The organism is Clostridia bacterium (genome assembly GCA_026414765.1).
Lineage (GTDB): Bacteria > Bacillota > Clostridia > Acetivibrionales > DSM-27016 > SKW86.
The window spans coordinates 230,686-275,087 of sequence record JAOAIJ010000009.1; the positions used below are offsets into that span (position 1 = coordinate 230,686).

Annotated in this window: 37 protein-coding genes (1 of these 37 running past the window's edge); 17 read left to right on the plus strand and 20 right to left on the minus strand. The window is 38.6% G+C overall.

All coding sequences use genetic code 11. From position 1 onward, the window contains the following. Window positions 1-440 carry the 3' end of an MBL fold metallo-hydrolase gene (locus tag N3I35_02020; protein ID MCX8128859.1) on the plus strand. 607 nt of this gene lie to the left of the window's left edge, so only the last 440 of its 1,047 coding nucleotides appear in the window; its start codon lies beyond the left edge, outside the window; the stop codon is at window positions 438-440. A gap of 288 nt (window positions 441-728) precedes the next feature. Continuing rightward, a complete protein-coding gene (locus N3I35_02025; GenBank protein MCX8128860.1) occupies window positions 729-1,364 on the plus strand; it encodes a 50S ribosomal protein L25 in 636 nt (211 codons plus the stop codon). A gap of 75 nt (window positions 1,365-1,439) precedes the next feature. On the opposite strand, the gene N3I35_02030 is transcribed toward N3I35_02025, so the two are convergent. The 7 genes from N3I35_02030 to N3I35_02060 form a co-directional block, all read right to left on the minus strand. Then, complete coding sequence (locus N3I35_02030; protein MCX8128861.1) at window positions 1,440-3,155, minus strand: methyl-accepting chemotaxis protein; 1,716 nt, start codon at window positions 3,153-3,155, stop codon at window positions 1,440-1,442. A gap of 182 nt (window positions 3,156-3,337) precedes the next feature. Next, window positions 3,338-3,526: a hypothetical protein gene (locus tag N3I35_02035; protein MCX8128862.1), complete on the minus strand. Its 189-nt coding sequence runs from the start codon at window positions 3,524-3,526 to the stop codon at window positions 3,338-3,340. Window positions 3,527-3,689: 163 nt separating this feature from the next. Then, on the minus strand, window positions 3,690-3,857 hold the full coding sequence (locus N3I35_02040) for a DUF1540 domain-containing protein (protein ID MCX8128863.1): 168 nt from the start codon (window positions 3,855-3,857) through the stop codon (window positions 3,690-3,692). A 276-nt stretch (window positions 3,858-4,133) separates the two neighbouring features. Next, window positions 4,134-4,961, minus strand: coding sequence for an endonuclease VIII (locus N3I35_02045; GenBank protein ID MCX8128864.1), 828 nt, complete (start codon window positions 4,959-4,961; stop codon window positions 4,134-4,136). Window positions 4,962-5,041: 80 nt separating this feature from the next. After that, the gene (locus tag N3I35_02050; protein ID MCX8128865.1) at window positions 5,042-5,497 is read right to left on the minus strand and encodes a GyrI-like domain-containing protein; all 456 of its coding nucleotides are present in this window, start codon (window positions 5,495-5,497) and stop codon (window positions 5,042-5,044) included. A gap of 128 nt (window positions 5,498-5,625) precedes the next feature. After that, a complete protein-coding gene (locus N3I35_02055; protein MCX8128866.1) occupies window positions 5,626-6,537 on the minus strand; it encodes a YafY family transcriptional regulator in 912 nt (303 codons plus the stop codon). Between the two features lie 72 nt (window positions 6,538-6,609). Beyond that, window positions 6,610-8,583 carry a DNA topoisomerase 3 gene (locus N3I35_02060; GenBank protein MCX8128867.1) on the minus strand — a complete coding sequence of 658 codons (1,974 nt, stop codon included), beginning with the start codon at window positions 8,581-8,583 and terminating at the stop codon, window positions 6,610-6,612. 306 nt (window positions 8,584-8,889) lie between these two features. Between N3I35_02060 and N3I35_02065 the strand changes: the two genes are divergently transcribed. After that, window positions 8,890-9,777 (plus strand): serine/threonine protein phosphatase, encoded by an 888-nt coding sequence (locus N3I35_02065; GenBank protein ID MCX8128868.1) that lies wholly within the window; start codon window positions 8,890-8,892, stop codon window positions 9,775-9,777. A 652-nt stretch (window positions 9,778-10,429) separates the two neighbouring features. Here the strand turns inward: N3I35_02065 and N3I35_02070 are convergent. Both N3I35_02070 and N3I35_02075 read right to left on the minus strand, forming a co-directional pair. Further along, window positions 10,430-11,194, minus strand: a complete 765-nt coding sequence (locus N3I35_02070) for a hypothetical protein (GenBank protein MCX8128869.1) — start codon at window positions 11,192-11,194, stop codon at window positions 10,430-10,432. Window positions 11,195-11,580: 386 nt separating this feature from the next. Next, complete coding sequence (locus N3I35_02075) at window positions 11,581-13,401, minus strand: beta-lactamase family protein (GenBank protein ID MCX8128870.1); 1,821 nt, start codon at window positions 13,399-13,401, stop codon at window positions 11,581-11,583. A gap of 273 nt (window positions 13,402-13,674) precedes the next feature. Here N3I35_02075 and N3I35_02080 point away from each other — a divergent pair, with 273 nt between their 5' ends. Further along, window positions 13,675-14,874, plus strand: coding sequence for a fibronectin type III domain-containing protein (locus N3I35_02080; protein MCX8128871.1), 1,200 nt, complete (start codon window positions 13,675-13,677; stop codon window positions 14,872-14,874). A gap of 156 nt (window positions 14,875-15,030) precedes the next feature. Here N3I35_02080 and N3I35_02085 read toward each other — a convergent pair whose 3' ends face one another. Both N3I35_02085 and N3I35_02090 read right to left on the minus strand, forming a co-directional pair. Then, window positions 15,031-16,248, minus strand: a complete 1,218-nt coding sequence (locus N3I35_02085) for an aldo/keto reductase (protein ID MCX8128872.1) — start codon at window positions 16,246-16,248, stop codon at window positions 15,031-15,033. Window positions 16,249-16,300: 52 nt separating this feature from the next. After that, a complete protein-coding gene (locus N3I35_02090; GenBank protein MCX8128873.1) occupies window positions 16,301-16,861 on the minus strand; it encodes a TetR/AcrR family transcriptional regulator in 561 nt (186 codons plus the stop codon). A gap of 209 nt (window positions 16,862-17,070) precedes the next feature. Here N3I35_02090 and N3I35_02095 point away from each other — a divergent pair, with 209 nt between their 5' ends. The 4 genes from N3I35_02095 (at window position 17,071) to N3I35_02110 (ending at window position 19,524) form a co-directional block, all read left to right on the plus strand. Further along, window positions 17,071-17,712 (plus strand): TetR family transcriptional regulator, encoded by a 642-nt coding sequence (locus N3I35_02095; GenBank protein ID MCX8128874.1) that lies wholly within the window; start codon window positions 17,071-17,073, stop codon window positions 17,710-17,712. After that, window positions 17,675-18,226 (plus strand): NAD(P)H-dependent oxidoreductase, encoded by a 552-nt coding sequence (locus N3I35_02100; GenBank protein MCX8128875.1) that lies wholly within the window; start codon window positions 17,675-17,677, stop codon window positions 18,224-18,226. The genes N3I35_02095 and N3I35_02100 overlap by 38 nt, the downstream gene beginning before the upstream one ends. Next, window positions 18,207-18,872 (plus strand): NAD(P)H-dependent oxidoreductase, encoded by a 666-nt coding sequence (locus N3I35_02105; GenBank protein MCX8128876.1) that lies wholly within the window; start codon window positions 18,207-18,209, stop codon window positions 18,870-18,872. The genes N3I35_02100 and N3I35_02105 overlap by 20 nt, the downstream gene beginning before the upstream one ends. A gap of 148 nt (window positions 18,873-19,020) precedes the next feature. Continuing rightward, a complete protein-coding gene (locus N3I35_02110; protein ID MCX8128877.1) occupies window positions 19,021-19,524 on the plus strand; it encodes a restriction endonuclease in 504 nt (167 codons plus the stop codon). A gap of 68 nt (window positions 19,525-19,592) precedes the next feature. On the opposite strand, the gene nspC is transcribed toward N3I35_02110, so the two are convergent. The 4 genes from nspC to speA all read right to left on the minus strand — a co-directional run bounded on the left by nspC (window position 19,593) and on the right by speA (window position 25,338). Beyond that, on the minus strand, window positions 19,593-20,732 hold the full coding sequence (gene nspC / locus N3I35_02115; protein MCX8128878.1) for a carboxynorspermidine decarboxylase: 1,140 nt from the start codon (window positions 20,730-20,732) through the stop codon (window positions 19,593-19,595). 10 nt (window positions 20,733-20,742) lie between these two features. Continuing rightward, window positions 20,743-21,942 (minus strand): saccharopine dehydrogenase family protein, encoded by a 1,200-nt coding sequence (locus N3I35_02120; protein ID MCX8128879.1) that lies wholly within the window; start codon window positions 21,940-21,942, stop codon window positions 20,743-20,745. A 309-nt stretch (window positions 21,943-22,251) separates the two neighbouring features. Further along, entirely contained in the window at window positions 22,252-23,133 is an 882-nt protein-coding gene (locus tag N3I35_02125; protein MCX8128880.1) for a hypothetical protein, read from the minus strand. Between the two features lie 285 nt (window positions 23,134-23,418). Then, window positions 23,419-25,338 carry a biosynthetic arginine decarboxylase gene (gene speA, locus N3I35_02130; protein ID MCX8128881.1) on the minus strand — a complete coding sequence of 640 codons (1,920 nt, stop codon included), beginning with the start codon at window positions 25,336-25,338 and terminating at the stop codon, window positions 23,419-23,421. Between the two features lie 351 nt (window positions 25,339-25,689). On the opposite strand from speA, the gene N3I35_02135 reads away from it, so the two are divergent. After that, window positions 25,690-25,830 (plus strand): hypothetical protein, encoded by a 141-nt coding sequence (locus N3I35_02135; protein ID MCX8128882.1) that lies wholly within the window; start codon window positions 25,690-25,692, stop codon window positions 25,828-25,830. 147 nt (window positions 25,831-25,977) lie between these two features. Here N3I35_02135 and N3I35_02140 read toward each other — a convergent pair whose 3' ends face one another. Beyond that, window positions 25,978-26,688, minus strand: coding sequence for an MBL fold metallo-hydrolase (locus N3I35_02140; protein ID MCX8128883.1), 711 nt, complete (start codon window positions 26,686-26,688; stop codon window positions 25,978-25,980). A gap of 80 nt (window positions 26,689-26,768) precedes the next feature. Then, on the minus strand, window positions 26,769-27,362 hold the full coding sequence (locus N3I35_02145; GenBank protein MCX8128884.1) for a TetR/AcrR family transcriptional regulator: 594 nt from the start codon (window positions 27,360-27,362) through the stop codon (window positions 26,769-26,771). Window positions 27,363-27,664: 302 nt separating this feature from the next. Here N3I35_02145 and amrS point away from each other — a divergent pair, with 302 nt between their 5' ends. The 6 genes from amrS to N3I35_02175 all read left to right on the plus strand — a co-directional run bounded on the left by amrS (window position 27,665) and on the right by N3I35_02175 (window position 35,614). After that, window positions 27,665-28,774 (plus strand): AmmeMemoRadiSam system radical SAM enzyme, encoded by a 1,110-nt coding sequence (gene amrS / locus N3I35_02150; protein ID MCX8128885.1) that lies wholly within the window; start codon window positions 27,665-27,667, stop codon window positions 28,772-28,774. Window positions 28,775-28,789: 15 nt separating this feature from the next. Next, window positions 28,790-29,083 carry a hypothetical protein gene (locus tag N3I35_02155; protein MCX8128886.1) on the plus strand — a complete coding sequence of 98 codons (294 nt, stop codon included), beginning with the start codon at window positions 28,790-28,792 and terminating at the stop codon, window positions 29,081-29,083. A gap of 51 nt (window positions 29,084-29,134) precedes the next feature. Then, a complete protein-coding gene (locus tag N3I35_02160; GenBank protein MCX8128887.1) occupies window positions 29,135-33,412 on the plus strand; it encodes an amino acid adenylation domain-containing protein in 4,278 nt (1,425 codons plus the stop codon). Between the two features lie 35 nt (window positions 33,413-33,447). Beyond that, a complete protein-coding gene (locus tag N3I35_02165; GenBank protein MCX8128888.1) occupies window positions 33,448-34,506 on the plus strand; it encodes a radical SAM protein in 1,059 nt (352 codons plus the stop codon). A 132-nt stretch (window positions 34,507-34,638) separates the two neighbouring features. After that, a complete protein-coding gene (locus N3I35_02170) occupies window positions 34,639-35,130 on the plus strand; it encodes a hypothetical protein (protein ID MCX8128889.1) in 492 nt (163 codons plus the stop codon). A 4-nt stretch (window positions 35,131-35,134) separates the two neighbouring features. Then, window positions 35,135-35,614, plus strand: coding sequence for a hypothetical protein (locus tag N3I35_02175; GenBank protein MCX8128890.1), 480 nt, complete (start codon window positions 35,135-35,137; stop codon window positions 35,612-35,614). A gap of 92 nt (window positions 35,615-35,706) precedes the next feature. Here N3I35_02175 and N3I35_02180 read toward each other — a convergent pair whose 3' ends face one another. From N3I35_02180 to N3I35_02190, 3 genes are all read right to left on the minus strand, one after another. Then, window positions 35,707-37,191 (minus strand): long-chain fatty acid--CoA ligase, encoded by a 1,485-nt coding sequence (locus N3I35_02180; protein ID MCX8128891.1) that lies wholly within the window; start codon window positions 37,189-37,191, stop codon window positions 35,707-35,709. Window positions 37,192-37,296: 105 nt separating this feature from the next. Then, window positions 37,297-39,681, minus strand: coding sequence for an Ig-like domain-containing protein (locus N3I35_02185; GenBank protein ID MCX8128892.1), 2,385 nt, complete (start codon window positions 39,679-39,681; stop codon window positions 37,297-37,299). A gap of 77 nt (window positions 39,682-39,758) precedes the next feature. Then, window positions 39,759-41,201 carry a DUF6273 domain-containing protein gene (locus N3I35_02190; protein ID MCX8128893.1) on the minus strand — a complete coding sequence of 481 codons (1,443 nt, stop codon included), beginning with the start codon at window positions 41,199-41,201 and terminating at the stop codon, window positions 39,759-39,761. A 332-nt stretch (window positions 41,202-41,533) separates the two neighbouring features. Here N3I35_02190 and N3I35_02195 point away from each other — a divergent pair, with 332 nt between their 5' ends. Beyond that, a complete protein-coding gene (locus N3I35_02195) occupies window positions 41,534-41,833 on the plus strand; it encodes a hypothetical protein (protein MCX8128894.1) in 300 nt (99 codons plus the stop codon). Window positions 41,834-41,858: 25 nt separating this feature from the next. Next, window positions 41,859-44,045 carry a hypothetical protein gene (locus N3I35_02200; GenBank protein ID MCX8128895.1) on the plus strand — a complete coding sequence of 729 codons (2,187 nt, stop codon included), beginning with the start codon at window positions 41,859-41,861 and terminating at the stop codon, window positions 44,043-44,045. The last annotated feature ends 357 nt before the right edge of the window (window positions 44,046-44,402 follow it).

Consider the following 44,402-nt stretch of genomic DNA (forward strand, 5'->3'; position numbering starts at 1 on the left):
TGAAAGTCACCTTTGTACCCGCCCGTCACAACTCAGGCAGGGCTTTTACAGGAAGCAACAAAACCTTATGGGGGGGATTTGTTATTGAAAGTCCGGAAGGAAAGGTATATTTTGCTGGTGATACGGCTTATGATGACTTTATACCGGAGATAGGAAAGAAATTCGGTCAATTCCGCTTAACTGTTTTGCCTATAGGAAGTTATGAAAAACGCTGGTATATGAAAACCCAGCATATGAATCCAGAGGAATCTGTAAAGACCCATATACTGTTAAAATCAAAGCAAAGTGTAGGCTTTCATTACGCAACTTTTAAAGAGCATCCGGAGCAAGCTATTAATGCCCATGAAAAGGATTTGTCCATAGCTCTGAAAAAGTATGAGGTTCCCGAAACGGCTTTTTGGGTTCTTCAGTTCGGTGAAGGAAGATATGTCCGAAAATGAATATTTTGTTGATATGAATATAACTCTATATTGCGTTTCTGCTCATCAATCGTATTCCTGTCCTTCGTCACCACTCTTATATAGCCGCTTGCCTTTGTCTATCCATACAGTCTCCTAATGAAATACTAGATTTTTTAAAAGAAAAAAGCCTTACATTAAAGTTATTAATCCACCTATACCTGGATTAAATCACTTATAAGGCAATTTTATTGGATTAACCAACGTTTATTTATCTTAAATATTGGCAATAACTAATCTAAGTAGTTTTACTAGGAGGTTCTTTTAAAAATGGATAGTATATTTTTAAACCTTGAAGAGAGAAAGAATATCGGTGGAGGAAAAGTGAAAAGATTGAGAAAAGCAGGCTATATACCTGCTGTAATTTATGGGCGCAGTATGGAATCCATACCCACTCAGATAAAAGCGTCGGAATTCAGGGAGTTTTTAATGAAACACGGCAAAAATTCAATTTTCACTACTGAATTTGCAGCAGAGCAGGATATGTCCGTTTTGGTTAAAGATATCCAATATGACATGTTGAAAAACGCTGTTTCTCACGTGGATTTCCAGCGGGTTTCCATTAATGAAAAGATACATGCTGCAATACCCGTCAGAATAACAGGAGATAACAGGCTTAAAGGCACCGGTAGTGTAATCGTTCATCAGCTCGATGAGGTTATTGTAGAATGTCTTCCGCAAAATGTTCCCCATCATCTGAATGCAGACGTATCCGGCATGACACCCGGCCATAGTCTGACAGCAGCACAACTGCACCTTCCTCAAGGAGTGACGCTTGTAACGGAACCCGGCAGTGTAATACTGGCAGTTACTGGAGGCAAATCAGCTGATTTGCAGGTTGAAAAGACAGATGAAGCCGTTGTGCCCAAAGGTGAAGAAGGAAATGTTCATGCAAAAAGAATATAGAAATATATTCACCATAAGATTTTTACTTAATTAAGCATTAAAGAGCCAGTAAATAACTCCCTGGCTCTTTAACCTCTAAACACTAAACTTATGAATACTATCCTGCAAATTTGTTGCCAAACTTGTCAGTTCTTCGGCAAATGTCGATATTTGCTGGATTACAGACATCTGCTCCTCAGCCGAAGCAGCAACCTGTTGAGTGCAGGCAGCAGCATTTTCTGCTATATCTGCAATATTGCTAATATCAGTTCCGGTTTCCTTTGCATTTGAGTTTAGCAGGTTTGCAGCCGCTGTAACCTCTTTTACTTTTTCAGTTATCTTAATAACGGTATCTGTAATATGCCAAAACGCATTTACAGTATCTGCCATAGCCTTTTCCTGATCCGCTGCGGAAACCCTGACTTTATCCACTTCTTTAACAGTGTGTTCGATACTTGCTTTAACCTCTTTTACAATATCCTGTATCTTTTTTACTGATCTGCTAGACTGCTCAGCCAGCTTCTTAACCTCTTCTGAAACTATAGCAAAGCCTCTTCCATGTTCTCCTGCACGTGCTGCTTCAATTGCGGCATTCAACGAAAGCATTTCTGTCTGAGCTGCTATTCCTCTGATTGTATCCACTATTAACCCTATTTCCTTTGATTTTTCCGATAATTCTGTTATAGATGCACCTACATTTATCACTATAGCCTTGTTTTCAAGTATCTTTTCCTTCTGGTACCGGACAGATATTTCGCCAGATTTTATGGTTTCTTTCGACCTTTCAGCCAATTCTTCCGACTTCTCCATATCAGCCGCAATTTTATCCAGTCCTGTTATTATTTCTGTAATGCTTGACTTACCCCTATCAGATGACACAGCCTGCTCTGAAGCCCCTTTTGCCAGGTCAGACGTAGCTGTTGCAACCTGTTCGGACATTTTCAGAATAACAGATGTAGACGACATCACTTCTTTGGAAGATTCTGCGACACTGGCCCCCATGACTCTCACATCTTTTAGCAGTGCCTGAACGTTCATTATCATGCTGTTAAATGCCCGTGAAATTATACCTATTTCATCCTTCTGATCAATATCTATCAGTTTTGAAAAATCATATTCCGCGAGTCTGTCCAGATGTTTCAAAAGCTTCCTGATGCTTCGATTCAGTGGAATTGTGATTAAAGCAGCCATTGCTGCAGCTAAAATTACAAAGGCTAGTGTAAATATATGAATTCTGTTAATAACGGAAGCCTTCATCTCATCCAGATCATCTATATAAATCCCGCTTCCGACTATCCATTTCCATGGTTCAAACCCCTTAACATATGACATTTTCGGCTGAGGTTTTTCCCTGCCGGGCTTTGGCCACTGATACTTAACAACTCCTTCTCCACTTTCTTTAACCTTGTCAACAAAAGCGGAAAAAAGCCTAAAACCGGTAGGATCCTTGTATTCTGAAAGATTTTGCCCGTCTAATTCAGATTTAGTAGGATGCATTATCATTACAGGAGTATAGTCATTTATCCAAAAATAATCATTACTGCCGTAGCGCATTCTGTTTATTTCAGACCGAGCCATCTCCTTTGCTTTTTCCTCGGATACTATGCCTTTCCGGACCTGGTCGTAATAATATTCCATCGTACTGTAAGGCACCTCAACGAGATTCTGCATCTTATTAATCGACCGTAACTCTATAGTTTTTTCAATGGTTGGAATTATAAAGACTTCAATTAATGCAATAAATGAAAGCAATAATATTGCACAAAGGATAAAAATTTTATTGCTTAGCCTTAGATTTTTCAATAGCTTCATCTTGTATCCCACCTAACATTTATTTAAAACTACTATTTTTATCGGAATAATAACAGAAATTCTTGAGCATATGACGCTTATCCAGTATAAATTACCAGATACAGGCTTTTAGTACAAACAAAAACACGGTCAGTTCTTAAAGCAAACTTAGGAACTGACCGTGTTTTTAGTAATAATAAGCATTAAAGATTCTTTTCCGTTTTCTTCAGCTTTTCTGCAAGTTTTAAAGCTTCTTCATAGGATACAGGTTTTTTGAAATCCATAACCATTCCACCCGCAACCCAATCCTTACGCTTTTGATTCTTTTCCGGACAGTGCTGGTTACTGCACTTCCCGTTTTTCTTCATAGATCCGCACTTGCAAAAATCCATAAATAACATTCCTCCACATCTTAAGCTATGCCTATTTTAGATTCCATACTATATTTTTACTCCCCCTCAAATAATAGCAGCCCATACTCCCCTTGACAGCTATCATGCGCTATTAGTATATTCAAAAAAGGGAAGCTGCTTATAGAAGCCTCTTCCCACTGATTTATCTTTCATCTTTAAAGGTTGTACAACATGTATCATCACTTATGTCTGCACGTCTGCCACCCATAGGGTTCACTTCAAGTGCTTGCGCATGACACATATACTCTTCGTTAAACACACAGTTTGTAACACCGCATTTTACCTGCATACATGGTGATTTTGCATCCATTTGCCTCACCTCCTTTGGCCGGAGAAAATAGTAATATTTCTAGCACCTTCAGACAATAAATTTGTCTCTTGCTCCAGTTAACTTTATTTCAATGCAATTGTTTTTGTTTTTCTTACAATTATTATGTTAACATGCTTACTATTATATGCTGAAAAAAAATTATATTAATAAAATTTTTTGGCATAATGAAAATTTAATATAAACAAAAAAAGACTCGTACCAACCGAGTCTTTTTTGCTTATATCAGCAGATTATTGACTAGCAAAACGGGTTAACTTATATCGTCTGGCAGCCATTACAATAATATATGCTGCCACCCATGTAGTTTTCTTTTTTGATAGTATTTCCACATATATCACACTGTCTGCCTGCTGTATTCTTGCTCGCTTTTGTCCTGTAACCCCCAGGACAACCGAACAAATCTCTTTCGGTGTCTCTTCCTCCCTGAAATGTCATCTCGGCAAGAGTAGATTTTATAGTATCAAAAAGCTTTTCCTTATCTGCTATGGATAAGGTATTCATTTTCCTTTTAGGGTGTATCCCGGCAATATAAAGTATGTCCTGCAAAACACCGTTACCAAGCCCGGGTATTCTTTGTTCGGTAGCAAGAAAGGCTTTGGCGCTTAACTTCTGAACCTCAGGTATTGTAGCAAGTCGGTCAAAATATACTTTACTAAACTCTTCAGATAAGGGAGACGGTTTCTCTTTTGCAGTTTTATAGTAGATATTGTCATATTCACCTTCACCGAAACTGCATAAAGCTCCATACATCTGAACACATGCACTGACAGCAGAAAAGTCCTCAAACTCTATCAGGAGCTGGTGTTTCTGGGGTCGCTGTTCATTTTGGTTATGATACCGTACTCCTACCCCTTCACTGAACAGCACTCTTTTGTCCTCTGCTTCAATTTCTACCATGCTGCCAAAACCTCTGACTCCTTTTATAGTTTTACCGTAAAGCAGCTCATGGTAACTCTGCGGATCTCCATGATACCAGGCAAACTTATGCGGTGTCTGTGCTGCAGTCACATTAGCAATTTTTTTTCCCTTAATACTATCATTAAGTTGACATGCAATGGTCAAAGCTTCAGGTAATTCAATCATAGACAAAACTCCTTTACAGTAAATTGAGGAACAGTCCTTGTCTTAAGTTTGTATATTTAATAAATTCAATCCAGGTCGGGCTATTTCAATGGCATTACTATTCTCGTCAGCAGCTCACTCTCAGGCACATCATTAGGCGAATTAAGATAATACTCATAGTACACACCCTGTTTCTCATAGCCATTTTCGTCTATCCATCCGAACATCTCGTTGTAAGGCTGTTCCATTCCGGCATATGCGCCTTTATATACATACGAGACGTATTTACCCTTAGGCAATTCTCCTGATCTGATTTCGTCTTTTCCAGGCAAGATCCTTGATACCGGAAATCCCATCTCAACATCCAGATCATTCATATCCAGATTGTGATAAGCTGTAAATGGAGCATCCGACGGCTGCTCTCCAAGCTCATTCATATATTGTATTATTCTGTCATAGCACTCTCCGATCAAAGCAGATAAATTTTCAAACGCTGTTCTCGTTCTAATGGACAGCACAGGTTGTTCTTTTTGCTCATTCAGTTCAATTTTTGACATACACCTTTCCTCCACTTCTCCCGATCCGTATCAGTTAACAAAACCGGCTTACTTAATGTGTATTTCCTCATATATGAAGTGTATTAATCATATATCAAAAAATTTGACAACTGTATGTCATATTAATATTAATTATCATAGAATTTCAAAGTTTTTTTCATCCTGTCGGTTAAAATCTTCCGTATATGTTTCGGCTCAAGCACCTCAAGAAAGTACCCGAAGGACATCAGGTACCCGTATACCCACTCGTCCTCTGGAAGTGCTATGTCTACCCGGTAGGTCCCGTCTTCATTTCTGGTTATCATGTCCTCATCAAAATCGTCATAAATTCTATATAAAACCTCAGGAGAAAACTTCAGTTTTAGATTCACCGGCGGCTTCTGGCTTCCATCCGACTCTTCTTTCCTTACGCTTTCCGGCCTTTTTCTTTCAAAGATTTCATTTGTCAGAAGTAATTTTTTAATCCTTGAAATCCGGAAGACCCGAAAATCCTGTCTGCCTTTGCAAAACCCCCATAAATACCATGCCTGCCCCTTGAATATCAGCTTCATCGGCTCCATGCTTCTCAGGCTTTTATTTCCTTCTGCATTTATATACTCAAATGAAATTACCCTTCTTTCCAATACTGCCCTTTTAATATTTATAAACTTATTATATTCATTCGGTTTACTGCCCCACTGTGAAAAATCAATGTAAACCCAGTCGGCAGCTTCAGTATTTTTGAAAACAGACCCAATCTTATCGATGATCATATCGATTTCCGGGTATTTTATTGCCTGTAGGGTTTTTAGGGCAAGAAGCAGACTGTCTATTTCATGGTCAGATACAAGTGTCCTATTCAGGGAGTAATTTTCCAGAAGCGCTATTCCCCCTCCGCTGCCTTTGTTTGTGAAAACAGGTACTCCCGCTGAAGACAAAATATCTATATCCCTGTATATTGTTCTGGTGGAAACCCCAAACCTGTCAGACAGTTCTCTTGCTGTAATACTCTCTCTGTTAAGCAATATTATCGTTATTTCAAGCAAGCGGTTAATTTTCATTGTTATCACCCACCTGCCTCAATTATACCCTACAAATGCGACAGCATATAGTCATATTTGAGAAATATTTCCTTACCGTTCTGCATTACCGTTTTCTATAATACTGAAAAGGCTAATACTATTCCCTTTATCACTCTTCTTCACTTTTTCTATTGTCCTGTTAATATATGAATACAGCTTTTCCTGAAATACCTCTTCAGTTGTCTCCCTGTTTTCGATCATCACAAGGCCCTTTTCCCAGCTTGCAGTCAATGAGGGATTCAGTAGTTCTTTCGCTGTACGGCGGACCAGCTCCACAATAGCTTCGCCCTTTAAGGTAGGGGTTACTACCTGTGTTTTATTCTGTATTTTTATATATCCTATTTCCTTCAGCTTCTTGATGATACCCGAACGTGTCGCAGAAGTCCCTATGCCACAGGTTTTTATTTGCTCTCTCAATTCTTCATTTTCTATAAACTTTCCTGCTTTCTCCATGGTTATTATAAGAGAACCGTCGGTATATCTCGGAGGCGGCTTCGTTTCCTTCTCTTCCAGATCAAAGCCTTTGACAATGCTCTTTTCATTCTTTACTAATTTGTGTATAGGCGAATCTGTTATTTCTTCTTCCCCTTTTTGGACATTTACTTCGTATACCTCTTTCCATCCCGCTTCTTTTAAAGTTTTTGCATTTGATATAAAGACTTCGCCGTTAATATGAGTCTCTGCTTTAACTGTATTGTATTCTGCAGGCGGATAAAAAATAGCCAGAAATCTCTTTACTATCAGGTTATATACATTCCGTGCATCAGAATCGAAGCTCGATAAATCGGCTGTTACATACGTCGGAATAATGGCATAGTGATCAGTAACCTTTCCATTATCTACATACCGCTTGGTTGTTTTATTTATTTTGAGTTCGCCGAACTCCTTAATCCTCTGTACATGCTCCTTGAATCCCTGATTCCTGAACAGACCGTTTAGTACCTTTGGTACTTCCGCTAAGACATCAGTAGAAATAACCCTGCTGTCAGTTCTGGGATAGGAAATCAATTTCTTCTCATAAAGACTCTGAGCAATCTCCAGGGTCTTATCCACCGGAATTTTATACTTCTTGTTTGCTTCTGACTGAAGCTCTGCAAGATTAAAGAGCAGAGGCGGCTGCTCCTGTTTTACTTTTACATCAACCTTCTTAATAATGGCTTCATTCCCTTTGAGCTTTTCTATCAACTCCTGAGCTTCTTCCTTGCCGATGTATTTATCATTTTCATCCGTATCCTCAACTTCCGGTTTGGTACTTTTTTTCTTAGGCTGCCACCGGCCTTTATACTCTATATTACTGTCCTGGGAAAGAAAAGTCCCCAATACACCATAGTGGATTTTAGGCACAAAATTCCTGATTTCCTGCTCCCTGTCCACAACAAGTCCCAATACGCAGGTCATAACCCTTCCGATGGCAATAACCGAAGGTTTGCTCTCCTTTATAAAAGCAGAGAGACTTCTACCAAACTTGCAGGTATAAATCCTGCTGAAGTTCATGCCGAAAAGCCAATCCTCCTTGGCCCGGCTGTAAGCAGCCCTTGAAAGGGAGTCGTACTCACTGATATCTTTTGCAGTATCTATTCCCTTTTTAATAGCTTCTTCAGTCTGCGAGGAAATCCATACCCTTTTGGCTGGTTTACTACATCCGCTCTGACTATATACAAGCCTGAAAATGTATTCACCTTCACGGCCACTATCGGTGCATGAGTAAACCATATCCACATCATTTCTGCACAAAAGCCTGCTTATTACCTCAAACTGTCTTCCTATACCTTTATCATCAATAACTATATATTTATATTCACTCGGAATTATGGGAAGATGCTCAACCTTCCATTCCTTGTAGATAGGATCGTAAGCATCCGGGTAAGCCATTGTTACGAGATGTCCGAAGCACCATGTAACGATTATGCTCTCCGACTCAGCAAACCCTTTCGCTCTATCGTTTTTAGAAATCTGCAAGCCCAATACACCTGCAAAACTTGCTGCTACAGACGGCTTCTCTGTGATAAATAGTTTTTTTCCCAAAGTAATCCCCTTTAAGACTTATTATGTCTAATCATTATAGATAAAGTGAGGACTTTTTTCAAGTAAGAAACCTGTGTATAAAAACTTCCTCAGCATCCATGATAAACCTCTAGCTTTACTCACCCAGCCTGTTTGATATTTTTGTGAATAAAACGCATAGATAGCGGATATGAACACACTTTAATCCGGGCAAACCAGGGCTGTAATCCTGTAAATCACAGAATTCTATCCTTCATCATACTATATAGAAAAGAGTTATGTTAATTACAGATCATTGCCATTCTTCTGAGAGAGGTGACAGCACATATGTATACATTTTCCAGACTTAACGAAGTATATAAGGCATCTCATGAATTAATCATTGATGGTTCTTCAAAAATAGTTTTCTTCAGTGACTGTCACAGAGGTGATAACAGTAAGGCAGACAACTTTGCGCCCAACCGCAGCATCTACCTGTCTGCATTAGAATACTACTATACCCACGGATTTACCTATGTCGAAATCGGTGACGGTGACGAGCTGTGGGAAAACAAACACTTTTCATCAATTATTCAAGCACATCTGGATGTATACCTTTTGATGCAGAAATTCTATAACAAAGGCAGGCTTTATATGGTGTGGGGAAATCACGATATTATGAAGAAGAACAGAAATTTTGTGAGGAAGAACCTGTATGAGTATTATAATCCTGTAACGCAAAAGTTCGATCCGCTTTTGGACGGTATAAGCATCTATGAAGGGTTGATACTGCGATACAAGGATAAGCCGAATAGTATTTTTGTAGTTCATGGCCATCAAGGTGATTTGCTCAATGATTTTCTGTGGCCTGTGGCCTGCTTTCTTGTAAGATATATATGGAGATATCTGGAGTCTTTAGGCTTTATTAACCCTGTCAGTCCGGCAAGGAGCACATCCAGAATGTATTCAATTGAGAACAATATAGTTGATTGGGTTAAAGCTAATAATCAAATGCTTATTGCAGGGCATACACACAATCCTGCCTTTGCCACACCCGGTTCACCGCCCTATTTCAACTCCGGGAGCTGTGTAAGCCGTGGATATATAACCTGTATTGAGGTACAAAACGGAGAAATATCACTATCGAAGTGGAGCAGAAAGCCTGACCGCAGCTGCCCTTTAAAAATTTCACACGAGGTTATTGCAGGCCCTGTAAAAGTTGAAGATTTCTCTTAGCTGCGGCGATTTTCAGATATAAATCCCTTTGATATATTACAGAATTTTACATGATATTTTTTCAAATACTGATTATATTTTACTCGTATTAAAAATCTTATAGCAACCATAATAATATGCGTAGGGTTCATAATAGTCGAGCCAAGGTTGTTATAGGGTCATATACGGCTTTATAACAGCCGGCCAAAGGCTAATGCCGGGTCATGTCAGGTTATAAGCACGGCTCGGTATTAGCCGGAGGGAAGAATGCTATATGTCCTGTAAGGCTGTGCTGCAGTAACAATGAAGGGGAATGTTGTCACTGTATGTTTTCATCTTACAAACGATATTCCCTTAAGTTATTGCAGTATGGTCAAAAGGGATGTATGGTATTCGAGCTGAGATTATCAACGTCACGCGTGATGTTTCAGGGTTCCGCAGGCATATGGAGTTCTTGTCCGGATTCTATTGTTTTATCAGTAGTTTTCGTTTATTTAGTCCATATGCTGGAGGTTTTCTGCAGTCTCATGATTGCAGCAGGCTTCTAAGGTATCCTTGGTAGTCGAGCAAAGGTTGGTGCAGGTTCCGTAATGCTTGCAGGCAGTCGGAAGATTGTTTGCAGGTATGCAGGGATTTGTATCAGCTGTAGCGAAGACTGTTATGGGCTCTACTTTTATTTATAGTATCCACTTGCTTCGCTATACAGGCTATAACCTATCTCAAACTGGTTGTTATCCTGGTCCTCCCACTGCTTTGCGAAAGATATAACCCCAGTGCCTTCCATGATTTTCCTGATTTCATAATAGTCACTTCCAGTATCCTTATATGATACCGTATATACTTTAAGGTTGTTTTCCTGCCCTATATCCGTTATCTCACACTCGACTACATATTTTTTCCCGGATTTATCAGTCAGGTTTTGAATCCATTTATTGTTTTTATTTAACGGGGCTCTTATAAGCTCAATAGTATCAAATATTGAATCCATCATTGCCTGTTCGTTCTTGATCTGGTACAAAACTCCTTCCCTCACAGTATACTTTATTCCCAGGTTGTAGTAACCCGGCTCTTTACCCGCTTCACCTCCCGATACATCCTCTACGGTACCCTCTGTAATATATATAGTTTCCTTTGCTGATTTGTTAATGCTTTTTAAAACCATTGTATGCCCATACTCAGCGAAACCGTTATATATCCATTTATAATTTTCCTTGTCCGGAAGCAAAGCAGTAAGCTGGCGGTTTATTTGCAGGTATTTCTGTTTGCTGTCCTTATCTGTTTTAATTTTAGTAATCTCATTATTCTTTACTTCCTTATTCTGTTGTCCGGGTGTGTTATTTTGCCTATACTTATTCCATTCGGTGGCTGAAAACAGTCCGACAGCAAGTACCAGAATTATCGCTAGGAGCATGGAAGTGTATAATTTGCGTCTGTTCATAATTATCCTCATTTCTGTAACATATACTCGTGAAAATTATTTTATATTAGTTTTATCCAATTTTGCCAGATTAATTTACAGACAAGCATTATCACAACTAAATATGTAATAAATATTTTTTTCATTATTAATGTATATATCTCAGGATATGCGGCAAGACTATAAATGACCTCACAAAATACATTTTGACCCCCTAAAATGCCCCGGCAATGCTGCCGGGGTGTTTTTTTTCTCCTTATAATGTCCAGGAAAGATTTGTATTATTCTGCAAATGCCTACCTGACAAATACAATAACGATTACAAACATGATAAACTAAGTTATCCTAGTCAATAAAACCTCAAGGGTTGTGAAATTTTCAAACCCCATGTAATCTAGTATCTGTACTCATCCTATAAGATTTAGCTGAATCAGCCATGATATAAATATAGTGGTCGCAATACTCCATATAGTATAAAAAACACGGATAAACAAGCTTCGCTTCCTTATCCAGAAGTATACCGCCGACAATAACCCTAGTATGCCAAACACAGCTATAGTAAATGCGCCAGCTCTGAACCAAGATACGACTTGCTCCATACCGGCGGGAGAATTGATACCGCCGAAAGTCTCAGTCAAATACTGCATATGCAGCACAAACCTTGTTACCATTGATGCAAATACAGCGAACACAGCAATATACGGAATATGAATAAATATACTTCTCTTGCCTCTCTTATACCTTATTGCCGCCAAAAGCTCAATAACCGATACCACAAACCCTACAAAAGCAGTAATCACAAAAAAAACAACTGCAAACAGCTGCCATTCTATTCCCTCATACCATGGCACACGAAAAAAAGATTCAGGATATCTTTCAAGTGAAAAGTATAATTTACCTTCTTTTTCGATGAATTTTACAGACCCGAACTTTTTTCCGCTATAATAATCCTCGCCTACAGGCATAAGTTTCTCTCCATTCAGCATGAACCCATCCTTTGTATTTCCGGTTATGTGAACAGGCACTCCGAAGAAAAAGTTTGTAAATTTATCCGGACTCTTAAATGCATGTCTGGCTTTCATATAGTAACCGCTTATATCTCTTATATCTTTTCCACCCGTATAAGCCTCTTTTTCTTTTTTTACCCCGTATAACCTCTCTGCCAATGAATGAACAATATCCTCCAGCCCAAAATTGCTCATTTGATTGCATGAGATGAATATCCCCAGGTTGTGGTCGGGAAATATTCCTATATTTGATATGAAATTGCTCGAAGCACCGCTATGCGAATAAAAAATATGCCCGTTCAAATCAAACCTTGGCCACACATACCCATAACCGGGCAACTCCTTATCCATTGTGTACTGTTGACGAAACATTTCCAGCTTCCACTTGTTTTTAATAATTGCAGAGTCAATATCACTCAGCAGAAAGTTCATATATGCCGCCATGTCCTGTGCTGTAGCAGTTGCAGAGGCTGAAGGATAATCATTTGCTTCTCCGTCAATATGTTCAGTTCCTAAAGGGCCGTAAGCTTTTGAAACAAATGCTTTTCTGATCAGTTTATAGGTTGTATTGTTCATACTTAAAGGCTTGAATATTTTCTCTTCAGCATAGTCATAAAATGGTTTTCCCGCCAACCTTTCTATCACATAGCCCGCGAGTGATATGCCGTAATTTGAATATGCCGAAACCTCTCCAGGTTTGAAAAACTGATTAGGCCTGCAGTTTCTGACAAATTCCCTTAAAGGCTTCACTTCTTCAGCTGTTTCAACCTCCAATCCCGAAATCATTTCTTCAAAGCCCGCAGTATGAGTCAGCAGGTTTCTCATGGTTATAGGATATTTGAACCCAGGAAAATCAGATTCCAGGTATTTGGTTACCGGTTCATCCATATCCAGCATACCCTGCTCCACCAGCTGCATTATGGCTAAAGAAACAAAGGTTTTTGAAACAGACCCAATTCTGAATGCCGTGGTTCTCCCATCTGAACGTATGCCATTCTTCTCATCGGCGTAGCCATATCCTTTACATAAGATTACTTTACCGCCCTTCACAATTGAAACAATTGCACCCTTTGTTGATTTATTGTCTATCAGTTTGGATATTTCTGCATCGATATAGTCGGATATATCCCTGTCTGTAATTTTTGATGTCAATGCATTCAATGTGCTTGATGAGAAGCAGATCACCAATACGGATATCAATAATGATAAATACTTTTTCATATTCAGATTCTCCATTCTTCCTTAATCAACCATGGTTCAGTTATTAATCTACACTATAAAACTTAAGGAAAATCTGTTTTCTCTTAAAAATTCTTTATTAAATTCTTAAAATATTATTAATAATACTATGCTAAATAAAAAAATAACATGTTTATACAATAAATACGAACAAACGTTCTTGACACTATTTGTAATATAATGGTACTATATGTATACAACATTAATTATTATGTCAGATAAATATCGATAAAGTATATCTTCCGGAGGTGCATTATGAAAACAGCATGGTCGTTTTTGAAGACAGGAGTTATCTTCTTATTGATTTGTGCCATATTACTACAGACTGCTGAAGCACAGGCTTCTTCTGCATTTAGAGCGGCAGATTCCATGGCTCCATCTGCGCCAAAAAAACTTACAGTCACAAACAAAACCTGCACATCGGTTTCTTTTTCATGGACAGCTTCAACTGATAACAATGAAGTAAAGGGATATGAAGTCTACAGAGACGGCAAGCGGATAGTGACAGTCTCAAAGACATGCTATACAAATATGTGTCTGGTCCCGGGAAGAAATTATACATATACCATTAAGGCTTATGATTCTTCCGGAAACATATCAGTAAGCAGTGCTGTTTTGCATGTTACCACAAATAAAGATTTACAGCCCCCGGCAAGTCCTCACACACTGGCTGCAAATTCTCCGACCTGTACTACTATAGCGCTGTCCTGGGCTTCATCAACGGATAATACAGGTATTAAAGGCTATGAGGTGTTTTGCAACGGCAAAAAGACGGCGCTAACTTCAGCTACCAGCTACGTTTGCAAAAAACTCCTTCCTGGCACTACATATACTTTTACAGTAAAAGCATTGGATATAGCGGGTAACTACTCTCTAAGCAGTAATACCTGTTTATCAGGTACATTGCCCGATACAACAGCTCCATCAATGCCAGGCGGACTGAAAGCTGCCGAAGTTTCATATACGGAAGTGAATCTGGTCTGGAACTCCTCTTCTGAGAATGTAAAGGTTAAGAGCTATGAAATTTTTTGTGATGGCATAAAGAAAGGATCAACTACCAAGACATCCTATACCAGCAAAAACCTGATTCCAGGTAGAAGTTATACATATACTGTAAGGGCATTGGATACTTCCGGCAATATTTCAACTGAAAGCCCAAAACTCCACGTCCTGACAAAAGCAGATACAGAGCCACCTAAAGCACCAGACGGATTCAAGACCGGTTCCATCAGCAAATCTTCTGTTTCCCTTAAGTGGAAAGCTTCCAATGATAATACCAAAGTTAAAGGATATTATGTTTACTGTAACGGCATTAAAATCGCAGAAACAATCAGAACCTCCTATACCGTGAAAGGATTGGGCAACTTGTCCATAGCCGTTTTTTATATAAAAGCATATGACATATCAGGAAACCTTTCAGAAAACAGTAAAACTATAGGCATAATAATAGTATAGCTGAAGAAATATGCATTCACATAATATAGAAAAAAGCTACCATCCACTCTCAGGAGAGATATGAAAGGTAACTTATTAAGCTGTTTTTATTTATTAATAAACATCTATCAGAAATTTATATTATTTCCTTGAAAACTCCACCCTGACACGCTCTTGTCAGGTTTTCCTTCTAGCTAGTTTATTACGTATAGCCAGATATTTTCTTAAAATCCAAAGTACCGGCTTCATCACCGGTTTTTCCATATCTTTTGAGAGCTCTTTAAGCTTTTGTCTGATTTCTATGTGCTGTGGGCAAGCCTTTTCACACTTTCCACAGTTTATGCATAAAGATGCATTAGATGGCTTACCTCCTGACAAACCGCTTGTAAACGCCATATACTGAAAATTGGAGTGTTTTTCCTTAAAAAGATGCTTGCTGTTGTAATAATTAAAGCATAGAGGGATATCAACTCCTGCAGGGCAGGGCATACAATAACCGCATCCCGTACAGCCTACTCTCATAAGTCTGCTGTATTCCTGTTTCACTTTCCCGTACAACATAAGCTCTTCATCAGTCAGTGAACCGGCATACGCTTCTCCTGCTATCCTGATATTTTCCTCAATATGGCTCTCTTCATTCATCCCCGAAAGTACGACTGCTGCCTGTGGATGATTCCATATCCAGCGCAAGGCCCATTCAGCCGGAGTTCTTTGAACTGAAGCACTGCTCCATATTTTTTTAATTTCCTCAGGCATCCTCCCTACAAGAGAACCACCCCTGAGAGGTTCCATAATAATAACCCCCAGGCCCTTTGAAGCGGCGTATTCAAGTCCTTCCTTCCCTGCCTGGACATTTTCATCAATATAATTATACTGTATCTGACAGAAATCCCACGGGTAATCATCCACTATCTTTTTAAAATCTTCCTTATCCCCATGATATGAAAAACCTACATATACCAATCTTCCATCCTTTTTAGCCTTCGCGAAAAACTCGACTATACCCAGTTCTTTCAATCTGTTCCAGCCGGCTATATCATTCAGGGCATGGACAAGATAATAGTCAATGCGATCAGTTTGAAGCTTTCTTAACTGATTCTCCAGTATAGAATCCATATCTTTTTGAGAATGCACAAGATAAGGCGGAAGCTTTGTAGCTATTTTAACCCTATCCCTGTATCCCTTTGACAATACCTTACCGAGTATAGTTTCACTCTTCCCTGCATGATAGACATATGCTGTATCAAAGTAATTTACACCCTGCTCAATAGCCTGGATAATTTGTCTTTCTGTGCGTTCTTCATCAATTCTCCCATTCTTTTGAGGATAACGCATGCAGCCAAACCCGAGTATGGATAACTTATCCCCTGTTTTCCCCATTTCACGGTATAACATAAAATCCCCCTTCAGTCTATATCGACTAGTCAGTCTACTATTTATAAAAAAATTAATTCTTAATGCTTTTCCAGAGGAAACTGAAGGTTTCTTCAACAAAATCTTTGTCTTCCAACAGCTCCCTATTGTTAATGAAATAATTAATATTGGACATCATCATGGCGGAAGTAATGCTCAGCAGATAATTCTCTGGAACCTTCTTTATGATTTCCGCCTCCATACCTTCTCTGAAAATATCCATCAATACCTCAAACTTACTCTTGCCTTCAGTCCTGGTGGCATCATATATGTGGACTGAACTGCTGAATTGCTGAAAAAACAGGAATTCATCGGTAAATTCCATACCCCATTCCAGAAAGTTCACATATATGCGTTTTACTTTTCTTATATAGGTTTTTTCCTCGTTTACACCGGAAATTGTCCTGTTTATCATGGATTCTTTGCACTTCAGGTACAAACTGTTGATCAGTTCTTCCTTTGTTTTAAAATAATGAAAGAGCGTTCCAATGGCTACACCTGCTTCCTTTGCTATTTGTGAAGTAGGCGTTTTGTCAAATCCATTTTTATTGAAAAGCTTAATGGCTGCTTCATAAATCTGATCCTTCTTATTCATTACATAATCACCAATTATATTTTAAATTATTTCGACTGATTAGTCAATATAATATTTGAAGTATATCCCAATAATATTATTGTACAATATTGTGAGGAAAAACGATAGGAAAATAATTTTATCTACTTGACATTATATCGTAATAATAATAAAATAACATATGTTATATAACATATGTTATTTTATTATTATTTTTGTAAGGAGAAAAAATGCCACCGAGAATAATATTCACCAAAGAACAAATAACCGATGAAGCTTTTGAAATTTTCAAGGAAGAAGGCTTAGAGAGTGTATCGGTCAGAAAACTAGCAGCAAAACTAAACAGTTCAACTGCTCCGATCTACACAAGCTTCAAAAACATTGAAGAAATAAAAAAACACCTGCTTGAAAAATCTCTTGCTATCCTTTTAAATTATACAGAAAAAGAGTATACAAAAGATGCTTTCCTGAATATCGGAGTTGGAATGCTGGAGTTTGCAAAAAATTATAAGATTATTTACAAAACACTCTTTATTAGTAGTAATGATCATCAATATATTCTTGATGAATTTAATAAAAAGAACCTTGAGCAGATGAAAAAACTGAAAATTCTCAGTTTGTTTGATGAGCAGGATTTAAAGCATATTCTAGAGAAAATGTGCATTTTTACACATGGTATTGCTTCATTCCTGTGTGCCGGAATGCTTGAAGAAGATTCTCTGGAATACTTTATAAATACGCTGAGTGAAATGGGCGCTGATGTTATAGAGATTACAGCTTATAGGAAGGGCCTTCTTGAAAAACTTACAAATGCTTTAGAGGAGGGGTGTAGAATTGAAAAAAATAACTATTCTGAATGGAATTACAGATGAAAAATATATAAACTTTGAAGATGCACTGGAAAAGATAAATGAAAGGAACCAGAGAAAATTTAGCTGCGAATGCTTTACACTACGCAAAATAAATATCAATTACTGCTGCGGCTGCTGGAACTGCTGGGTTAAGACCCCCGGAGAGTGTACACAAAAGGATGAAATGCCCAAGATTCTAAGAAGTATAATCAATTCAGACCTGACTGTGTTCATATCACCTATCCTTATGGGTTTTAGCAGTTCATACCTCAAAAAAGCAACTGATAAGCTCCTTCCCTTGCTCCATCCCTATATCGGTATTTATGAAAATGAATGCCATCACAAGGAAAGATATGACAGATATCCCAAATTAGGACTTATGTTACTTGATGATAAAACAAATGCTCTGAGTGATTTAAGCATAATTACGGATATTTACAAAAGAATATCTGTCAACATGAGATCTGAGCTTGCATTTACTTGTATATCGGCTGGAAATGTGGAGGTGTTGGAAAATGAAATTAACCGTGTTTAACGGCTCCCCAAGGGGAAAGAACAGTAATTCCGCCATTATTGCAAAATGGCTATTGGAAAACTCATGCGATTTCCCGGATGTAACAACTGAAGTAGTTTACCTGAACAAGCCGGAGAATCATGAAAATCAAGCAAAGATAGCTCAAGACTCAGATATCATCCTGTTTGTATTCCCTCTATACTTCGATTGTATGCCTGGTATAGTTAAAGCATTTATAGAAAAGCTCCAGCCCTTCTCAGGTGCATTGAAGGAAAAAAAACTGGGGTTCATCGTTCATTCCGGGTTTCCGGAAGCTATTCATTCAAGGTGTTTGGAAAAGTATCTGGTATGGCTTGCAGGAGAACTGGGTACCGGCTATATCGGGACAGTCATAATGGGAGGCAGCGAAGGGATAAGGATCATGCCGGAATCTATGACTAAGAAAAAAAGAAAACTGTTTAGTGGACTAGGTGATAAATTGCTTAGAGAAAGTGTTTTTGATACACAGATCGTAAGTGAACTGGCAAAGCCTGAGAGGTTATCCAAAACATCAATTCTTATTTATAAAATACTGGCTAAAATCGGGATCTCGAATTTCTACTGGAACGGAATGCTAAAAAAGAACGGTGCCTATAAAGCCCGTTTTGCCAAACCCTATATAAACTAACCTGTTGCGATATAATTATTTCCACTACCTCACTGTCTGATATATCCGGATTTTTATTGTCATAAATTGGTCTTACATATACAATAGTATTAGAGATACTTTATGTATTTAATTACGTTTTAGCAGCAAAATAAATGCAGGTGATAATATGCTATTTTTATTCCTGTTTCTGCTTGTTGTATTTATGCTGATTCATGGATGTATGGTTATAATCCGGAGCTTTTTTTACAAGGTTAAAATTAATGCTATCCTTGAAGATATCAGCACAGTGGAAGATCTGGTTTATATACGTTTTAAGGATTTTTTGAACGTAACAGCCGAGGTGTTTAGAAGGAAGGGCTATAATGTCAGTGTCACGGATAAGTGTGGAGAAGAAGGACGAGGCCTGATATTGAACGACATCCAATTTGTTGAAATATGGAAACATGCAAGAAGTCAACTCGTAGACGTCGAAACTGCTATGAAACTAACAAAATGTATGCAGTCTAATTCAATATACAGAGGAATGATTATAAGCCTGGGAGATTTTAAGCAAAGTACCCGACTGTTTTGCCATAAAAATGTAATAGAATGTATAAACGGCGAGCAGCTTCTTGAAATGTTCAAGGAAGTACAGAAGAGAAAAGATATGCTGGAAACCAGTAAGGGTTAAATTACGCGTAGTGCCGGTAAGCACTACACGTAATTTTTATAAAGCATGTCACACCAAACTATTGTCTATCAGGATAGCCTTGTCGCAAAATCCTCATAACCGAACTTTCTTACTATCCTAACCCCTTCTGTTTCGCTGTAAAGCGCTATTGAAGGAAGATTAACGCCATTGAACATGTTGTTCTTAACCATTGTATAGTGTGCCATATCGCAGAACACAAGTCTGTCGCCGATTTTTAAAGGTTGTTTGAAGGAATAGTCCCCGATAATATCTCCTGCAAGACAGGTATTTCCACCGAACCTGTAGGTATAAGGATATTCATCAGGTTTACCTGCATCAATAATATTTGGTCTGTAGGGCATCTCAAGCACATCAGGCATATGGCAAGCAGCTGAAGCATCCAGGATAGCGATTTTCATACCATTATCTACGATATCCAGAACTGTGGAAACAAGAAACCCGGTATTTAAAGCGATAGCCTCGCCGGGTTCCAGGTATATTTCCACCCCGTATTTATCCTTAAAAAACATAATTGACCTGATAAGGGTCTCAATATCATAATCTGGTCTGGTAATATGGTGTCCTCCGCCTAAATTGAGCCACTTCATTTTTTTGATATATTCCCCGAATTTCTCATCAACTACTTTGACAGTACGCTCAAGGGTATCTGAATTTTGCTCACACATCGTATGGAAATGAAGTCCATCAATACCGTCAAGCTCTTCAGGCCTGAAATTTGTCAGAGTTACCCCAAGTCTTGAAAATTTATAACAGGGATTGTAAATTGGAGTCTCGATCTCAGAATATTCAGGATTTACACGAATACCGCATTCTATCTTTTTTGTATCTACACTTTTGACTTTCTCCTTAAATTTATTCCATTGTTCAAAAGAGTTAAAAACAATGTGATCACTATACTTAAGGAGTTCATCAAATTCCTCATCTATATAAGCCGGTGCATAGACATGTACTTCTTTTCCCATTTTTTCATATCCTAGTCTGGCTTCAAATAACGAACTTGATGTTACACCCTTTAAATATCTGCCTACTAAAGGATATACGGAAAACATTGAAAATCCTTTTTGGGCAAGAAGAATACTACATCCTGTACGTTGCTGTACAGAATGTAGTATTTCAAGATTCTTTACAAGAAGTCTTTCATCAACAATATAGCATGGTGATGGTAACTTATTAATATCAATGTTCATTGTTTATACCTCAATCCAGTAGAGTTGGCGCAAAATCCTCCTGCCATGGTAATCCGTATTTGTTTAGGGCTTCCATAAACGGATCCGGGTCAAATTCTTCTACATTGTAAACCCCTGGCTTTTTCCAGATACCTTTCATAATCATCATAGCACCTATCATAGCAGGAACTCCCGTTGTATAGGAAATTGCCTGCGATCCCACCTCTGCGTAACACTCCTCATGAACACATACGTTATATACATAATAGGTTTTGGGCTTTCCGTCTTTTATACCCTGAATAATGCAGCCTATATTTGTTTTTCCCTTTGTTCTTGGCCCAAGTGAAGCAGGATCCGGAAGAACAGCCTTTAAAAACTGCAGAGGTATTATCTGCTTACCTTCATACTCTACAGGCTCAATGGAAGTCATTCCGACATTTTCCAGTACACGCAGATGATTCAGGTAATTATCCGAGAAAGTCATCCAGAATCTTATTTTCTTAATTCCTTTTATATTGACCGCCAGAGATTCTAGTTCTTCGTGATATAAAAGATATATATTCTTTGGTCCAATCTCCGGAAGGTCATACACTTTTTTAACAGAGAGAGGCTCAGTTTCTATCCAATTGCCATTTTCATAGTATCTGCCCTTTGCTGTTATTTCACGGATATTGATTTCAGGGTTAAAATTAGTTGCGAAGGGATATCCGTGATCGCCGGCGTTTGCATCAACAATATCAATAGTGTGTATTTCATCAAAGTAGTGTTTCTGTGCATATGCACAAAAAACACCGGTTACACCAGGGTCAAAGCCGCTGCCAAGCAGTGCCGTTATACCTGCCTTTTCAAACTTTTCCCTGTATGCCCACTGCCATTTGTACTCAAATTTAGGCGTATCGGGCGGTTCATAATTGGCTGTATCGACATAATGAACACCTGTTGCAAGGCAGGCATCCATAATTGACAGGTCCTGATATGGAAGAGCAACATTAATTACAATATCCGGTTTGAAACTCCTAATCAGTTCAATAACCATATCAGTATTATCAGCATCAAGCTGAGCAGTGTGAATTTTTGTACGGCCTTCGGCCAATTTATTTTTCATAGCTTCGCATTTTTCTACAGTTCTGCTTGCTATACAGATTTCTTCAAAAACTTCTGGATTCTGGCAGCATTTATGAACGACAACATTGGCTACACCACCAGCACCAATAATCAAAGCTTTTCCCATATCAATTACCTCCAATTCCTTTAACTGTTTCACCAAGGATGATTATACATAAAGTAAATCAAATAATCAAGAAAATTGTCAAAAATTAAGCCTGTTTTTGAAAGAGGTCCGGTTTTCTTGATGATATCTCACAAAATCGTCAAATAGCTCCGTATTTCACCCACATACTACTGTTAATTTTTAGTATGCTGGAATGGTTATTTTATTATACTTACTATCAATATAGGTTTCCCTTCACAGTTCAGTTTATTAAAATTTCCGTTATATAAAAGCAATTACCGCCAGGAACACCCCGGTGGTGATTGTTCTTTACTGTTTTCCGCCAAATGATTTTATGATACTCTTAAGTGTACTGATTTTTTTACCGTTCTTACTAATCCATTCTTTCCAGTCTCCAGTTTCTTTGTCAGACCAGTTTTCCTTCTCTATACCGCTGCACTTCGATAATATCTTTGACAGATGTTTCACATTTCTTGTGTCTCCGTTTTCAATTTCATCAGATATATATGGCAATGCAAACATTCCTAGCTTCTGAATATCTTTTTCATCCTTAACCATGTCTTTTGCGTTAGCTAAGTATTCTTTGAATTCTTCCTTCCAGAGGTTAGTCCTATTTTCTGAGGAGTCAAGAGTTTCCTTTTCCGGCAGGCACTGAATCCCTGTCATGCACTCGACCCCGGCAAGCATAGGAAGATTCCAAACTCTGTCATTAAAGGCCAAATCGAGCATCTCAGGTAAATAATCAAAACCAAGGCTTAATATGTTTTCTTTGAAAACCGGGTCATCCTTAATTATGTAAAATGCTGAAAGGCTTAAAGTTCTGTTTTTATTCCAATTTACAATTGCCTTATATAATTTCTTATCAGAATCCTTATTACCCTTCAGCCACTTCTCATTGCGGTAAGCCTCATTTTTGTCGTAATCCTTATCGTATTTGGGTTTATCTCTGTATGTCTTCGATTCTTCATCATAATATACATCTTCGCTTATATACGCACCTAATCTGGCATCCCATTTAGCATAACTGGGTACATTATTGTTTTTAGGCTCCGGTATGTTAACATTCTCATCGTTTATATGCGATATTGCATCCCCCTGGTTTTCGTCTATTGTATAAGTTGTTATTCCAACCAGTAACACTAAAACCGTAGTAATCATAAGGGTAATCCCTTTTGCAGTTTTACCGTCCATAACATCCTCCCCTTGTTTTTAGCACTTTCAATATTAAAAGCAAACGCTGCACAGCCGGGTAAAATATGTACGTACCATAAGTATAATATTCATACAAAATGATAGATTATCTGTACTATTATGTCAATGCTGTTTATTAATACCATATAATGTAATTGGTTAATGCATAAATCAGGTTTGAGACTTACTTTTACAGACACCGGCATACAAAAAAACCTGAATCAGGTTATCAACCGATTCAGGCCAAAATACTAAGTTTTTCAATTAAGTTAGTTTAGCTCTTACCTAACGTTCATAATAAGTATATCCACGAAGTCCATTATCAAATGCCTTCATTATTTCGCGCCTGTCACCCACACTGATCAGACCGTCACGTATGGCTTCTTCCGCTGTTTCACGGAAGCGGACCAGCATGTCCTTCGGGTCAAATTCTACGTAAGAAAGTACATCTGCCACACTGTCCCCATGGATTTCCTTTACCAGATCATAGTTCCCATCGGGATAGACCCTTACACTGACTACATTTGTGTCCCCAAACAGGTTATGAAGGTCACCTAATGTTTCCTGGTAAGCACCTACAAGGAAAACACCAAGATAATAGTCATCACCATTTTTTAGTTCGTGTAAAGGCAATGTAGTCCTCACATCATGAAGGTCTATGAAACGGTCAATCTTACCGTCACAATCACAGGTAATATCTGCAATAACAGCATTGCGCTTTGGCAATTCCAGCAAGCGGTGCAAAGGCATTATGGGGAATAACTGATCAATAGCCCAGCTGTCCGGAATAGACTGGAATACAGAAAAATTACAGTAGTAAATGTCTGCAATGGCAATCTCTATATCTTCCAAATCGGGTGGAGCATTTTTAAGCTTCTGCTTTTCCTTCGCTATCTGATTTATCGTATTCCAGAAGATTTTTTCCGAAAACGCACGTTCCCGGAGACCTATCCTGCCATGCTTGAACATATCACGTATCTCATCCCGGTAGTAAAGCGCATCGTTATAACATTCCTGTATATTTTTAAGTGTAAGGTTCTTATTTACATCGTAAAGGTTTTTTATCTGCTCCGAGGTATTCTCATCGAGCTTATCCGGTATATCATATTCCTCAAACTTTTCGATATCAAGTACGTTAAAAAGCAATACGGAATAATAAGCCACCGTTGTGCGTCCCGACTCGGTTACTATCACCGGATGGGGTACATCTCCCGGGTCCAGAATAGACATTACCGCCTCTACGATATCGGAACAGTACTCCTCTACAGTATAATTACGGCTGTACGAATAATTTGTATTGGAGCCGTCATAATCAACTGCAAGACCCCCACCCAAATCCAGATAACCCATCGGCGCGCCCTCTTTTACCAGTTCGGCATACACACGGGTTGCCTCAAGTACAGCTGAACGTATGTCACGGATATTGGGTATCTGTGAGCCAAGGTGATAATGGAGCAGTTTAAGACAATCAAGCATATTCTTCTCTTTCAGGGTATCCACCATGGATATGACCTGAGAGACATTCAAACCGAATATGCTGCGGTCACCGCCTGATTCCGTCCAGTGCCCCCCTGCTTTTGCAGAAAGCTTGATGCGGATTCCGATATTTGGCTTGACTCCCAATGCTTGTGAACGTTCCAATACTATATCCAGTTCTCCAGGAATTTCAATGACAAAAAAACATTTGAAACCCATTTTTACGGCATAAAGGCCCAAATCAATAAATTCTTCATCTTTATATCCATTGCAGATGAGGCAGGCTTCCTTATCTTTCATTAAAGATAGTGCCGCAACCAACTCTGCTTTGCTGCCTACTTCCAGCCCATGATGATAACGCTGGCCAAATTTGGTCACTTCCTCAACAACCTGCTGCTGCTGATTTACTTTAATAGGATATACTCCACGGTACTCTCCCTTGTAATTCAGCTTTTTCATTGCCTCTCCAAAAGAGTTGTTAAGAAAGGAGATCTGTGAATCCAGCAGATTTTCAAAACGCAGCAATACCGGCATGTCAAGTCCACGCTCACGGACACCGGAAATGATATCCATAAGACTGATTGCAGCCGAGTCATTGTCCTTATACGGGTTTACCAAGACCTCTCCCTTGTCGGAGATAGCAAAATAGCCGGCACCCCAGTTCTTAATACCATAAAGCTCTTCGGACTTTTCTTTTGTCCATCTACCCAAAAGTTCTGTTTTATTCATGATTCATTACCTTTCATTCAGACAATTAATCACTACTCAATCCATGTAAAATCAGGTTCTTTCAGTAACCTCATTTGATAAAACAATTTCAGGTTCTTCAGATTGTCGATCTATTTCTGGCAGAGCAGTATTGCATTAATGGCACTTAAGAATATTTAGCGCCAAAGCCTGTTTTACAATATTCTCCATATGAGTTTATGCATAAACAAGCACTCTAAAGCAAACATTATCATATTGACATAACAATTGTCAACAAGTATAAAAGTAATGTTCAAACCTGATATTTACAGAATCTGTCAAGCAATCCAGTACCGGAAATTATATAAATTCCAAGTAAAGGAGGAATTCCCATTGAAGGAGAAAAAAAGAGATAAAGATTTAGTCAAAGAAGCTGTAGGTGACCCGGCTTTTTATAACGATCAGATAGGAAAAGACAAAGAGCCTTTTAAGGAAACGATGGAGAAGAAAAAAGGCAATAAATTCAAAGAATGACCTAACCAGCCGTATTAACCCGTTGTGCTGATATCTGTGCAGCAGTATTTTTATACCTTTCTATTTATAGCTGAAAAAAAAGCAAGGATTATCCACATTTTCCGTTAATACAATGTAGCTGATCCTTGCTTTTTCCCCAATCCGTAGTTATTGCACTAGCTGTTTGGCTTCAAAGGGCTCTCCATGACCGGGATAAACGGTTCTTATGTTCATATTTCTCAATCTGTCTACACTAATCTCCATCGATTTGAAATCGTAAGCATTAGGTGCAGTATCAGGCTTTTTTATATTCGTAAACATATCCCCGGCAACTAAATCGCCCTCTGCCGAAATAATCCCTATCGAACCTGCAGTATGTCCGGGAGTATGTACAATAACCGCTTCAAATCCATGTTCTGCTAAACTATAGCCTTCATCTACTAAAATATCCGGTCTGAATTTCGTAAAATCATCCAGAGTCTTGATAGAAATCTTCCTAATAATTCTTTTCATAAACAGAAAAATCAATTTATGTATTAAAGATTTGTAGCGGAAGCTCCCCATTACTTTTTCGATGTCCGGGTTCTCAACTAATTCCAGGTCATATGGATGCATTGCTATTTTTGCTTTATACTTCTCCCTGATATAAGCAGCATTTGCAGCATGGTCATTATCTCCATGGGTCAGTACTACCAGTTTCAGATTCCCGGGCTTGCACCCAGCTTTTTCAAGCTCTTTTTCCAGGCTTTCACGCCTATCAGTAAATTGCTTATCAATTATTGTATGCCCGCCGGTATCAAATAAAATGAAACTATCGCCAGACTTTCCAAGATAACAGTTTACACCCTGCAAATCAATTCTTATAATTTCCTGCTTCATAATCATTACCTCCAATCAAATTCGTCAACCTATGTATGAATGATGTTCTGTCAGCCTTATTTACTTCCTTTACAGATTTATTACTTATGATTTTTGTGGTATGCACCATGAGTCTCCTCATATACTTTCATAAACAATTTATCAAATTCTCTTCTTTCAACATTGAAATATCTGGTCCATGATTCAGCAAAGCAGACATAGGCATAATTTGGCATAAAGCTGGTGAAAAATTCTGCTATTCTCCTCTCTTGCACATTGTAGCCCTCATCTATATTCCCTTCCATCTCTTTAGCAATTATAGCATCTACAACCTTATAAAGAATCGGCTGTTCTTTAGTTTTCTTAAGTGAATCAATTAGAATTACTCTTACCAGATCAGCATTTCTCTGCCCGAATTCATAGTACACATTTTTCATCCGTTCAGGAAGTTCCTGTGCCTTTTCCTGATGCGTCTGTCCCGGCTTTGCAGAAATCAAATCAGAATATTCATTAATAAAATTAGTTGTCAGCACTTCCAGAATTTCATCTTTGCTTTTAAAGTGATAGTAAATAAGGGATTTCGGCACATTTGCCATGCGCGAAATCTCATCAATCCGTGAACCTTCAAAGCTCTTTTCTGCAAATATCTTTACTGCAGCCTGCAGTATCCTTTCACGTGCATTCACATGATTCATTTATCCCGCCTCCGATTTTAGTACTGAACGTTCAGTTTTATATTATCATTTTATATACTAAACGTCAACAACTAGTAACTATTAATGAGTTATAGTTTCGACACTTACCGTATTCTTTTTGTAATATATTGACTTATTTGTATTATTCTGTTAACATAGCTGTATGAAATAGCTGTAAATTTATGGTAATTAAGAGACATATCAGTCACTTTTTATTACCGGATCCCTGTTTTGAGTTCTTTGGTGTAGATATTAATACGGAGATATAAGAAATATAAAAAACATATTGAGGAGGGCTTTTTATGAGTAATGCTTATTCAGAGGACGTAAAAAAGCATAATTTGCATTTGGAATGGAATGATACGAGAAAAGAGGCCTATCTGTACAGCAAATTGGAAAATAACAGAGTACAGTGCGGATTATGCCCGCGCCGTTGTACTATAGGAGAAAACAGCACAGGTTTTTGCAAGGTCAGGAAAAATATTGGCGGAACACTGTATGCCTTGTCTTATGGAAAAGCTACGCATGTAACAATTGAAAGGATTGAAACAGAAGCATTATTCCACTATAAGCCGGGCAGTAAAATATTGTCCCTGGGAAACTTCGGATGCAACCTTGATTGTGATTACTGCCAGAACTGGATGTATTCCCAATTCCAATACACCAGTCCGGAACATATCCATGAATATACCATCGACAATGTTATCGAAATGGCACTTTCCAATAATATAGAAATACTATCATGGACTTACAATGACCCTGCTGTATGGTTTGAATTTGTAATAGATACGGCCAGAGAGGCAAAGAAGCACGGATTGAAAAATCTCTTCAAGTCCGCATTTTTCTTAACACAGGAAGCTGTTGAACAGTTATGTGAGGTAATTGATATATTTGCTATTTCTATAAAGGCTATGGATGAAGGGTATTACAAGAAATTTACCAAAGGCTGGCTGCAACCTGTCCTTGACAATGCAAAACTGGTTCACAGCAAGGGTATACATTATGAAATAAGCAACCTGGTTGTCACAGGTTTGACTAATACTAATGAAAACTATGACAAAATGATAGATTTTATTCTGAATGAGTTGTCTCCGGACACGCCGATACATTTTACCAGATTCCATCCTGACTATAAATACATGCAATATGAAAAAACGCCAGTTGGAGATGTTGTCTCTGCCAGAAACAGAGCTTTGGAACGCGGCTTGAAATACGCTTATATCGGCAATGCTTTTGAAGGAGACGCATTGAATTCATATTGTCCCCAGTGCAAGCAATTGCTGATAGAAAGGTATGGATTATTTACATATATCAAGGATTCTCTCTCAAAAGACGGTAAATGTAATAATTGTGGCTTCCAAACGACAATAAAGGAAGTAGATTATGCTGACGAGGAAATTGTTTTGAAGTAGAAAGGGGAAGCAGTTATGAAGAAATTTGAACATATTTGGAACAGCGAGTTTTTTCTTCTCCATATTCAGTTGAATAATAATACCTGCATGCCGTTTCAGGCAACTGTAACAAGAGAGTATGAGGGCGGAAAACCGAGATCGGAAGTTATTGATATTAAGCGTGAAGAAAAAAGCTACAGGTTTATTGTTTCCAGATCTCATCCCAAGGAAAAAACAGTGGTGATAAACTACCCTGAGGGTGTAGTTCTTGAAGCATTCAAAGTTGACGATAGGGCATACTACCCTACCGAATCCTTTTTTGCAGGTTAGAAAACCTAGAAAAATGCTTATTTGATTTATAAATTCTCAAGAGGTGCTAAAATGTGTAACGGGCGTGAATACCCACTTACTGGCTACCAAAAAGATATATGGCTGCAGCAGTATATGTATCCTGATTTGCCTCTTTTTAACATAGGGGGATATTTTGAATTCAGAGGAAGTGTCGATATTGCCTTATTGAGGGACGCTTTAAGAAAATTAATTATAAATAACGATTCCCTGAGGATAACATATACCCTAAAGGGCGGAGAAGTAGTACAGCGCATAACGGATGACATCATAATGCCTATCATAATGCGTGACTACTCCAGAATGAAAGATGCACACCTGCTGTCGCTCCGCTGGATGAAAAGGAGATTTTGCAGTACATTTGACCTCCTAAATGGGAAATATGCTTATGAATTAGCTATTATAAAGGTCCGTTCAGATTTGGTCCATGTCTTTATAAAATCTCATCATATTGTAATGGATGGATGGAGTTTTTCACTTTTCTACAGAAAGCTGTGTGAGTATTACAATAAAACCCCAGAGGTGCATGGAGAAGCTTACTCATACCTTGAACTGATAAGCAGAGAACAAAATTATTTACAATCTGAGGACTATATAAACGATATCAGATTTTGGGGAAATTTCATTAATAGGAGTAAAGGGTCAGAGCAAATATACCCAGGTATTATTAAGTATGCTCAAAATTCTTCTAAGAAAAGTACTATAGTAGGATGTAAAATTCCCAAAACCAGAATTGGAAGAATAACTGAGCTGACCAATCAGCTTGAATGTTCGGAATATCAATTTTTCCTTAGTTTGATGTGCCTTTATTTTGCAAAGCTGCTGAACAAGCATCAATTAGTGGTTGGTATGCCTGTTCTGAACAGAACCAACCATAAGGAAAGACAGACACTAGGCTTATATGCCAACGCTTTACCCCTGGTTATCGATGTGGATATGGACAAACCTTTCGAAAACCTGGTAACAGAGGTTAAAGGCAAGCTCAGACAAGCTTACAGGCACTATCGGCTGCCATTCGGCGAAATCCTGAATTCAGCACCTGTCCTCCGGGACAGTGGAAATAATATTTTTGACTTCACCCTTTCGTATATCCAGTTAGATGATAGAATCGACCTGAAGAGTTGTTCTGCCGATATTACTATGCTGCACAACGGTTATGAAAGATTTCCGGCGAGTGTATATATCAAGAAGATGATTAAGGACGGCAGCGTGAAAATTGAGTTCAGCTGCCAAAAGGATATGTATGATAAGGCTTTTCAGGCAGAAAATCTTACGGAGCATATAATACAGATATTAGAAGAAACTATAGCCAAAACTGCGGAAGCAATAGGTGAAGTAGAGTTTATTTCGAAGACAGAAACAGAAAAAATAATCAATGAGTTTAATTCCTATAGCCTTAATATCGGCAAAAACACCACTGTTGTCGACCTTTTTGAGAAGAAAGTCAAAAGCGATCCCAGAAAAATAGCTATTGAATTTGGTGATAAGTCAATTTCATATGCCGAATTGAACAATAGAGCCAATAATCTAGGGAAAGTATTGCGAGAGTACGGAATCGGTCCTGATAAACTAGTGGGCATAATGATTGATCCCAGCATCGAAATGATTACAGGTGTCTTAGGTATACTAAAAGCAGGAGGAGCATACGTTCCGATTGACCCGCAGTACCCGGCCTCCCGGAATCAATATATTATCGGCCATAGTGAAATCGGGATTTTATTAACACAGAAAGACTTGGTTCAGAAGGTTGATTTTAAAGGGAAATGGATATTTATCGAGGATCATATAAATCATTGCAGTAGTGAAAGCAATCTGGAGAAAACATACAGCAGTGAAAATCTGTTTTCTGTTCATTATACCTCCGGTTCTACAGGGGTACCTAAGGGCGTTATGCTTACTCATAAGGGTATGGCCAATATGGGAAAATGGTTCGAGAAAGGGCTCAAAATCAGAAAAAAAGACAGAGTTGCACAAATAGGTTCCCTCTCGTTTGATGCGTCAACCTATGAGATATTTATGAGTATTTTGACAGGAGCTACAGTGGTAATTCCGACAAGGGAAGAAATATACGATTTTCGCAAGTTCGAAGAATTTCTTAATAATAAGGTAATTTCAGTAACCCTGCAAATCCCAAATTATCTGGCTAATATCAATCCCCAGAATGTAAATTCCCTTCGGCTGCTTATTACCGGGGGGGCTTCTTTACCTGAGTATCTTGTTGATCTTTGGAAGGATAAGGCTGACGCGGTAATAAATACATACGGTCCGACTGAAACGACCATATATTCTACAGAGTATATTTGCAGGAAGAACCGCTTTGCAGAGACAGTTCCTATCGGAAAGCCCCTTTTCAACGAAAGAATTTACATACTTAACGAATGGATGAAATTACAGCCTATCGGAGTTCCCGGTGAAATCTATATAGCGGGGGATGGTGTAACCCGCGGATATTTAAAGGATTCCAAACTTACAGATGAAAAATTTATGGATGATCCATATTATAAGGGATCAAGAATGTACAAAACAGGCGATGTAGGAAGATGGCTGCCAGATGGGACAGTTGAGTTTTTAGGAAGAGTAGACAGGATGGTAAAGGTCAGAGGCTTCCGGGTGGAATTGCCAGAAATAGAAAATTGTATTCTGAAATTTCCTGGTATTAAAAACTGTGCGGTAGTAATGCAAAGAGATGAATCTATTCAGGAATACCTTATAGCGTATTTCGATGCAGATGAACCTGTCAATAATGATGCCTTAAGGACATATGCCAGCCAGAAATTACCCCACTATATGATACCAACATATTTTGCACAGTTCTCTTCACTCCCTTTGATGCCAAACGGTAAAATTGATTATAATGCTATACCCGCATTTGATCGCTCCATGCTGGTTAATGAGGGCGTAAGCGAGGAGATCAGTGAACTGGAGGAAAAACTTTGCAAAGCCTTTGCTGCTTGCCTTGGAGTTGAATATATCCATTCAGATAATGATTTCTTCAGCTATGGGGGACACTCTATTGCTGCGATGAAGCTGTGTGCAAATATTAATAAAGACGGTATCAATATAACTATCAATGATATTTTTGAAGGAAGGACACCACGAGGAATTGCTGCAAGGCTGGAGTCTGATTCAACTTGTCAGCTAGAAGTATCCAAGAGCTATCCTAAGGTGCAGACAGGAGAGTGGTCTATGCCGGGTGATGATAAAGGATTTACACCCAGGAACATTCTCTTAACAGGTGGGACCGGATTTCTGGGAAGTCACATCCTGGAAGAAATATTAAATAACAGCTCTCTAACAGCCTATATATTGATACGGGGAGAAAGTGAAGAAAACTGTAAAGCCAGACTTTGCAGTATTATGCATTCATATTTTGGAACTAGGTATGATTATCTAATTGAGAGAAATGTAAATATTATTAAAGGTGATTTCTGCGAACACAACCTGGGGTTGCCTGACGGATATTTTGAAAAGCTTATGGGTGAAATAGATCTAATCATCCATGCAGGGGCACTGGTCAAGCATTTCGGCAATTACTCGGATTTTCAGCGGATAAATATAGATGGGACTAAAAGGCTTGTCGATATTGCAGCAAAGTATGATATTCACCTTGCATATGCTTCAACCATAAGTATTATGGGAGATTATTCAGGAAATAATAAAAAATTTGATGAATCTGACTTTTTCCTGGGACAGGAATTTGACCGGAACTGGTATATGCTGAGTAAATATGAGGCAGAAAATACTGCAATAGAAGCAATCGCTGCCAACAAAGCCAAAGTGTCTATTTTAAGGCTTGGTAATCTGATGTGCAGGTATTCAGACGGGGTCTTCCAAACAAATTGGAAAGAGAATGCATTTTGCAGGGTAATGGGTGCAATCAGACAAATGGGGATTGTTCCGGATGAATGGCTTGACTGGGGTATTGAGGTGACACCAACAGACTTGTGCAGTAAAGCAGTTATGTCTGTTATAACTAATGAATCTGCTTATGGACAAGCATTTCATGTATATAATCCGAACTTTACATCTATGAAAAATATTCTGAAAGAATTCGGAAAGCTCGGCACACACATAACACCTGTGCCTTATAAGAGTTTTATAGAAAGAGCAAAGGAAATTGTGAACGGCAGTGACAAGGATAGTCCGGTCATGTGGCTTGTAAATTATGCAGGCAGCTCAGCTAACCCGTTTCACCCACAGTGGCTTCAGATAGAGAATTTGAGGACCATCGAGTACCTTAGACATGTCGGTTTTGAATGGCCATGTATAGATACAGAATACCTTAGCAGGGTACTTTCATATACAGAATAAAAACATATAAAAAATCCGGAAAGGAGCTGTAGCTAGTGCCAAAGCTAACAAAAATACTCATAAAACCTGCACTTCAGTGTTTTCACCGTTGCAGGCATTGTGAACCCCGGCAAAACTATTACAGGGATTTGGTTAATAAAAATGATGCATCACAGATGCCTTTGGAAATGGCTGAAAGATTTATTAAGGAAGCTTATTTTTTAGGAATGGAAGAATGCCTGATCAGCGGAGGAGACCCCCTGCTTTATCCTCATCTTAGAGAACTGGTAAAGTATGCAGGTTCATTTGAAGGCGTCTCCGTATATATTAATTCCTCAGGACATAATCTCACTGAACAGTACGCATATGACCTTCTGACTGCCGGCTTAAATTCCATGCACATATCTTTGGATTCTCCCTATGCGGAAAAACACAATCATCTCAGGGGAATAGACAATGCATGGGAAAATTCCGTTAATACAATTGATATCCTTACTGGTATGAAAAGATCAAACCCCTCATTTTCTAAATTTATAGTTCAGCTCAATACTGTAATAACCCGGCATAACTATATGGATATTCCGGAGCTGGTTGATCTGGCCCTGAGAAAAAGAGTAGACTCCATATACTTAATGAATGTATATGGGGATATAGGGAATTTATTTCTGCTTTCAACGCAACAGATTGAGGAATTCAGGAATAGGATCATACCGGAAGTACTGAAAGTGCTGAACAAATCCGGAACAGGAAATCTGGTGGTCGAGAACGCCGAAGAGGTGCTTCACAGCTTTTTCAGCAAAGAATACAACACTATTGAAAACTATGCCGAAGGTATCTATTGGAGTGAAGCAGAAGCAGCGAAAAGAGCTTGCAACATTCCAGATTACTGGGCACTTTTAGAACCTGACGGAAGTATTCTGCCGTGTTGCATGATGGAAATCAGTGAAGGGAAAATTGCAGGAAATTTTAAGTCTAAATCCCTTGCGGATATTTGGACGGGTGATGCCTATGAAGCCTTCAGAAGAGATAAGCTCGAGTACTGTAAAGCCTGCCCTATTGTATACAACAAAACGTTAGGCCTTGTTCCAGAAATGTGTAAGCAAATGAAATACTAGTGGTGATAAGCCGCGGCATCCAGCAAATAAAGTCAGTATTCATATATACTCAAGTATTCATTCAAAATGCTAATAACAGCTATATAAATGTAAGATACTAATAGTAGAACACTATTTTAGAGGAGTATATCTATGACAGTAGAACGTTTTATTTTAGCTGCAATCACCACTATCTCAATTGCCTCTGTTTTTTACATCCCAAAAGACAAATACAGGCTGTCATTCATAAGCTTTCTTTCATTTCAGGCTCTATCGTGGATTACAATTATTTTTTTGGTACAGACCGGCTCTATTGAGTTCCCTGTACGGGAGTTTCCACGGGCTACAAACGTAGGATTTTTAGTCAATTACATATTCTTACCTGCCTTGTTTGTCTGGTCTGTTCTTATCTCTCAGAACATGGTATCCATAATACACAAGGTTATTAACAGCTTTATTTTTATTTCCTTAATGGTATGGTTTATTTATTTTATCAGTACCTATACACAACTGGAAAATTTCATAAAAGGGACATTTAGCTCTCATATCATTCGGTTATACATCGAATTTATTGCTTATTTTATTATATGTAATATTTACATATCATGGTTTACTAAAAAAACGAAAGTGCTGGTAACAGAATAAATTTATGTTTTATTTAGAAAAAATCATTCTTATAACTGCAGGTATAGCAAGCTGCATTTCCATATTGTTTATTCCCCGGAGCAAAGCAGCTAAAGCTTCATTTATTTTTCTGCTGACACAGTTCTTTTCATGGATTCTGGGACTAATTGTTGTCGAGCTTTCGCTGCTTGATTATCCTGTAAGGGAGTTCTCAAAGGCTAATGCTACAAGCTTTATGTTTGAATATTTTGTGCTCCCCGTTCTTACCATATTTTTTATCCTGTATTTCCCGTACAACAAAGCTTTGCGGACAAGAATAGCATACTATATTGCTTTCAGCACCGCCTTCACAGCAGTAGAGCTTTTACTGGAAAAATACACGTTAATAATTGAGTATCATTCATGGAAATGGTATTGGACATGGATCAGCATGTCATTATTGTTCTATGCAGTAAAGACAATATACAAATGGTTCTATAAGATAAAAGGTATATTCTCTATATAATATTCGGCTGCTTCACCCTTTATCTTATGAACCCCCTTATTACATAAATAAGACATTCGTTCCAGCATATTTATATATCATGATACAACATCCTATCCTTGCTGCTCCTTAAGCATACGCTTCAGTATCTTACCGGTGCTGTTTTTGGGAAGGTTTGAAACAAATTCAATTTCACGCGGCAGCTTATAAACAGCAAGGCGTTCTTTCAAATGCTTGAGTAGTTCCTTGGAATTACATTCTTCCCCCTCTTTTAGAACAACAAAAGCTTTTACATATTCACCTCTTAGCTTATCTTCAACTCCAATGACTGCTGCTTCTTTCACCTTGGAATACTGGTAGATTACTTCCTCAACCTCCCTTGGGTATACATTCAATCCCCCAACGATGACCATGTCCTTTTTCCGGTCAACAATGTAAATATAACCATCCTCATCCTTCTTTGCCAAGTCTCCCGTATGAAGCCAGCCATTTTTCAAAGCATTCCTTGTCTCTTCATCTTTTTTAAAATATCCCTGCATAACATTGCCACCCTTGACGATAAGTTCTCCTACTTCGCCTGAAGGTAACTCCATGTCATTCTCATCTACAATTCTGCATTCAACATTATGGAGGGGCAACCCGACGGAAGCTTCTTTCTGCACCCCTTCCAGCGGATTGAAGCACACTGCGGGGGAAGCCTCCGTAAGGCCATATCCCTCTACAATAGGAAGTTTCAGAACTTTCTTAGCTTCTCTGAATATTTCCACGGGCAGCGCAGCTCCCCCTGAAATAGCCAGACGTAATTTGGGGAAAGTAAGATTCCTCTTCCCGGCTTCCAGTAAAACGACATACATGGAGGGAACCCCCATGAATACAGTAATATTATCTCTTACCAATGATTCAACTACTTCTTTTGGTTGAAAGCTTTCCAATATAGTAATTGTTGAACCCGACCAAAGCGGCATTAGCACACATGCGGTAAATGCAAACACATGAAACATAGGCAGTACGCACATATAGTTGTCTTCTGTGCTGCTATTGAGCGCTTGTCCACACTGTTCTGCGTTTATTATAAGGTTTTTATGAGTAAGCATTGCTGCCTTTTGCTTTCCGGTAGTGCCGGAAGTATATAGGAATGTAGACAGTGCATCATTGTCCGAAAAGTCTTCAGTTCTTTCTTCAGGCATTCCGCAAACACCGTTTTGAAATTCCTCATCAAGTACGATAACCTTTATGCCAAGTGCATTTTGGATGGATTCCTTCGATAACTTTGCTTTTTGAAGGATCACAGGGTGAATAATCATATATTTTGCTTCAGAGTCCTTTATAATATAAGCTATCTCTTCCATAGTAAGCATGAAGTTGATTGGGATAATAATCGCACCGGTTTTAACAACTCCTAAATACGAGTATATGAATTCAGGCGAATTTAGACAGCTCAGCACAATACGTTCACCGGTTCTAACTCCCAGCTCCTTAAAATAGTTTGCATATCTTGCTGCTGTTTTATCAAGCTGCCCGTAAGTGACATCATTCCCTTTAAATTTTAAGGCAATGGAATCGTCCTTATAAGTATTTTTGTAAATGGAACCTACCATACTTTACCCCCAAATAAATATTTTTTCCATATATATACAAACATTATATATGAAATTATACTATATCTCATCAATTATGAACATATGGGAGTTTAGCATGTTCATTTATTTTATTCCGCCCTTTAAGAAATATATCTGTCCAGCATAGGTTTCATTAGGATTATTGTTAAGTCCTGCCACAATCCGCTTACCATCGGGAGAAATCCATAGCAGGTGATTCATAGACCCACCATGACCCTTATCTGCAATCTGTTTACTCCATAAACGCTGTCCATAGCGGTCATATAGTGCCACATTATGATCATCTGTTACCGCTATGTACTGACTGTCTGCTGTTATGGCAGCGGCTTGCCCTATACCGTCCATATCAAATAACGGTGCACCTTTTGCATTGAATACGGCACTTCGTAGTCCCACACTTCCACCACCGACATTATGTCCATACCAAATGAAACTTCCATCCGGAGAAATATGAACTCCTGACCCTCTGTTTTCTACAGGGTAGGACCATATATACTTCCCATTGCTCTTATCAATAAGGTGTATTGCGCTTCTGTTGCACTTAGTTGTAATAATCAATGTCTCTTTTGACATTTCCATATCTGTTGCCCACGAGTCGGTGTAAGTCTTCCAGAGAAGATTCCCATCAACGTCAAATGCCCTAAGATAACCATCGCCACTACTTGAATACAGCACAAGCTTGTTATTTACAGAATCAAACAGCATCTTGCGCACCTGACCGTTAGTAAATGCCTTCCACACAAGATGTCCTGTTTCTATCTCATAGAGGAAAACTCCTCCCATAGAGTCCCCTGCAGCAAGATACTTATTATCGTCTGAAATCTGTACCTCCATAACATTATCAGCACTTATTCCCCACCAGTATTCGGTTTTCTGAAGAGGAAATTCCCTTATAACCTTACCGTTTTTATCAAGTACCACCGGAACTCCCCCTGCAGAGTAAGGCTGCCCCTCTTTGGGTTTTGATTGCCGGGTGGTTGCTATAAGAGACCCATCCTTTGAGACATCTACAGTCGGAGTCTCTCCATAAATCTGATATTTCCAGAGGAGCTTCCCATCACAATTAAAGACTGTCAGAAAGCATTTTTCATAAAGATCTGCCGGTCTCATGGCAGTATGGAACGGAACCGTCGCCATAATACTACCGTCGGCAGTTGAATCCCATGAATATCCCTGCAAGCCGATATCTATTACCTTTTCAACACTGTAATCAGCAATTTCTTTTAGTGTTTTAAGTGCAAGTGTCACATTGACTTTCTCTCCTTTTTTAGGAGCAACAACAGCACGTGCCTCACCCAATGAACCCTTTACTATATTTGGTCCACCCGGATTGACACTGATGGCAAATTCTCTCCAGAAATTTTTGCTGCTATATCTGAATGCATAAACAGGTACTCTAAATTTCCCTTGTGAATCCGACCTTACATCCACCCGGGAGGTTCCTGCATCCACTCTCACATTGACATTTGGAATAGCCTTTCCACTGGATGCATCAATGACCTTACCGTAAATTTCAGCGTTGGTTTCATATTCTCTAAAATCCCTGCCGCCACGGCTTGCCACTTCAACAATATTTGAAAGAACTACCTGCTTCTTTTCGGCACTCATTGCTTTCTCTTTTCTTATATCCAACTCAATCTTCATTGGAGCAGATATTTTATCCCCTTTATTCCATTCCGGAACACTTGGTCCACCTGTCTGCATGGTGTAAATCAACCTTATGGGCATACTTTCACCTGGCTTAAGATAAAGTACAGAGGGTTGTGGATGGTTTATGAATAATTGAGCCTCATAGTTGGGGATATCAATACTGGCATCATACTCCACAACTGCATCGCTTGTACCCTTGTTACGGACAATCAGCGTCCTCGCTACAAATTGCTCATATGGATATAGGAAAATTACAGGTCCTTTGCCGGCAGTCACTTCAATATCTGCAAAATCAGCAACAACTTCAGGATTATCCATTGCAGGAAGATAGTCTGCCTCAAAAGGACTAGGGTAAACTGAAGCATCCGGTTGCGGGAACTCTGTGCTATAAGCACGTGAAGCAGCGGCAGAATTACCTGTATTATCACTCTGTATGGTTGTGAAGGAAAAGGACAGAGTCTTACTCATCCTGTTTCCGGCATAATCTACTATTGCATCGGTAGGTATAGTAACTACATACCTTGTATTGTTGTTCAACCTGGATGAGGGTTTTACTGTCAGCTTATTTTTTTGAATAGATGATATTATTTTGATCTGTTTCTTTTTTTGGTCCGATAATATTATTCCGGAAAAATTTTTCCCCTTATTTATTGCCTCACTGAAAGCTACACTGATGATTGACCCGGTATCAACTTTTGTCTGCTTATCATTGGGAAAACAGCTGGTTGCCACAGGTGCTTTCGTATCACCGGCAGAAGAAGCCGTAGTGTAAGGCATGAGAACAAATAATATGAGCAATATCGAGAGTAGCCTTTTCATAAATTATGCCTCCTGGTTTCTATTATTGAAATCTTCTACATTTAGTTTGGAAATTTCATGCACGTAGGCGGTTGATTTTATTTTTCAACAACAATACTCATATTAATCCGAATAGCAGGCCGTATTCCAAGATTATGGTCCGTATTTGGCATTCCCTTCATCTCAATACGTCCTCCACCATATACTATGGCACAGTTTGCACCTTCAGAGCCAGGTGAACGGAGAGTCCACCATGTAGCCCCTTTGCCATCATCAAATGCCCCCATTACTGCCGCATAATCCGTATTATAGGCTATACGTTTTACATCCTTGTTGTTTTTATCGGTTGAAAAGCCGTAGGTCTTGCTGGAAGCTTCTTCTATAGAGAGGAGGAATACTTTGTCCTGAGTATCTTTTCCTCCATCCGTTCCATATGAAGAATTCTTATTGTTCTTGATAGTTTTTTTGAATATCGCATTCTGTTCAGCCTTGGTAAATGCAGCTGCCAAAAAACCTTCCTTCCCCTTCAGATGGCCTTTTCCTAAATTCAGCCATCCACGCACAGTGCTGTTCTCCCAGGCACAATCCTTGGAACCTCTTGTATCGTTATACACCGCACAGTCCAAAGCATGCTCTGCAAGTAGGAAAAGCTCTTTATCACTGCTATCCAGAATACGCCATTTTATTGGCTCAATTTTAAAATAACGGTATCCTTTCCACCCTTTTTTCTCAAAATTTGTAACTTGGTCATATGTAATACGCTGAATTTTTACACCGTTTACAGTTGCAAATCCATTTAAATATTCAGCACTGACAATCTTATCCGTAAGCGCCTTTCCTTTTATTTCGGTCTGGGGATAATTTCCGAAATACACATGATTACCCTCACGGGTTATCCTAGCAACCGGATCCTCCTCTTCCTCGGTGCTGATTACCTCCTTGTTTTCAATCACTTCTTTGCTGCCAGCTGTATAAACAGTCAGTTGACAGCTGCCAGCTTTTCCGCTTGTTTTATCTTTAACAGTAACCGTGACTGTACCATTGCCCACGGCCCTCAGTAAACCGCTTTTCGAATCTATTACAGCTACGTTCTCATCGCTGATACTGTAAATGAAATCAGTATTTTTCAACCCATAGCTCTTCCCCTGGAAATTGAATTGTTGACCGATATCAAGCGCATCACATTTGGCAGCGAATGTGACATAAGGATTGTCTATGGTAACTGAGATGACTGATGAATAGCTTTTTCCCCCCTGGCTTATCTGTATGGTTACTTTCACATTCCCCTTTTTTACCGGGGTAATAATACCTTTATTTGATACGCTAGCAGTTTTTTCATCAGACGATTTATAGGTGACCTTTGCCTTGGAAGTAATGTTTTCCAATCTGATTGTATAGTTTTCATAGCCGACATATAAAGTAATTTTTGTTGCAGATGCTTTTGGTATGGATGCTGCTTGTACACCCGTCAATGGTCCCATCAGTCCGGTCGCAAAAATTACCAGAATAACAGCTAAAAAGAATGCTACTACCTTTTTCATATTTATTCCTCCTTGGCAAATTGGTGAAAACAGCATTTTTGAAGCTTCAGCAGATAAATTTAAGGATATGGTTGTCATTTTTCAAGAGAGTCAAAGAGGAATAGTGTTTTATGCTATTCCTCTTTGAATAAAAATCAGAGATGAGTATATTTTATCATATTATGTCAGATTTAGCTATGGAAAGATCAAAATAGCCGTTTTACCAAGCTAAGTAAGCTCATGGTAAACAAATACATATTTACATTTTTTATCATATAATATAAAATACATACAAGTACAAATATTTATAAAATATGTAAATTTATTGAATTTATTCTTTTAGAGGAGGGGATATGCAATTATTAACAATTATGCTTGAGGAAGGATATCTTGATGAAAGGGTTATTCTAAAGGTTAATGGTACAACAGTTTTTGATAAGGAATCTGTAAAAACAAAACTGCTTCTTGGATTTGCCGACTCTGTAAGTATAAATCTGCAGCAAACTTCAGCAAATATAGAAATCAGCATCCCTAATAAAGGGATGTCATTGTCGCTTAAGGTAATGTTAGACAGCGATAAGTATATTGCTTTTTCAGTTAAGAATACCACCATACTTCATCGAATATCAAATGAACCATTTGTGTACTTATGAATAATTTTTATTAGGAGGAATTTGTATGTGTGAGAATCAGAAATGTAACTGTGCTGAACTTAAAACCTCACATGAGTTTGAAGCCCAAAATCCAATTATGGACAAATTTGAAGTTTCACCCGGTGAGATTCCTGATATTTTCCCGACACAATATAGAAAGAAACCTGTTAGTGGGACTTATAAGGGGTATATGACTGAACCTTTAGCAGGTAAGTCTCTCCTGGAACTAAGGGTGGATATAGATACCAGACACAAAAATTCACCTGTTATGAAAAAAATCAGCGGAGATTTGTACAGCACAAAAACTATTAGTATACCTAGTAAATTGCCGGTTACCTGGCAAACATATGTAGAGTCATGGGTTTTAGATAAACCACAGATAGAATGGAGTAAATCTAGTGTAGCGATAAGCGGCACAATTACATACTCAAAAAGTGGACATCCAACAACCACGATAGCAGTTACTATCCCTAGAAAGAGTATCTTTGCATCAGATATGGGTGAAGCCACAGTTGAGTTTACTAGCTCCGGTGGTGGAACAGCAAAATATCTATGTCCTTGGTTATCTAACAGTTTCCGCAAAATGACAATGGAAATAGATGTATGCCAGTCAGTAAATACAGAACCACTATTACCGAGTTATGATACACTTTCACATTCAATCCATCCGGCAGATCTTCCGCAAAGAACTCTTACAATTGAAAAGGCATATAAAGAAACAGGTGTTGATATAACAATATCTAACAACCATACTGTTATAAATGATAGCGCAGCTCAGTTCTCAACCTGGTCAGTAAGTGAATTACATGATGCAATGGAAACATCTTTCAGCCAATATTCAGGTAGCTGGCCTAGTTGGAAAATGTGGGGTCTATTGGCAGGAAAGTTTGATAGTTCATCAGTTGCAGGCATTATGTTTGATGCTCCTGCCGCTAACGGTGGTGCCGGCGAAACGCCTGACCGTCAAGGTTTTGCAGTATTCAGAAAACATTCATGGTTTAATGATCTTACAGATAATGCTCCTGCCAATCAAGCACAAGCTTTTGCTGCCCGCCAGTATTTATACACATGGGTTCATGAAGCAGGACATGCCTTTAATTTATTACATTCCTGGAACAAAGGGCGTCCAAACGCATTATCATGGATGAATTATCCCCAATATGTTACAAATTTCTGGAATGATTTTAGATTCAGGTTTGATGATGAGGAACTGATACATATTCGTCACGGTTTCCGCAATGCAGTCATAATGGGTGGAGATGCATGGGGATCCGGAGGTCATTTGGATGACTGTGCACAGTTTGAGTCTTTAATAGAAGGAGATGCACCGGTAGAGTTCCATGTTCGCTCAAAAGAGTATTTCAGCTTTATGGAACCTGTCTCAATTGAATTCCGAATAAGAAACCTATTGAAAGATATTGATATCGACCTAAACACCAGACTAAATCCTGTGTATGGGAGCGTTTTTGTAACAATCAGGAAACCGGATGGAAAGTATATAGATTATTCACCGGCTTTTTGCAAAATTGCTACGCCTAAGGTTAAAACATTAAAGTCTGCTATCCATGCCAAGGCAGGTGAAGACAGATACAGTGAGGAAGTGTATTTAGGGTTTGGAAGTAACGGGTTTTATTTTGATGCACCAGGCGAATATGCAATACAAGCTTTATATTTAGTAGATAACGAATTGGTAGTGCCTTCAAATATTCATAAATTTAGAGTTGGGTATCCGGTTTCCAAGGATGATGATTGTTTTGCCCAGGATTATTTTAATAATAATGTTGGTTTGGCTCTCTACATGAACGGTTCGCAGTCACCTTACCTTTCTAAAGCTATGGATGTATTATTAGAAGCTACAGAAAGATATAAAGGTACTTACCTGGGAGCTAAGGTTGCATCTTCTATATCCACTGGCTTTGCAAGAGACTTCCATAGAATACAGGAAGGTGCATTAACCAAAGTCTATTCGGGTGATCCGGGAAAAGCTCTGGATCTTACTAATCAAGCAATTGATCTTTACAGAAATGAAGGTAGGAAGTCCGACAACTTAGCTTATCATAAACTAGTTCGTACAAGAATAAATCAGCTTGAAGAAATCGGAAATAATAATCAGGCTAAAGAAGAACTGAATCAGCTTTTGGATGATTTGAAAAAGAGAGGCGTAAAACAGCTTGTTCTCAGAGAGATAAAAGGGTTAGATAATGATTTATAATAAATTTATAGCAGGTATGTTTGATTCTAGAACTGCCGCAATGGTTTCCCCGAGCTGTGACGGATCTAATGGCTAGTGGACTAAAAAGCCTGCTCTCGGGCATCTGATGAAGTGAGAATGTAATGGGGACATTTCCTCCTATAAAGAGTTGTGTCCCCCTTGCCCAAGAAATCATTGATTAATATTATATGCTTGAATAGAATTTCATGGATAGCGCGAGACTGTAGGAAATTACGTGTAAAAACGTAAATTCCTACAGTCTCTTTGTTTGGGTAATGAAGAACCTGTAGGATTTATGGCAACTATTAATAATAGATCTTACAGGAGGAATAACAAGTATGAATGAACCGGCAATCA

Bases quoted from the DNA above. Each gene is read 5' to 3' on its own strand.
- N3I35_02140 (MCX8128883.1), bottom strand. From the start codon at position 26,688: ATGAAGCAGGAAATTATAAGAATTGATTTGCAGGGTGTAAACTGTTAT.
- N3I35_02080 (MCX8128871.1), top strand. From the start codon at position 13,675: ATGAAAACAGCATGGTCGTTTTTGAAGACAGGAGTTATCTTCTTATTG.
- N3I35_02180 (MCX8128891.1), bottom strand. From the start codon at position 37,191: ATGGTAGGTTCCATTTACAAAAATACTTATAAGGACGATTCCATTGCC.
- N3I35_02045 (MCX8128864.1), bottom strand. From the start codon at position 4,961: ATGATTGAATTACCTGAAGCTTTGACCATTGCATGTCAACTTAATGAT.
- N3I35_02030 (MCX8128861.1), bottom strand. From the start codon at position 3,155: ATGAAGCTATTGAAAAATCTAAGGCTAAGCAATAAAATTTTTATCCTT.
- N3I35_02065 (MCX8128868.1), top strand. From the start codon at position 8,890: ATGTATACATTTTCCAGACTTAACGAAGTATATAAGGCATCTCATGAA.
- N3I35_02190 (MCX8128893.1), bottom strand. From the start codon at position 41,201: ATGAAAAAGGTAGTAGCATTCTTTTTAGCTGTTATTCTGGTAATTTTT.
- N3I35_02110 (MCX8128877.1), top strand. From the start codon at position 19,021: ATGCTATTTTTATTCCTGTTTCTGCTTGTTGTATTTATGCTGATTCAT.
- nspC (MCX8128878.1), bottom strand. From the start codon at position 20,732: ATGAACATTGATATTAATAAGTTACCATCACCATGCTATATTGTTGAT.
- N3I35_02125 (MCX8128880.1), bottom strand. From the start codon at position 23,133: ATGGACGGTAAAACTGCAAAAGGGATTACCCTTATGATTACTACGGTT.
- N3I35_02035 (MCX8128862.1), bottom strand. From the start codon at position 3,526: ATGGATTTTTGCAAGTGCGGATCTATGAAGAAAAACGGGAAGTGCAGT.
- N3I35_02195 (MCX8128894.1), top strand. From the start codon at position 41,534: ATGCAATTATTAACAATTATGCTTGAGGAAGGATATCTTGATGAAAGG.
- N3I35_02085 (MCX8128872.1), bottom strand. From the start codon at position 16,248: ATGTTATACCGTGAAATGGGGAAAACAGGGGATAAGTTATCCATACTC.
- N3I35_02120 (MCX8128879.1), bottom strand. From the start codon at position 21,942: ATGGGAAAAGCTTTGATTATTGGTGCTGGTGGTGTAGCCAATGTTGTC.
- N3I35_02145 (MCX8128884.1), bottom strand. From the start codon at position 27,362: ATGAATCATGTGAATGCACGTGAAAGGATACTGCAGGCTGCAGTAAAG.
- N3I35_02155 (MCX8128886.1), top strand. From the start codon at position 28,790: ATGAAGAAATTTGAACATATTTGGAACAGCGAGTTTTTTCTTCTCCAT.
- N3I35_02090 (MCX8128873.1), bottom strand. From the start codon at position 16,861: ATGAATAAGAAGGATCAGATTTATGAAGCAGCCATTAAGCTTTTCAAT.
- N3I35_02025 (MCX8128860.1), top strand. From the start codon at position 729: ATGGATAGTATATTTTTAAACCTTGAAGAGAGAAAGAATATCGGTGGA.
- N3I35_02095 (MCX8128874.1), top strand. From the start codon at position 17,071: ATGCCACCGAGAATAATATTCACCAAAGAACAAATAACCGATGAAGCT.
- N3I35_02050 (MCX8128865.1), bottom strand. From the start codon at position 5,497: ATGTCAAAAATTGAACTGAATGAGCAAAAAGAACAACCTGTGCTGTCC.
- N3I35_02200 (MCX8128895.1), top strand. From the start codon at position 41,859: ATGTGTGAGAATCAGAAATGTAACTGTGCTGAACTTAAAACCTCACAT.
- N3I35_02160 (MCX8128887.1), top strand. From the start codon at position 29,135: ATGTGTAACGGGCGTGAATACCCACTTACTGGCTACCAAAAAGATATA.
- N3I35_02170 (MCX8128889.1), top strand. From the start codon at position 34,639: ATGACAGTAGAACGTTTTATTTTAGCTGCAATCACCACTATCTCAATT.
- speA (MCX8128881.1), bottom strand. From the start codon at position 25,338: ATGAATAAAACAGAACTTTTGGGTAGATGGACAAAAGAAAAGTCCGAA.
- N3I35_02075 (MCX8128870.1), bottom strand. From the start codon at position 13,401: ATGAAAAAGTATTTATCATTATTGATATCCGTATTGGTGATCTGCTTC.
- N3I35_02185 (MCX8128892.1), bottom strand. From the start codon at position 39,681: ATGAAAAGGCTACTCTCGATATTGCTCATATTATTTGTTCTCATGCCT.
- amrS (MCX8128885.1), top strand. From the start codon at position 27,665: ATGAGTAATGCTTATTCAGAGGACGTAAAAAAGCATAATTTGCATTTG.
- N3I35_02055 (MCX8128866.1), bottom strand. From the start codon at position 6,537: ATGAAAATTAACCGCTTGCTTGAAATAACGATAATATTGCTTAACAGA.
- N3I35_02040 (MCX8128863.1), bottom strand. From the start codon at position 3,857: ATGGATGCAAAATCACCATGTATGCAGGTAAAATGCGGTGTTACAAAC.
- N3I35_02070 (MCX8128869.1), bottom strand. From the start codon at position 11,194: ATGAACAGACGCAAATTATACACTTCCATGCTCCTAGCGATAATTCTG.
- N3I35_02175 (MCX8128890.1), top strand. From the start codon at position 35,135: ATGTTTTATTTAGAAAAAATCATTCTTATAACTGCAGGTATAGCAAGC.
- N3I35_02105 (MCX8128876.1), top strand. From the start codon at position 18,207: ATGAAATTAACCGTGTTTAACGGCTCCCCAAGGGGAAAGAACAGTAAT.